Origin of the sequence: Treponema sp. (genome assembly GCF_045657965.1) — a bacterium.
Classification (GTDB): Bacteria; Spirochaetota; Spirochaetia; order Treponematales; family Treponemataceae; genus Treponema_D.
Genome location: NZ_JAZOUG010000173.1, coordinates 1 through 55,879, shown reverse-complemented (window position 1 = coordinate 55,879; position 55,879 = coordinate 1). Strand labels below are relative to the sequence as shown.

Here is a 55,879-nt window from a genome sequence, read left to right as displayed (position 1 = left end):
GCGAGGCTCGCATTTTTGCTTCGCAAAAAACATTAAAACCCGCGCTAACTAGAACGCCGGCTCTGTCTTTGGGTAGTGCCGGCGATTTTTTTTCTAATTAATTAAAAACAAAATCTTAAAATTCTAATTCTTTTTTAATGTAATTACTACATTATCTGTAGTCTCTATTCACTAACAATTAGTTTTCCTTCACTGGAAACTATATAGATAGTCGTTCCTTCCGGCGTTACGGCAAACACATCATATTCGTATTCAAGTTCAACAAGAGTATTACCATCATCATCATCAAGACCTGCTGCAAGTACGGTTATGTCTGTCGAGTATGTTTCCGGTGTGATTACTGCGGCTGTTTCGATGTCGCCGTCAAAAGCTTCTGTAATTGTAATTACTGCTCCGCTTGGAAGGTACACATCATTTCCGCTTGCAATGACTGCACTTCCGCCCATAGTAAGTGTGCCGGAGTCGCTGCCGTTAGTCCTTACATACACGGCTTTTCCGCTTCCTTCAGAACCACAGCTGTTTCCCGTCACAGTACCACCTGTCATCTCAAATGTTCCGGTCGAACCAATATAAACCGCACCGCCGGAGCCGGCTGAACTGTTGTTTGAAAGCGTACCGCCGTTCATTATGAATGTGCCGCTGTATGCACAGACTGCACCACCGCCTGTTGTGCTTCCAGTAGAACTTGTTGAGTTATAAGAAATACTGCCTCCTTCCATAGTAAATGTTGCGCTGTCTCCAACATAAACACCAGCACCGTATGAGGAATAACCAGCAAGTGTGACTTTGTTTCCCTCAGCAGAACTTGTGCCACCGATGGTTCCGGCATTCATAGTAAATTTTGCACCGCCGGTTACACTTACAGCGCCGCCGTAGCAGCTTGATTCATTTGCAGTGATTGTGCCGCCTTCCATAATAAACTCGGCTTTTTCGCCATATAAAGCAACTCCTCCGCCGCCGCGCTCACCTTCATCATAAGTTGAAGTATTTGTATTTCCTGTAATTGTACCGCCACTCATTGTAAAGGTTACGGTTCCAGTCAAGGCAGAATCAGAATCATAACCATCTACAAATACGCCGCCACCTGCAGTTCCTGATTCGTTACCACTGATAGTACCACCTTCCATGATGAATGTACCACAAGTTTCATCATCTGAACCGGCATTTTCAAAGCCTACATATACGCCGGCACCACTTCCACTGGAAGTTTTATTTCCGCAGATAGTTCCACCCTTCATTGTAAAAGTTCCGCCGGAAATATACACACCGGCACCACGATAGTCAGAAGTATTTGCATCATCTTCTGTGGTGCCACCGATTGTACCGCTTATCATAATAAAGTTTCCGCCGGAAACAGAAACACCGCCGCCGTATTCGCAGCAGTTGGCTGTAATACTTGCACCATCGAGAATAAGTGTACCTGCATTCAAATTAATGCCTGAACTGTTTCCGTTATCTGTAACAAGACAGCCTTCGCCGAGAGTAACACTTACTTCAACATTTGCACTGTTTTCTTCATCATATCCTAATGAAAGTCCAGCCTGTCCGCCGGTAATTTTAAGATTTGTTATCATAACAGGAACTGTTGTTGATATACTGAGAGTATAAGAATTATTACCGCCAATAGCACCATTTAAAATATCTTCTGTATTACCAGTCCTTCCTGTTAATGTAATTGATGCGGCTTTTCCGTTAAGCGAGGAAGACATTTCATACATTGCAGTAAATTCGCCGCTTAAAACAATCGTGTAATTAACCGTGCTGTCGGCATATTCATTAATCTGATTAAGGGCAGCTGAAAGGCTTGCAAAAGGATTTTCTGTATTTCCATTTCATACGGAAATATTTCATACGCACTTGCTGTTGCTGAAATTTTTGCTCCAACAGGAATCCCTTCAAAAACAGCAGAAGCACCTTCTGTTACAGGAATCGTCTTTTGTGCCGTGTAGTCGCCTTTAAGTGCAATATCAACATAAAAACCTTCCTGTATTTCGGTTTCAGATGAAATTACATCCCGTGCAGCAGTGATTGACCGGGAAGAAACTTCTGTAATTTTTTGTGCCATTGCCCCGTCAATACGGAAAGTTACAGAACCGCTTCCTTCTGTACTGAAAAGTGAACAGGATGCAGCCGAGAAAAGAATTACAAATGAAATGCAAAGAAAATAAAAACAGCGGATAAACTTTTTAATCTGGTTAAATTTCATAACTGAAAATATAACACAGTTTATTCTGATTTCTAATTATTAAATCATTCCGACAAAGAATGGGAGAATTACAACAGTAAGAACGCCGCACACTGCAATTGAAAGTCCCCCCATTGCGCCCTGAACATCGCCCATTTCCAGTGCTTTGGATGTTCCCATTGCATGTCCGCTGGTTCCACAGGCTACTCCCTGTGCTACAGGTTCTGTGATTCTGAAAAGCTTGCAGAAAATAATCCCGAAAATATTTGCCATGTTCCCGGCAATTGTAATCAGAAGAATTGTAACGGATTCAATTCCGCCGTTTTGATTTGTAATTGCAATTCCAATCGGTGTAGTAATTGATTTTGGAAGAATTGAAACATATTCAGTATGACCGATTTTAAAAATTGAACAGAAAGCAAAGATGAACAGTGCATTCGCTAAAATCCCGCCTAAAATTCCTAAAATAATTGCAAGTGCATTTTCTTTTAATTTAGAAAACTGTCTGTAAAGAGGAATTGCAAGCGCTACTGTACACGGAGTCATCAGATAATACAGGAAATGAGCACCTTTTAAGAAATTTTCGTATGGAATCTTAAATACGACTAAAAAAATTATGATAAAAGTACAGGAAGTTAAAAGCGGTGCAAGGAGAAAGAATTTTGTTTTTCTATAAATGATTTCCGCAACCCAGAAACATACGAGAGAAATGCACAGACCAAATGATGTTGAACTGGAAAGAAAATTTGAAATCTCAGTCATGATGAAACCTCTTCATAATCTTAATTACAAGCTGAGTAACATGCCCTGACACAAAAAAAACGGCGATTGTACTTCCGATTCCGATAATCAGAAATTCAAGCCACCAGATTTTTAAAATATCCCAGGCCAAAATCAATCCGACTGTAGAAGGAATAAATAAAAGCGGCATTATGCCTAAAAGCCCGTCAGAAATTTTTTCGACAGAATCTAACGGCATGACTTTTAAATGCAGGGCTGCAAACATTAAAATAAGTCCGTAAATACTTGCAGGAACCGGAAGAGGAATAATGTGATGTAAAACTTCACCTGCAAAACAGACGACGACAAGAATTGTAAACTGTTTAATAAGATTCATATTTTTACTCTGAAACTTCTTTTTTTGGCTTTATGTATGAATATTTATTCGGGCTTTTTTTGCTGCGCCTGAATCCAAGTTCAATCTGATAATTATAAACATAATTGTATGGGAAAATCTCGCGGTTTGAGCCTAAATTTCCATAATCCAAAGACGCAAGCCCGTTTAAACAGACTGTCCATTTTCTTGTAACAGGCAGTTCCACACCAAGAAGAACAGCCCCGCCAAGCTCGACATGATGAAATTCATCAGAAAGCTGATAAAGAAAATGCGGGCCGAATGAAAAATTAATATCAAAATAATGCCACATGTCGGTTTTAAACAAAGGCCCCCAATAAGCGTCGAAAGCATATAAAATTGCCTGCTTAGCCGGCTGTTCCATGCCGTTGAAAGTATAATAAAACGGGTAGTAGGCAGCAATTCTTAACATACTGTCTGCAGGTTTTACATTTTTTGAAACCGCTTCAAGATAAAGACCGATTAAATAATCCTGCCATACAAAATTGCTGCGGTTGTATTTTTCCTGCGAAATAATTCTTGTAACCTGTGAAAAAGCAGCTCCAAAATTGTAAATCAGGAAAGGTTTTTCAGTAATTACCGGAAAGCCTGTCTTTGGATTTAAAACTACATCTTCATTTTTTGATTCTGAAGAATCAGAAGAAGCGGGAATTTCATCGCTTTGGGCAAAAGAGAAAGCTGCCAAAAAAAACATACAGGCAAAAGCTGGGATTTTTTTCATTTTACTGCCCTACTTTGAAACATGATACAGCGAAAGAGATTTTGTATTTGCTTCATCATCCGTCCAGTCCAGATAAAGGATGGAACCTCTCAAATCCCATTCTGTGTTGATTGAAGTTCCATTATTTTTACTGAAAACCAGTACATTTCCGTTTACAACCCAGGTGCCTGAATAAAAAACTTTTGTATTTGTAGAATCAAGCACAGTTGCACTGTAGGAACCGTCATCAACAAAAGTAATTTTATTTCCTGCATTATCTGCCCATGTGCCGTAAATCGGCGACGGCGTATAACAGGAAGCCAGTATTACCAGAAATAAGCCAAAAATTGCTGTGAAACATATATTCTTTTTCATAATCATAATCTCCTACTCTTCACCGACCGTCCAGCTTACATTTCCTGAACTGAAGCCTTCAGGTGTAATGACGTAATAGCCGCCGCCAGCCCCACCACCGGCAATTTTTATGTTATCGTAACCGACTGTTCCTGGATACATACCTTCACAGGTAACCGTTCCGTCCATAGAACCGTTTGCACTCATATTTGCGCTTGTATTTGTGTTACCGGTGCATTTAAAATAATATCCCAGAGAAGGATTACTGTTAATGTAATAGTCAGCATAGCCGCTGTAATACATTATAATTCTTGCACCTAAACCATCCATTTCCGCTTTGTAAGAAGCAGAACCTGCCAGCTCCCCTGAAATTGACTCACTTCCAAGCGCGCTTGTACTTGCTTTATGCATGAGAGTAAATTTCTGGTGTGAGCGCTTGATTGTTTTGTTATATTCGCGCATGTACTGGTCATATGTGAGAGCGCCATATCCAACTGAAACCTCACTGAAATTCGAACCCTGGCTCAGTGAATTTAAGGCAAGAACTTTGTAATAATAATAAACGCCTGGTTTTGCAGTTGTATTTGTTTCGTCGATATAGCTTGTTCCTGTTACCGGCTCATCTGTAATTTTTTTGAAGCCGGAAGCTTCTTTTGTTGAACGGTAAATGTAATATCCGCCTTCTGCCCCGCCGTCACTTTCTTCCCAGGTAATTTTTACCGGATAAACACCGTTTGAATTTTCTTTTCCGCTTACAGTGTAATTTTCGATATAAGCGTGTTTACTTGCCTGTGCATTTTGTGCCGCATAAGGAGAAGGTGCTGCAACAGAAGAAAGGGTGCTTTCAAGCGGAACAGCTGAATTATATGTAGAAATTTTATAAAATTTGGCAAAATCAACTTCAACAGAGTAATAACCGTCTTCTGCAGTAAGAGCTGAATCAGAAAATTCTACATAATTTGTAAATCCTTCGTTCTGAGAAGAACTTGTGTAAATTCTATAAGAATAAGTATTGTATAATTCCGAAAGTCCTGAATCTGAAGGACAGTCTTTTGAACCAAGTCCTGCCGGGAAAGTAACTGTGCATTTTCCATCGCTTTCCGTAGAATGGGCAACAGAAATAGAAGCCGGTGCACTTAAAATAAAGCCTTCGGCAGGATTTTCATCCGCTGCAGAAGATTCTGAAACCGGACCTTTCATTTTTGTTGTACCGTCTGAATCATAGCAGTAAGCCAGAACCTGATAGTAATAATAAACATTTGCCGAAAGTGATTTTGTATCTGTATAAGAAGTTACTGTTAATCCGTCTTTCAGAAGAACCGAAGAGCTGTCCGTACTGCTTGTTCTGTAAACTGTATAATAAACCTGACTTTCTCCGGAAACAGCCTTCCATGAAATGGAAATGGAATTGATCGTTTCACCCCGGCCTTCCGTAACTTTAACTTCAGTAACTCTTCCAGGTGCTCCTTCAACGGCAGAATATCCGTATGCAGCCGGAGAAGCAACACTTACAGTTCCATGTTCATTTGCGGCATAGACAGTGTAATAAAAATCTACTCCCTGCTCTGAAGATGAAACTGCATTTGAATATTTTGACTGATTCGGCAGAACCGAAGCAATAAGCTGGGAATTTGCGCCGTCAGAGGAAGTTGACCGGTATATTTTGTAGGAAGAAACATTATCAACTTTGCCCCAGGAAACTGTAATTTCTGAAGTTGATTCACCCTGTGAAGCAGAAACCTGAGTGACAGGTGCAAAAAGTGTTCCTGCCTCTGAAACTGCAAATTCGCTTGAGTCATAGCCGTAAACAGGATTTTCTGCACAAACTCTGTAAAAATATGCATAATTGTATTCTTCTGATGAATATTTCGGCTCTTCAAGAATTGTGTCCGTATATGAAGTTCCATAAACATATTTGTTTACAATTTCATATTCTGATTCATCCGGCTCTGTGAAACTGCCGTCTGCATTTTTAACTGTTACAACTGCCCTTTCAAGCTGAAAATACCTGCGGTTTTCAACTTCTGACCATGAAACAAAAATCTGGTTTGTAGAAAGATGCTCTGAAGCAAAAATCTGTGCCGGAGCTTCAAGTTCCGCTGCTGTTTCTTCTGTAACAAGCAGATTTGAAAGTGAAGCCACAGAATCCGTTGATTTTACAACCTTATCCTGAAGCAGATTATGACAGCCGGAAAGCAGGAAAATTGAAATCTGAAACAGTGAAATTGAAAAAATGCGCTTCATATCCTATTCCGTCCACCAGCCGTAATAACTTTGAGTGATTACATAACTTTGATTATCGTGTATCTGCATCGGACACCAGTATTTCCGGACTGTATTGTCAGTTGTATCGCATAATGTGGTGGTTGTTCCATTCCGTGTGATTTTTAAAGTTAAATCATCCTGATCTTCACAGATAAAACTGATTGTAGCAGAGTAATTAAGCGGAATTGATGAATCAGCTGTGGCAACTTCAATACTGTCTGTCTGAGCAAACTGGTAAAGATAATTATCTGCATTTCCTTTTATACGGAAGCCGCCGTCAAAAGAACTTCCTGCAGTCAAACCAATATATGCCGCTGATATTCCGCCCGGAGTAAGCTGTAAAGGAGCAAAGTTTCCGCTTAAAGAATAACTTGCATGATACTTTCCAAAATATCCACTGGTCAGACCATATGCTGAACGGGATGTAAACGACATAACGCCGCCATTTGAACTGGTCTGTGAACCGGAACCGCCATATTTAAACTGACTTCCTGCATTGCTGTAATTTGCAAGCCCGCCGTCATTAATGTAGAATCCATAACTTAAAACAAGCATTGCTGCCCTTGCAATTTCCGCATCACTCAGCTGTCTGTATCCGTAAACAGAATCGTCACTTCCAAGCGTTGCATTTACTTCTCCCCTTTCAAGGGTAAGTGAGTAATAATGCTTTGCATCGCGCAGAACCATTAAAGGACCGGCTGTATTAAGCATTGTGCCGTTTGTTACGCTGTCTGCTGTTGAAACAGTCTGTGGTGTAAGATAAATGCCTACATTTCCAGATTTATTGACTGTTGTGTTTTCCAGAGTTTCTGCACTTGAATAATGCAAATCTTCGCCCAAAACCGCAACTTTTGTCCAGTCACTGCTCAGGTTGTAGTTTTTGATTGAAATATATGCGCTGGAAGGACCAATTGAACGGTTATCATAATCCCATTCATCCCATTCTACTTTTTCTGAATAATAATAATCATCTTCAATATAGTTTCCGCCAGAATCTGATTTTCCGCCGTAACCTGCGCTAAAACCAACTGCCAGAAGATAGCCTTTGTTTAATTTTTCAAGTTCAACACCAGTGTAATTATAATTTGTGCCGTCTGTTTCCATTACAGAAAGCCCGCAGGTTTCTGAATCATTTACAAATGAAGGCGGAAGAGTAATATTTGTAGAAGTTTTTGAATAAGCTACTGCATATTCATAAGCATCTGTTACAGTTACAGGGCTAAAACTTACAGTCGTATCATTCACAGAAAGATTTGCATTTGTCATCTTTATCCATGAATTTTCACTGCTTCCGGCTGTTCTGTAATAAACTGACGGCTGGAGAGAGCTTCCGTGATATGGAAGATCCCATTCAAGTGTCTGAGTAGTACCGCTTTCTGACTTACATGCACGGAGATTTAATCCATATCCATAAGACGCCCCTTTAGAAGCACTTAAATTTGAATACTGAACAACAGAACTGCTTTCTAAAGTCACCGCATTTTCAAACGCAAAATCATCTGCATTAAGAACAGGAATTACAACATAGCCGTAAGGAAGTCCCCAGCTTATTTTTGCCTGATTATTATCATAGCTGCCGGTTTCCCCGCTTTCATAATACATGTCTTTAAGTGTATAAACTGAATCAGAAAGAGTGACTTCGGCACAAGCTGAGTTTACAGCTTCTCCGCTGACATTAAGTTTTGTTCCGTCATAATAATATTTGTCAAAGCTTGAATCTGAAGTCTGAGTTCCTGAAGCGTCTGTATAGCGTGTTCTTTGAATCAGATATCCTTTTGCTCCTTCAATTTTGTTCCAGCTTAAAGAAATGTAATCTGCCTGCTTTGAGCCGGCAGCTGTTCCAAGCAAAGCAGGTCCAAGCGTACAGACTGCTACACCGCTTTCAGTTGAATCTACGTCACTTACAGCCTTAACGATAAATTTTACCGGCTTTCCGGACCAGAGTGAATCTGAATAGCCGTTTGGCTTTGTAATAACGCAGGTGTATTTTGAAGGATTTTCTGAATCATCAGCAGTTACATTAAATTCTGTTGTATTCCAGCTTTGAGAACATACAGTATTTTCATTTACAAGATAATTAGCTGTCGTTCCTTCATCATCATTATAATAAGCAGTAATTTTGTAATTTTCAGCTTTCTGGACTTTATCCCAGCTGACCGTAATTGTTGTATAATACGGCTCTGCAAAAACAGGCTGTGGTGTTCCTAAAGTTTCTGTAATTACACCGTAATCTTCGGTTGTCCTTAATCCTTTATCTGCTGTAAGAGAATAAAGTCTTCTTGAACCGGAAGCAGCTGCATGCTCAAAGCTGAATGTACTTTCATTCCGGGCTTGTGCCACATCTGTTGAAGACAATTCGTATGAACCTTCTGTTCCTGTTCCGTTTGAATCATATTCAATCCAGTCAAGAGAATATGTACAGGTTTCATCGTAAGTCCAGCTGAGTACATATTTATCAGAATATCCGTCTGTGATTGTGAAATTCTCGATTTGTGGAACTGCATCTTTATCGTCTGTTACCGTGATTTTTGATGTAGAAGAGGAACTTATAATCGCAAGGGAAGCATAGTCAGATGAAGCATTTTCTGAATCATCTGCATTTAAAACATAAAGCCGGTAAGAATAATAGCCTTTTTCACCGGCAGGATTTTCAAAAATTCTTTCATAATTATTAATTGCAGCAAGGGAAGATGAAATTTTTAACTGATTTGAAGTGTCTGATTCTGTTTCAAAATCAGTTTTAATTTCTTCAAGAACATAAATGTAATCTGGTCCGCCGGTAAGTTCCTGAATTCCTGCAGTAAATTTTACCGTAAATGAAGTGAAAGCCGTTTCATTTTCTGTGTATTCTGTTGAAACCTGAAGTGAAGGAACAGGACAAAGCCAGCCGTAATCTGTGGCAGCAGAAAGCGTATTTGAAGTAACGGCATCTGTGCTGTCATCAGTATAAGACTGGACTTTGTATTCATACTGTCTGCCGTTAGAAAGTCCGTCTGAATCAACATAAGTGACTTTTGAAAGCGGAATGTATGAAGGATAATCAGAAGATACCGTAACATCACTTCCGGTATAATTTTCGATTGTAAAGCAGTCAGGATTTGAATTTAGCGTACCGGCATAATCGCAGATTGTTTCGTAATCATCTGATGAATCTTTAACTTTACGGAATACTTTAAAATATACAGGATGATTTTCATAAAGCGAATTGTTATTGACTTCAACAAAATCCGGAAGCTGCCATGTAAGTATAATTTCTGAACCAGACAAGCCCTTTTCGGCTTCAAAATTAACAGGCGGTTCCGGAATTAAACAGTGAGCTGTAGTTAAATCAACTAAATCGCTTTCTTCTGTAACGGCGGTATCTGTAATAATGTATGCTGCAACCTGATAATAATATTTTGTTGCCGAAGAAAGGGAAGTAAATGTGTAAGATTCTGTTCCGCCGTAAACAACATCAGAAAAAACTTCGCTTTTATTTGAATCAAGGCAGCGGACTTCAAGCCGTACACTGTCTGAATAAGTTGTTGAATCACAGTTTTTTACCCACCAGTAAACTGTTGCACTGGAATTGTCCGAATCTTCTTCAACATAGGTAATTACAGGCTTTGCTAGTGTTGAGCCCAGCACAATTGAACTGAAGGCAGAAACATCTCCGCTGTAATTAACTGCCTGAACTTTCAAATATTTTTTTACACCGGCAGAAAGATTTTCGTAAGAAAAGGAAGTTTTTGTAGTTTCACCGACCTGTACAAATTCGTCAAAGGGAGTATCAGCGGCATAAATGTCATACCGCTCAGCTTTTGCAACAGCTTCCCACTGCAAGGTAATTCTCCGCTTTGTTCCGTTTGTTGCAGTTAAATTCTGCGGAGCCGAAAACGTCGTATTTAAATTTGATGAAAGGCTTGTCTGCGGTGAACTTAACGTATCATCGCAGCCGAAAAAAGAAAATAACAACAGAACAGATAAAAATGTAAAAGGTCTGATATATTTCATATTTAACCAGTTATTTACGCGTTTTTATTCTTTTCCATTCCAGCAGTATGTACAGAGCTTTTCGTGAGGAAGACCAGTTGAGTCGAGCATGTCGTCTAAGCGGTGGAATCGCAGAGTCGTAAAGTGAAGCTGCTTTCGGATTTCTTCCTGCATTTTTGCATATTCAGGAGTGTCCGGGTCGCAGTATTTTGCAAGAGTTTCCGGAGATACATTATCGCCTTCAAACTGTTTTACGACACGGCGGGCAATTAAATCCATTTCGCTTTTTGAGCGGCTGAAGTTAAGATATTTACAGCCGAACATGATTGGCGGACATGCCGGGCGCACGTGAACTTCTTTTGCACCGCTCTGATACAGAAAGTCAGTAGTTTCACGGAGCTGAGTGCCGCGTACGATAGAGTCGTCGATTAAAAGAATGCTCTTGTCTTTAATAAGCTGCTGAACCGGAATAAGCTTCATGTGGGCAATTAAATTACGCTGTTCCTGATTTGTCGGCATAAAAGAACGCGGCCAGGTTGGTGTGTATTTGATGAACGGGCGTGTAAAAGGAATGCCTGCTTCATTTGCATAGCCTACTGCGTGTGCAGTTCCTGAATCCGGAACGCCTGCTGCACAGTCCGGATGAATATTGTCGTCCTTGTCGCGCTTTGCAAGAAATTTTCCGCAGTTATAGCGCATTGCTTCAACATTAACGCCTTCATAGCAGGCTGTCGGGTAGCCGTAGTAAATCCACAGGAATGTACAGATTTTCATTTCGTCAGCAGGCTTCTGTAAAACTTCATAGCGGTCTGCCGTTACATAGACGATTTCTGCAGGTCCAAGCTCATGCAAATCTGAATAGCCGAGGTTAATATATGCAAAACTTTCGAATGAAAGACAGTGAGCAAGAATTGAGCCTTTTGCATCTTTTTTAATGCCAATCTGAAGAGGTGTGCGGCCCAGTTTGTCGCGTGCCCCGTAAATTCCATCCGGAGTTGCAACAAGCATTGTAATTGAGCCTTTGATTTTTGACTGAACGTATTGAATGCCTTCAAGAATAGTTTTCTGAGTGTTAATCATGGCAAGAATGAGCTCGGTCTGGTTGATTTCACCGCCGCTCATTTCAAGGAATGCACCGCCGTTATCCATGAGTTCTTTCACAAGTTCATCCTTATTTGTAACGATTCCGACAGTTGTTACTGCAAAACGGCCGAGGTGACTTCGTGCTAAAAGCGGCTGAGGTTCATAGTCAGAAATACATCCGATTCCAACATGACCTTTCATTTCTTCAATATCGCTTTCAAATTTTGTACGGAAAGGAGAATTCTGAATATTGTGAATTGCGCGCTGAAATTTATCATCACTACGATAAACTGCCAGACCTCCGCGGCGGGTTCCGAGATGTGAATGATAGTCAGTTCCAAAAAACAAGTCTAAAGAACAGTCGTCCTTAGAAACAACACCAAAAATTCCGCCCATAAGAGTACCTCACTTAATTCTTAAAAAGAAAGCAAAATTATATCGAATTTGTTAGATATTTTCTACAACTATGCTAAAATTAAAAGATATGACGCATAAAAAACAGCTTTCTACTATAATTGATTATATTGACTGGCGGGGTGATTTATCTTTTTCAATTTCTCCATTAAATGAAATCGATGCACTTATTTTCTGCCAGCTTTCTTACATGAATTTTTCTAATCTGATTCCAGAAACTTTCGATTCTTCAATAAAACTTTCTGAACTTTCAAAAATTTTCTTCGGTTCTTCTGATTTTGAAACACGCTCTGATTTAGGCATGTTAATTGATAAACGCACAAACGGGCTTTTAAAAAAATGCGGGCAGTCAAACCGGTTTAAAGATGTTGAAGTCACCGGCTTTGTTTCAGAATACAGCCGTGAAATCGAAAAACAGTTTTCAGCTGTAAGTTTTATAATCAATTCCTCTTCAATTCTTGAAAAGCAGACCGTTTTCACGGCTTTCCGCGGTACGGACGACACAATAATCGGCTGGAAAGAAGATTTTAATCTGGCTTTCATGGATGAAGTTCCGGCCCAGAAAGAAGCACTGAATTATCTTGAAAATGCTGCTGCTTCTTTTAAAAAGGCTGAGCTTTTTACCGGCGGACACTCAAAAGGCGGAAATCTTGCGGTATTTGCCGCTGCAAATTTATGTGATAAAGCCAAAAACCGGCTCAGGCTTGTATACAATTTTGACGGACCGGGCTTTTCACAGGAAGTTTTAGACTCAGACAGTTTTTTCTCAGTCAAAGCAAAAATCTGCTCAGTTTATCCGCAGTTTTCAATTGTGGGAATGTTATTTCATCATTATGATTCATACAAAACGGTCTTAAGTTCGGAAAAACTTTTAATGCAGCACAATCCGTTTTCATGGTTTGTCAAAGGTACTGATTTTGAACAGAAAGAAGAACTTGATTCCGGAAGTGAAATTTTCTTTACTTCGTTTAATAAATGGTTTGAAAGCCTTTTACCTTCTCAGCGGGAACAATTTGTCGAAACAGTTTTTGGTCTTTTAGATTCTACTGATGCTGTCACAAATTCAGATTTAAAAGGCGATGCTTTAAAAAACACAGGGAAAATCCTCAAAGCCTTCGCCACGCTTGACAGTGCAATCCGTGACGAAGCAGTGAAGATTGTATTAGATTTTATAAAAACAGTTGTTTCTGAATCAATAAAATTCCAGAATTAGAAAGTATATGTCCAGAAAAGACCTGTTGACCAGCATTTGCGTGAAACACCGTCGAATGCTGTGCGCTGTTCGAAGTCAAAGTAAACAGCAAAATTTGTGTGCTTTGAATATTCGAATGTAAGTTCAGGACGAACATTGATAATGTGACCGCCGTCCCAGTCTTTTGTTGCATCGTAATCACTCCAGCGGTCGTCTTTTGAACCTTGAGCGAATGACCCCCAGATATTTAAACCAAGCTGTTTAGAAAGAGGAAGTTCAAATGTTCCGCCTGTGTACCATGCAAAATCATAATGAGCATTCTGGAAGAAGTTTACGCCGACTTCAGGTCTGATAACGATTCTTGTATTAGGAATTGTAAATTTGATTGCAGCACCTGTACCATAAGCCTGGTCATTGTCAGCATCTGTAAAAAGTGAATCAGCAGCAAAGTAAAGGTCGAGAATAAAGTTCTTCATACCGAGAGTAGCACCGGTGTAGAAGTTTGCCTTATTATCCAAAGCACCTTCAAGGGTTGCAGCAAGCAAAAGCCACTCAAACGGAGCAAATTTTGCACCGACGTTTACAGCAGGATCGTCTGTGTTAAAGCCGTTTGGTAAAGCAGCACCAAGTTCAAGAACTTCTCCGTCTGCTACAAAGCGAACACCAAGCGCACGTTTTGCGTATTTGTTTGCGTATGGAACAAAACCAACTACGTCAGCACTTCCAGGTGCGTCTACAGTGAATTTGTAAGAAGAAACAGTTTCAGAAGAAGTCTGACCATAAACGCCGCTTCGGTCGTCGTAGGCTGTAGAAAATCCGCCCTGACGCACATGAGCGTCAGCTTCCCAAAGCCAGCTGCCGTATCGAGGAGCAGGTCCTACCTGCCAGTTGAGTTTTGTTCCGACACCAAGCTCAAGATTTTTTGTAAAATGATAGAAGAAATTTACATAGTAAGAATCCTGAAATGTGTTTGAAACATCAGCCTGATCATTAAGGTAAGAAAGCCAGGAAATACTCTTATAGTCAGTAATGCCAGCAGCCGCCAATTTTGTCCTATCTGCGTCAGTAAGTTTTGCAGTAAGTTTATCATAGACCTTATCGGTGCCGGCACGAGTTGTCGCATTACGGGTTCCATACTTCATTGCAAGCGGGTTCAAGTTTGAAGTTCCGAAGAAAAAGTTGTCCACATCGCCGTCATTGCCGTAGTTTGCAAGAAAACTCCAGTTGAGCATGCCTTCTACGGTGAACTTGCCGCGGTCAAAACGTGCCTGGAAGGTGTCTGTAAAGCCGTAATACATCGGGTCGCCGTCAATCGGAGCACCCAAACCTGTCCATGCAGTGTTTTTCATCTGTTCTGAAGGAAGAACTTCTGCGTTAACAGAAAAAGATAGAATCAGTGCGGCAAAAGATGCCAAAACTAATTTTTTCATTTTTTTAAACTCCTATAAAAAATGTAACCAAAATTATAACAATTTTTTATTATTTTTCTAGAACATGATGAAAGATTTTAGAAATCTTTTGACAAACTCGACATTTACCTTCTTATTTGGTATGATTTCTGCATTATGAACGCAATTATTACAGTCGTAGGAAGCGACAAAGTTGGAATTATCGCAGAAGTCAGTGCACTTCTTGCAAAACACAAAATCAACATTGCTGATATCACTCAGACAATTCTTTCAGGCAATTTCGTTATGATGATGATGGTTTCTCTCGAAGCTGCAGATATTTCTGTAGATGAACTGCGCACAATCTTAAATGAAACCAGCGAAAAAATGCATGTCGAAATCAATGTAATGGCTGAAAAAGTCTTTTCTTCAATGAACCGAATATAAAAGCTCAGGAGTTTTCATGAAAAAAATCCCTTTAATTTTTACGTCCCTTCTTTTTTCATCATCTTTAATTTTAGCAGCCCCTTCCACCCTTACAGTCAAAAAAAGTGAAAAACCTGTCACAAACGGCTGGGCAGACAACGGCTCTCTTTCTTATGCTTCATCAAATACAATCATAATCAGTGATGAAACCTACCCTTCTGCTTCAGAAAAGCTCAAGGCATTTACAAACGCAATTGCTTCAGGTTCAGTCACAAACCCTAATCTTACTGACACACCGGCTTTTATCATTTTAAGCGGCACGGTTGATTTAAGCGGCGGTAAAGTAAGTGACAGCGACCACAGCTACTTTGACGAATTTGATCCGGCCACACACCAGAGAAAGCACAAAGATTTTATGTACAACATCGGCTCAAACAAAACAATAATCGGCACAAAAGATGCAAAAGTGGCATACGGCGGGCTTAAAATCAAGGCAGAAGAACACGGCCGGAAAAATATCATTATCCGCAACATCAATTTCTGGGATGCACACGGCTCAACTGAATACGATACAAAAGTCAGCCAGTACATGGACAAAAAAGCAAGTGCAGATCAGCTTGTAATCGAAGGAGTTGAGGACAAATCAACAAAATCACGATACCTTTACATCCCGGAAGACATCTGGATTGACCACTGTACTTTTTCAGACGGCATCTGCGTTGATTTAGACCGCAATTACAATCATGACGGCGCACTGGACATCAAATGTGCCAGAAATGTTACAATTTCATACTGTGAATTTACAAATCACGACAAAGTAACTCTTTCCGGTTCAAGCGACAAATTTACAGATCCTTCAGAGCGCGAAGTTACTTTCCACAACAATTACTATCATGGCTGCGTTCAGCGGATGCCACGCACAAGGGCCGGATATTTTCATCTTTATAATAATGTTTACGAAGATATCGGCACAAGCAAAAATTCCGGTGCAAGCTTAGGTCCTGGAATCGGAGCACAGTTTATTGTCGAAAATAACTTTTTCGGAAAACATGCCGGAAAAATCCTTAAGGCAGCTGATTCTTCAAAAAGCGGAAGTGAAACTTTCTACAAAATCTATGCAAGCGGAAATTCTCCGGAACTTTCTTCCTCAAACTCAGAAGGTTTTGCTTCACACCGCGTCACAAAAAAACCGTGGGAAATTCCATACAAATATACTCTTGAAAACGCCGTCAAAGCACATTTTAATGTAATTGAACAGGCTGGAAGCGGCGCAGAAGTTTCCATTGAATAAATTTTCAAGATATCCGCTTTAAGTGTCTTCTTAAAGTTGCCGGGGCGACATCAAGTTCTTCTGCAATAGAACTTTTGGAACGCCCCTTTTTTATTTCGTTTTTTATATATTCTTCGCTTCCGGATAGTTTATAAATATCTGATTTCCGCCCTTTTTTACGACCGATATGTTTCCCTTCGCTTCTTGCCCGGTTAATTCCCTGTTTTGTCCGCTCTGAAATCAGCTGCCGCTCAATTTCTGCGCTTAATCCGAATGCAAAGGCCAGAACTTTAGACTGAATGTCATCTCCAAGTCTGTAATTATCCTTGATTGTCCAGACTTTAATTCCTTTTTCAAGAAAAAACTGAAGTATATTCATTATCATTATTAATGAACGGCCGAACCTTGAAATCTCTGTGCAGATAATTAAATCGCCTGTGTTAATGTTTTTCATAAGTTCTTTTCCAAGCTTCCTTGTTTCCGGAGTTTTTGTACCGCTGATTTTTTCTTCAATCCACCGGTCAATTTTGATTCCGTTCTGCTTTGCAAATTTTTCAATTTCAAGCTGCTGATTTTCAAGATTCTGATGCAGTGTTGAAACTCTGATGTATCCGTAATTCATAAATCCTCCAAAAAATTCTTTTCTTTTTTGATGAGTGGTTTATAATAGAAACATTCATAAAATTTGGAGGAAAAATGAAAAAATCATTAAAAGTGATTCTCGCTTCACTTCTTGCTGCGGGAACTGTTTTTTCGGGTTTTGCTGCAGAAAAACAGATTAAACGCGATTTAAAGCCTGTTTCCGGATGGAATCTTTACATTCCGGGCAAAGGCAACAAAAAGGATGTCCTTAAAGACTTAAACAAAGCCGGATGGCAGGTTTCCAACAACTACAAAGACCATTTTTCACTGGTTGACGGCTCTGTTAACAAAAAAAAGGTTCTTAAAATCAATACTCTAGACGGCAAAAATGATGCCCTCATGCTGCCGCTTACTGGTAACGAAAAAAAGGTTACACTTGTATTCCGTGCTCAGGGTGCTGTAGATCCTGACAATCCTCAGACTCCTTACGGAATTTTCTTCGCTTATTTGCAGAACGGAGTTTATCAGTCAATGCTCCGCCACAATGCTTCAAATCAGATTAAAGGCTCAAAATCAATGGTACGCCTTACTTCTGACGGTACTTCAAAAGGCCAGAAGCTCAACATCGTTTCTGACTGGCACGAATACCGCTTTGTATGGGACATTGAAGCTCAGGATAAAATGACTGCTCAGTGTTACATCGACGGAAAGCTTTTCCATTCAGACATCTGCAAAAAAGTAAATTTTGCTGACACAATGAAAGAAATTGACTGGAACACAATGGAAGGTCCTGGCAATTACCTCGAATTCGGTGAAAATGACGGTTCAACAAACGGTTTTGGCCGCTATGCATATCTTCTTGTTGTAATTGACGAAGACATTTCTGCAGTTTCTACAGAAGATTTAGGCAAAAAGCTCAAAGCTGACCTTACTTCAAATCCTGTAACAAAGGATCCGGGGCCTCAGAGCCGAAGACCAGCTAAAAAACCTGCAGGAATCAATATTCTTGGAAGTGAAGTCGGAAAGAGCGCAGACTGGGAAGATCCATGCACAATCGAAAACGGCACTCTCAATCTTGATGAACTTCAGACAACCTGGACAAAAGCAGAAAAAGTAGTCCGAAATCCTTCTGTTCCAGAGCTTAAATTTGCTGCCACTGTTGATCCGACCGGTGCAAACGGCTCTTACAAAACAATCGCCGAAGCAATCGAAAAGGTCGCTCCAAACAGTGCAATCAAAATCATGCCGGGAACTTACCAGGAAAAACTTCTGATTACAAAACCTGGCATTTCTCTCATCGGTACAGACCCGGCTAAAACAATCATCTACGGATACGAAGCTGACACCGGCGGAATCAACGGAAACCTTCTGGTCGAAGTAAACCTTCTTCCTCAGGGAACAAACACTGAACCGGGTGCGCAGGCTGTAATTCCGGAAGCTCCGGCTGAAAACTGCTTCTTTAATGCTGTAAACCTTACTTTCTATAACAAGGGTGCTGAATGGAACAAGCTCTGGGGCGGTTCAGAACGGCGCTCAATTGCTCTTGCAATCAAGGGTGTAGACAAATGCTATATCGATAACTGTGTATTCTTAGGTCAGCAGGACACACTCTACTTCCGCTCAGGCCGAATCTACATGAAGAACAGCTATGTCGAAGGTGATGTCGACTACATCTGCGGCGGTGCAACAACTGTATTCGACAACTGCCACATTTTCTCACGCAAATATGCAAACGGCTGTATCATCGTTGCTGCCGCAGGAGCTGATACAGGCTACAAATCAACTTCTCAGTATGCAAACGGATATGTATTTAAAGACTGCTTTATTGAAGCTCATATGGATATGGAAGACAATCCGGACGGAAAACAGGTAACTCTTGCCCGCGGTACATGGGTCGGCGGTTCTGCTACCGGCGAAACTAATGTCGGAAAAACAGTATACCTCAACTGTAAGGTTTCAAAAGCTGTAAATTCAACTCCATGGAAAGACTGGGATGCCGTTAACACTGCAGAAAAAGCATTCTTCAGAATCAGCGGTATGAGCGGCGATGGAGCAGCAAATATCAAGGGCGTTAAAGATTTATCTGCTGCAGAAAACAAACTCTACAGCAGTGTAGAATCAGTTCTTGGATTTAAACCATCACTTTAATGCATAATTCATAACGAATACGAAAAAAAACGGGGCTTCCTTAATCCGGAAGCCCCGTTTTTTATGCTGTTTTATTTTTATTTAGCTTTTGCCTGTTTTGAAAATGTTTTTACACCTTCAATAACAAGAATAACAGCGAGAACTGCCATTGCTACAGCAAAGAAAAGCTGGAACCAGTTGCCCCAGTGGAAAGCATTTGCTTTTCCTGCTGCCATTGCACCGATTTTTCCAGTAATTGTAAGAACAAGCTGAGTAAGTGTTGCGGCAAGCATGAATACCATTGGAATGTAGAACATTTTGTTGTTCTTTCCAACCTGACCGAGCCATGCTGCAACTGCAAGAAGTGCGATGCCGGCAAGCAGCTGGTTTGCAGAACCAAAGAGTGACCAGATTGCAGAAAGTTTAAGACCACCCAAAATACAGCCGATGATTACCATAAATGCTGTACCGAAGAGCGGATTTGCAAGAATCTTTCTTACAGGAGATTTTGCATCTTTCCATGTTTCTTCACCGTCTTTAAGGAAAAGCTCAGAGAACATAAAGCGGCTCAATCGTGTTGCAGAGTCAAGGGAAGTCAAAGCAAAGACAGAAACTGCCAGTGTCAAAAGTGCACTGATTGTATTGTAAACAGTTGTGTTTTCTGCACCAAACATGAGTGCAATTCCTGAACCGAATGCCGAGGCCGGAGAGCCTTTGAAAACCCACAATCCGCTGTCATTCTGTGAAAGATATTTTGAAGAAACCATGCCGATTGCAATCAAAGAAATAATTCCGAGTGCTGATTCAATAAGCATTGAACCGTAGCCGATTCGTTTTGCATTCTGTTCATTGTCGAGCTGTTTTGAAGAAGTACCAGAAGCAATGAGTGAGTGGAAGCCTGAACATGCACCACAGGCAACAGTAATAAAGAGTGCCGGGAACATATTTCCGATACCTGTTTTCCAGCCTGTAAATGCCGGAAGATTGAATGTTACATCGCGGGCAGCTCCGGTAAATGCTGAATAAACGATACCAGCAACAGCGATAATCATCATTGCATAAAGCAGGTAAGATGAAAGATAATCGCGCGGCTGAAGCATAATCCATACAGGAATAAGTGAAGCAACTGCAATGTAAAGACCGATGATTACAATCCAGGTATTGCGGCTTAAAACCAAACCGTTATGAAGACCAAGAATTACGATTCCGACAATGGCAATAATTCCGATGATTGTAGCCGGCAGTGTTTTTACACCAAATCTGTTGGTCAAAATTCCGTAAAGAACTGCAAGAACAATAAAGAGAATTGAAATCATTGCTGTTGTCTGATTGTTACCGGTTTTTTCTTTTGAAGCAACAAGGCCGCTTCCAAGAGAAGGCTTGTTTTCTGAAACAGTAATTCCCTTTTCATTAAGAGCTTTTACAACGGAATCGAGAGAAGCTGCTTCTTTTGTTTCACCAGAAATTGAAATAACAATTGAGTTTTCATTTTCTGAAACTTTTGCAGCTGATTTTGCATCGTCTTTAACGATTGCTGAAACAAAAGCAACTGCACCAACAGGAGCAGTTTCTGAAAGTTCTGCTGTTTCAGAGATTTCTGCAGGAAGTGCAATTACTGATTCTACAGCTGTTTTTTCGATACTCAATGAATTTTTGAAAGGTGTATAGAAAGTTCCTGCAACGACATTTACAAACGATGCAATTACAAGAATCAGTACCAGAAGTGCAAAAATAATAAACAGTTTTTTGGCAGTTTTACCAATTGAAGATTTGATGATTTCGCCGACTGATTTTCCTTCATTTCGGACAGAAGCGAAGAGTGAACCAAAATCCTGCAGACCGCCGAAGAAAATACCGCCGATTACACACCACAAAAAAACCGGAACCCAGCCGAATACAGCTGCCTGAATAGGACCGTTGATTGGACCTGCACCAGCGATTGAAGAAAAGTGGTGTCCCATTAAAACTGCCGGTTTAGCGGCAACATAGTCTACGCCGTCTGCTTTTTCTGTTGCAGGCGTCTTTTTTGAAGGGTCAATTCCCCACTGTTTTGCAAGCCATGAGCCATAGAAAACATAGCCGCAGAAAAGCAAAACGATTGCAGCAATAATGATTAATAATGCTGTCATTTTCTTTTTTCCCCCTTTGGAAAACTTTTTATAAATTTGCTGCGAGTTTCTTCAAATCAGAGCCCCGGCGGTTTGTAACTGCCCGCCCCGTTGAAGTCTCGTAAGCTAATGCCCTGAATGCACTCCAGCCGTAAAGACCGAATTTATATGATTTGTAATATTTTAGTTTTTTGAAAAGTCTGAATGTTTCATCAGTTATTTTTTCTGAAATGTAAATGAACGTGATATCCGTGTTTCTGTGTCCGTAATAAGGTTTAACACGTTCCAGCCCGCGAAGCCATGCCTTTTCTGAAATTGAATTAATATCTTCCTGAGAAAGTGAACTCTCACCCTGAGTAACATCAGAATCAACGTAAAAAAAGACGAATTCGTTTGAGTCGATATCGGAAAGCTTTGCTTCTTTGATTAAAAAATACTGTTCATTGTGGGAGTTAAAAACAGCTTCAGCAGCGAATGGAGCTTCGATGTTTTCTGTAGAGACATCGTAATAACGCTCATAAGATTTCAAAATTTTTTGAAATGCATCGTTGCTATTCATAGTAACGAAATTGTAGGATTATTTACCGTTTCGGTCAATAGAAACACTGAAATTCTATACCAGCTAAATTAGGACTGCTAAAGTAAAAAAGGCGTCCGTAGGTGAGGTTGCGACAAAAATCCGCTTGAACTTGTTCACCGCGGATTTTATGGCGCGTTCTCACCGAGAGGACGCCTTTTTTATTGATGTTTATTTTTTTATGACTGAAGTGTTGTGTTTTTTACGATAACATCGTGAGCACCGCCTTCTGTAATTGAAACAGAAGATACGAGCGTGATTTTTGCCTTTTCCTGAAGTTCCGGAATTGAAAGGGCTCCACAGTTACACATTGTGTGAGTAACCTTGCGAAGTGTCATGCCAACACCGTCGTGCAAGTGGCCTGCGTATGGAACGTATGAATCAACACCTTCCTCGAAAGCCATTGATTTTTTTCCGCCCAAATCGTATCGCTGCCAGTTTCGAGCGCGGTTACTTCCTTCGCCCCAGTATTCTTTTACGTACTGACCGTTTACAACGAGTTTGTTTGAAGGAGATTCGTCGAAGCGTGCAAAGTAGCGTCCGAGCATTACGAAATCTGCGCCCATTGCAAGAGCTAAAGTTACGTGATAGTCGTGAACGATACCGCCGTCAGAGCAGATTGGAATGTAAATGCCTGTCTTTTTGTAGTATTCATCGCGTGCTTTTGCAACTTCGATAGTAGCTGTAGCCTGACCGCGTCCGATACCTTTCTGTTCGCGGGTGATACAGATAGAACCGCCGCCGATACCGATTTTAATAAAGTCTGCACCTGCTTCTGCAAGGAAGTTGAATCCGTCTGCATCTACAACGTTGCCGGCTCCGACTTTAACGTCTTTACCGAATTTTTCGTGAATGTCTTTGAGAGCCTTTTCCTGCCAGTAAGAGAAACCTTCGCTTGAGTCGAGAACGAATACATCTGCACCTGCTTCGAGAAGGGCCGGAACCCGTTCCATGTAGTCGCGTGTGTTGATTCCGGCACCGACGATGTAGCGGTGTTTTGAATCAAGAAGCTCAAGAGGATTTGACTCGTGAGTTGCGTAGTCTTTTCGGAAAATGAGCGAAACGAGGTTGCCGTTTTTATCTACAACCGGAAGCTGATTTACTTTTTTGTTCCAGATGATTTCGTTTGCTTCGCTTAAAGTGATTCCTTCCTGACCTGTAACCATTTCAGAAAGAGGAGTCATGTATTCAGAAACTTTTGAACCCGGTTTGCAGTGAGAAATACGGAAATCTTTTGAAGTGATGATACCGACGAGCTTTCCGTGAGCAGTTCCGTCTTCTGTAACAGCACATGTTGAATGACCTGTTTTTTCGCTCAAAGCAATTACTTCTTCGAGAGTCTGATCCGGACGGACATTTGAATCAGAAGTAACAAAACCTGCTTTGTAAGATTTAACGCGTGCAATCATAGCAGCCTGATCTTCGATTGGCTGGCTTCCGTAGATAAAGCTGATTCCGCCTTCTTTAGCAAGAGCGATTGCCATTTTGTCGTCAGAAACGGCCTGCATAACTGCAGAAACCATCGGAATATTCATGTTGATTGGAGATTCTTCTCCGGCCTTTTTATTATACTTTACGAGCGGTGTGCGCAGACTAACATTATCTGGAATACACTCCGCACTGGAATAACCCGGAACCAAAAGATACTCACCGAATGTGTGAGACGGCTCAGAAAAATAAAATGCCATGATTTTCTCCTAAAAACTATAATTGCATGAGTATATCAAAAAAATGAGTTTTAATTCAACAGAAATTAGAATTCATCTTTTCGGCTTGATTTTTTGTAAGCAGAAGCCCCGCTGCGCTCTGTCTGAGCGTGAGTTTTACGCCCAAAACTGCGTTCCCGGTCACGAGCGCCAAATCCACGATTCTTCTCTCTTCCACCAAATTCTGCGCGGTCCCGGCCAAAGCCTCCCCGTTCTCTCCGGCCTCCGAATCCTCTTGAGCCGAAATCATCAAAATCACGGTCACGGCCGCCGCGTCCGCCTGATTTTGAATCAACATGAACATGAGGGATTTTTCCGCTCTTTGAAAGGTCAAGAACTTTATTTGCACTGTCGATTGGAAGACTTACAAGAGTAAAGTTCTGTGAAACATCGATTCTGTCAACTAAACGGCCTGGAATTTTAAGCAAATCGCTGAAGTAGTCGGCGATTCCGCGTGCATTGTATCCGTCGCGCCGTCCGAGCTGAATAAAAAGACGTTTCTGATTCGGATTATCTTCACCTTCAAATCTTCTGCCGCCCATTCCACGCTCGCCGCGCCTTCCGTTTCGCTCTCCAAAACGCTCACCTCGCGGGCGAACTGGAGTGATATTTCCGTAATGAGATTCATCTAAGGATTTTCCATAATCTACACTTAAAATTCCTGCAAGAACCGCCTGTGCATCCTGCCCTTCGCAAAGTTCTGCTGCCATTTTTGTGTAAATTGCATCAACTTCTTTAAGGCATGGAATAAAATCGTCCTGTTTTGCTAGTTCTTCGCCCTCAACCTGAGCTTTTCCGCCGCCAATATAGACAACACCGTCTTTAACGTCGGCAGGGTCCTTCATAAGACCAAGCTGAACTTTGAGTGTTTCAAGCATGCGCTCGCGTTTTACTTCGAGAACTTTCTTTACGCTTGGAACTTCTTCTTCGTTAAGCTCGCCTTTTGCTGCCTTTCTGACAGTATTTTTAAGAAATTCAAGCTTGCGTCTTTCTTCCGGGCGTACAAATGTAACTGCAGTTCCGCTTGTGCCGGCTCGTCCTGTTCGGCCGATCCGGTGAATATATGTTGCTCCGTCATAAGGTAGAGAGTAGTTTACAACATGGCTAAGACCGTTAATGTCGATACCGCGGGCTGCAACATCTGTCGCAACAAGAACGCGTGTTTTCCGGCTTCTAAAGCGTGCAAGAATCTTTTCGCGCTGCCCCTGAGGAATGTCTCCATGCAAAGCTGCAACATCATAGCCTTTTTCGTCTAGCATTTTTGTTACATTGTCTGCATCGTTTTTGGTCTGAGTAAAAACAAGACCGTAGAAATTCGGGCTCATGTCAATTATTCGTACCAGAGCCTCGATTTTGTCGCCCTCACGGACAAACCAGTATTTCTGGTCAATTAAAAGCGGTTCTTCAACAAAGCCTTCTTCTTCGCAGATTTCATAGTCACCCATGAACTGCTCTGCAATTTTTAGAATTGGTTTTGGCATTGTTGCACTGAATAAAAGGATTCTGGCTTCAGGACGGGCCTGCTCAAAAATATGCTCGATGTCGTCGACAAAGCCCATGTCAAGCATTTCATCGCCTTCGTCGAGGATAAAGTAATCAATCTGGTCGAGTTTGAGTGTCCCGCGCTCAAGATGGTCCTGAACGCGTCCTGGAGTTCCGACTACGATTTCACAGCCGCGCTTAAGGTCACGGATCTGGTCGCGGTAGCTTGCTCCACCGTACAAAACTGTTGTCCGCGGGAATTTTCCGTTTGAAAATGACTGAAGTTCGTTACAGGTCTGGATTGCAAGCTCTCGGGTAGGCTCAAGAATTACAGCACGAACATGATCGCTTTCTTCGTGAACGCGCTGAACGATTGGAAGACCGAATGCAGCGGTTTTACCTGTACCGGTTCTTGCCTTTGCAATAATGTTGGCATCGCCGTTTAAAAGGCGAGGAATTGCAAGTACCTGAATCGGACTTGGATGCTTAAAGCCTTTCTTTTCGATTGCTGCAAGGATTGTTTCGTCTAATCCTAAATCTGCAAAAGAAATCTCACCGTCATCGTCTTCTGATTCTTCTTCAAAAACTTCTTCGTCGTCTGAATCAGTATAATCGCGGTCAAGACTATCAATGTAATTGTCTAATTGAGATTTTCCGCTTTCGCTTGAAATGACATTTGAAACTGACTGTTCTGCTGCAGATACAGTTTCCCCGTTGATGACAGCTGTGCCGTCAAATTCTTCTTTTTTCATCTGTGTCCCCTATGGCGTGTACTTGCCTCTGGGAATCGCAAAATCTGTACTGTTAGTGGATTTTTTACTGCGAAATCAAAAGCGTTTACACGCATGAAAAATTCGAAAACCTTAAGTTTTCTAAGAAGCCCTCTGCTTCCTTAAAATGTGGGTTCACTATATCGGAAATATTTTGAAAAAGCAAGCAGATTTTAGAATATTCCGCATACAATAAATATTTAATTTTAAAAAAATTGATGACTTTGCTTTATAATGATTTTATGATATACTGTTTGAATATGAGTGAAGAAAACATTGTATTCGCTGTAGATCAGCGGGTTGTCTATCCTAGTCAGGGTGTTGGACAGGTAAAAGAGATTTTTGAAAAAAAAGCAGGTGAAAATCTCGTAAAATATTACAAAATTTATCTTGAAGTTTCTGATATGGTCGTTATGGTTCCTGTTGCAAATGCAGAAATGCTTGGAATCCGGCCTATTGTTGCTGCAGAAGATGCACAGAAAGCACTTGATTCCCTTGGTGATGAAATTGAACCGGTTACTTCTGACTGGAAACTCCGTTATCAGATGAATCTGGATCTGCTTAAAAAAGGCAGTATTTTTGATATCGTAAGCATTGTCCGATGTCTTTATCACCGTTCAAAGGTAAAAGAATTACCAATTCAGGAACGAAAACTTTACGACAATGCAAAAAAACTTCTTGAAGATGAAATTGCTTTTGCTTTAGGGCTTCCAATTAAAGAAGTTGAAGCTATGCTCCATGCAAAACTTGAACCAATCGGAGCAATGATTCTTAAAAAGACAGCCATTATCGATGACGACGATGATGACGATGATGATGAATTCGGCGAAGAAATCTCTGATTCAGATAATGATTCTGACGAATCTGATGATGACGATGATGATGATGAGTCAGAAGAAGCTGATTCTTCTGAAGGTGATGATGACGATGATGAATAATGACGAACTTGCGCTGATTCTTGTAGCAGCCGGCTCATCGGCAAGAATTGGCTTTGACAAGACAGGTACTAAAATCAAAAAAGAATACCTTTCAATGCAGAATGGCACTGTATTATCCTGCGCAGCCAAAACTTTTCTGTCTACTCTTAAATTCAGCACAGTTGTCGTTACATATCCTTTTTCTGAGAATTCTGAAAAATTAAAGCAGAATGCCGCAGACTCAAAAGCAGCCTTATTTGCAGACGATTTCGTAAAAAATTATGATGCAGACTTCTTTTTTGTTCCTGGCGGAGACACCAGACGGGAATCAGTTCTGGATGCTCTTGAAGCAATTGAAAAGGCTTGCCCAAACTGTTCCCTCGTTTTTATTCATGACGGTTCACGCCCGTTTCTAAAATCAGAAACAGTAGAACTCACATACCGCGCAGCATCCGAATTCGGTGCTGCCGTTCCAGGATTACAGCCGGTTGAAACACAGAAAAAAATCGACGAAAACGGCTTTATCACAAAACATTTAGTCCGTTCAAGTCTTACAGCTGTACAAACTCCTCAGGTATTCAAATTTAAGCAGATTCTTGAAGCCCACAGGCTTGCTGCAGAAACCAACCGGGTTTTTACTGATGATACAGAAATTTGGGATGAATTTGCCGCAAAACGAAAAGACGAAAACGGTGAGACTCTTTCCCGCGTAAAAGTAGTTTTAGGTGATCCTGATAACAAAAAAATCACTTATCCTGAAGATATTAAATTACTCGATAAATAAATGATTCGTGTCGGTTTAGGCTACGATAAACATGTTCTCACTGAAGGCCGTCGTCTTATAATGGGAGGGATTGAAATTCCTTTTGAAAAAGGGGAAGACGGCCATTCAGACGGAGATGTCCTTCTTCATGCAATAACAGATGCGCTTCTGGGAGCTGCCGGTCTTGGCGACATAGGCTCTTACTTTCCGCCAGAAGACCAAAAATGGAAAAATGCAGATTCAAAAATTCTTTTAAAAACCTGCTGGTCTGATGTTAAAAATGCCGGCTGGAAGCTTGGAAACCTTGACTGTGTAATTGCCCTCGAAAAGCCAAAATTTTTGCCGTACCGTGAACAGGTAAGGCAATCAATTGCAGATAATCTAGGCTGCTCAAAAGAACAGGTTTTTGTAAAAGCAAAAACCGGCGAAAAGCTTGGGGATATCGGACAGGGAAAAGCAGTTGAAGTCTGGTGTGTCTGCCTTTTAGAAAGCAAGAACTGAAAGTTGAAAACTAAGGAATCATGCTAAAAGCAGATTTTCCCAGCTTTCAATTTTCAATTTCCTAAAGTCCCATTTCGATAACCATCTCTATTTCACCGGCACTTCGATCAAATCTGCGTGCAATTTCATCTACAGTCCAGCCCATCCGTTTAAGCGAAATTATATTTTCCCGTTGTTTTGGTGAAAGACGTGAATTTCCAGATTCTGACGAACCTGATGAAGATGATTCAACTTCATTTCTTGTAATCTGCTCTAAGATTTCAAACTTATCGTCAATTTCTTTTGAAAGGTTTGTAAGTCTGATTTCTGTATTAACAATTCCCTCTTTTGCACGCTGAAGCTGTTCTGTACGCTTTTCAGTTTCTTCAAGAAGATTCTGTAAAGAAGTCATCTGTTCGACGGCATCATTAATTTTACCGGAATTACTCATAATATCATCAATTCTGCTTTGAATCTGGGTAATTGTATTCGGCAAAATTTCTGACTGATTTTTTACAGTATCAAGACGACTTTCTATATCCTTAAGATTAGAGAAAGTTTTATCTACCTGACCGGAAAGCTGCTCAATAATATTTTCTTTTCGTTCCAGACTGTCATAACGGTTGGAAATTTTATCGAGTGATTCCTGAAACCCGCGGACTGTAAGCTGTAATGACTGTAAATCATCACTGGTTGTCTGAAGCTCATTGATTTTCTGGTCCATTGTATCACTAAGTGTTACAAGTCTGTTGAAATCCCGTTCAAGAGAATCAATCTGGCTCTTTCCTGCATTAAAGCGAGAAAGTTTCTGTTCAATTTCTTCGTTGATTTTCTGAATATTTGAGAACTGAGATTCCAGTTCATTTACAACTGACTGGTAAGAATCAACACGGGAAAGTTCCTGCTTAATTCCGGAAATCTGATTTTCAAGTTCAGACTTTAATTCATCTGCCTTCTGATAAATCTGCATCTGTGAAGCAAAAGATTTTACCTGCATGTCAATTTCACTGAATCTGCTTTGAAGTTCAGTTGCATCATGCTGCATTTTAACGATTGTTTCACCCTGCTTTTCTGCAAGCTGTTCCTTCATTTCCTGAATCTGTGTCTTTATTTCACGGACAGCCCGTTCTGAATCAGAATTCTGCTCGTTTACACGTAGTTGAGTTTCATTAAGCATCTGTTCATAAGACTTCTGCTGTTCTTCAACAATCCGTTTTGACTCTTCTCTGTAACTTTCTACAGAAGCTGAAACCTGTTCATTGAGCATGTTTATATTTTTAGAAATCTCTTCCTGTGCACTTACAGCAGAGCGTTTAAATTCTTCAAAATCTGAATTGAATTTTGTTTTCAGTTCTTCAAGTTCCTGTTCTGCAGATTTTTCGATATTCTCAAACTTAGAAGAATACAATGCCTTTGACTGCTCAAACTGGTTGTTAAGCTGTGTATTCCATGCCCTGAAATCACCAACCATGGCATCAATATTGGCTTTATTGGTTTCGCTTCTTGAAAGCAAATCCTGCTCAAGCTCACTGATTTTTGCTGCTGACGAATCAATTGATTTTTTGAGCAGTTCATTAAGAGTATCGCCGTAAGTTTTTAAAGTACCTTTGATATATGAATCTGTATTTGTAGTTGCAGCTTCCAGATCAGTACGGTTTTTCTCACGGAAATCACGCATTTTCTGTTCAACTTCAATAATCTGAGCCTGAAGTTCATCGTTCGTCTTTTTAATCAAAGATTCAAAACGGTCTGAAGTTTCGCGGTTCTTTTCCTGAAGGGAAGCAAGATGACTGCGCAAATCTTCAGCATATTTTACTTCGATTTGACGGCGGTTTTCTTCTTCGTCAGACTGTAAAAGCGAAAGTTTTGAATCAAAATTCTGTTTCCATGAACTGATATTTGAATCAATTTCTTCGGCTTTACGCTGCAAATCTTCTCCGTATTTATTCTGAAATGCAGTAAGTGCTGCGCTGACATTTGTACTTGCGGTCTCTTCAAGAACTTTAAGTGATGATTCGAGTTCTGAAAGACGGCCTTCAACGATTTCGGAATCTTTTTTGATTGCATCCTGGAACTGCCCGTGACGGACTGCCTGAGCTTCGGTAAATTTGGTAAATTCATCAAGTACCCGCTGCTGAGTCTGCATAAGAGATTCCTGCAGTTCATGTTCAAGTGCATCAACATCTGAGCCGGTTTTTTCAAGCTGCTGGAAACGGTAATCCATGTCCTTTTTATAGGCATCAAGCTGTTTATCAACCATATTAAGAAGTTCGGACTGCTTGGTGTCATAAGTAGCAGCAAGATTTTTAAGTACATCGCGCAGCATTCCGTTAATCTGTGAAATCTGCTGGTCAGACTGAGTTTTAAATGACTGAAGCTGTTCGTTTGCAGCAACAACTGTTTTTGTAATGCTTTCTGCTGCTTCTGTTGCTCCTTCTGTTGATTCTTCAAGATTTCTCTTAACTTCACTTAAAGCTGCATCTACTTTTTCGTTGGCATTATTTACGCGTGAATCAACAGTGTTTTCAAGATTTGAAATTCTGGATTCAACTTCGTTTTCAAGACTGCCGACTTTATCAATAACTTCATGCTGCAGACTTGTAACTTTGTCAGCAACACCTTCCTGTAAAGATGAAACTTTTTCTGATACAGCATTTTGAAGGTTCATTACCTTTGAATCAACCTGGCTTTCCAGATCTGAAACTATCTGCTGAACCCCGTTCTGCATTCCGGAAACTTTAGAATCAACTTCATTCTGCAGACCTGTGACCTGTTCAACAACATTCTGCTGAATTTCAGAAACCTTTCCGTTTACAGCAGAAAGAAGCTGTTCCATTTTTTGATTTACGCCTTCATCAAGCTTTGAAACATTTGAATTTACAGTTTCGTCAAGGTCAGCAACTTTTTTTGCAACCCCGTCAACAATAACCGTAACTTTTGATTCGACTATATCCTGTAATCCGCCAACCTTCTGCTCTACAATTCCCTGAAGCTCATCAACTTTTGAACGTACATCATTTTCAAGACCGGAAACTTTTGACTGAACCATATCCTGAAGATTGGTAATTTTTTCTACAACACCAGATTCAAGACCAGTAGCCTTACCGTTTACAAGATCCTGTAAAATCTGCAGTTTTTCTGCAATTGAACCGTCAAGACCGGAAACTTTAGAATCTACCATTTCCTGCAATCCGGAAACTTTCTGATTAACGGCAAAATCAAGTTCGCTTACTTTCTGATTAACTGTAGTATCAAGTGTATTTACTTTCTGACTGACAGAATTGTCAAGTTCAGTGACTTTCTGATTAACAGAAGTATCGAGTTCACTTACTCTCTGATTAACTGAAACATCAAGTTCGCTTACTCTCTGGTTTACAGAAGTATCAAGCTCACCTACTTTCTGTGTTACTGATTCATCAAGACCTGAAACTTTTGAATCAACAATATCATTTAAATCTGCGACCTTATCTTCAACAGTTGTCTGAAGTTCTGAAATTTTTGAACTTACAGAACTTTCAAGAGAATATACTTTCTGATTTACATCAGCTTCCATGCCGGAAACTTTTGAATCAACAATTCCCTGCAGAGAATCGATTTTACCGTTGATACCGTTCACGATTTCATTTACTTTGCCGTCTACATCATAATCAAGGCTTTCAACTTTAGACTGTACTGTTTCGACAATGGAATTTACTTTTCCTTCGACAGTACTGTTCATTTCTTCAAGTTTCTGAGTTACTTCACCCTGCAGTGTTGAAACCTTTCCGTTTACATCACGCTGAATGTCCCCTACGCTGTTTTCAACAGAATTATGCAGTTCACTGACTTTAGTATCAACTTCATTCTGAAGATTTGTGATTTTGGTAACAACATCTTTCTGAAGGTCATTGACTTTTGCTTCAACTCCCTGTGCAAGCCCTGTGAATTTTGAAACAACCCCAGCCTGAAGTTCTTCAAATTTGCTCTGAATACCGCCCGTAAGATTTGAAAGCCTTGTTTCAACATTTTCTGCAAGGCCTGAAACTTTTGTTTCAACTTCGGTCTGCTTTTCTGTAATTTCATTTGTAAATGATGTAACACGGTTGTTTACATCGGTCTGCATTCCATTGATTTTAGTTTCAACGGCATTTTTAAATGTTTCGAGGTGTTTATCAGAAATTTCCTGGTATTTTGCATAAGCCGCATTTTCTCTGGCATCTGCACTTTGAACTGCTTTTTCATAAAGTTTTCCGTAGCGTTCCTGTAAAACCTGAATCTGCTGTGCAAGTTTTTCCCGTAAAGTTTCAAGGGTTTTACCGTTTCCGCTTGTTTCTGCGGCAAGTTCTTTTGAAGTAGCTTTTGCAGCAGCAAGGGAATCGTTAAGCATCTGACGGATTTCAGCATTTCCTGCAGTAAACTGCTGTGTAAGAGCCTTTGTTCTTTCTTTGACAGAAGAATCAAGGTTAGAAATATCATTATCAACATTAGCTGTAACTGCGCTGACTTTTTCTTTGATGGAATTTTCAAGCTGATTTGACAGCTGGTTTGTCTGATTTTCAATAAGATTAATGATTTCAGATTTTCGCTGTTCGTTAATTTGTGCGAGCTGTTTAAATGATTCATCTTCAAGAGTTTGAGCACGTCCGGCTGCCTGTGTGTAAGCCTGTTTTATGCTTTTTTCAAGAGAATCAAGCAGTTCTTTGCTCTTTGCTTCTGAAAGAGCTGTTGAATTTTCGAGGGAAGCTGCCCGCTCCTTATACTGATTAAGAAGTTCTGTTCCGATAAGTTTGAGACTTTCGTTGTTTCGCTTGGAGAATTCGTTACTGATTTCAGGAATTTTATTTTCAAGTTTTTCAACTGCCTTTTCCTGATTTGCAAGGCGGGAATTAAGTTTGTCGATAATGGCAGACTCTTTTTTAATTCTGACAAGATTTTCTTCTACATTGTCAGTCATTTCCATGAGTTCGCCTAAAAGCTTACCGTATGCTTCGATTTTCTGCCCGATATTTTCAACGGCTTCAAACTGTCTGTCAAATTCTTTGCTGGCCTGAGCAAATTCATCAATCTGCTTTTCAAGACGGTTTACGGCTGCAACTGCCTGCGCCTGCTGGGTTTCAAGATTTGCAGAAAGTGAATTTAACTGCTGAGACTGTTTTTCAAAATAATCATTGAACTGCTCTATGCGTTTATCTGCGTAACGACGAATTTTAGACATTCCATCATCGTCATCACCGCCTTTACCAAGCTGACGCATAACAACAGAAACGCCAGCTGCTACTGCAATTGACAATAGTATTTCAAGAGCTATCACTTTTTATCCCCACCCGTACTTTATTTTTTTATAATAAGTATAGTTATGATATTATAACACAATCTTTATAAATTGACGATAGTTTGAAAATAAAATATCCGCTTCCTTTGCTTTTTTGCTGAATATTTTTTTGATTCTGGAAATTATTAATGCGCTTTTCATGCCGGCATTATTTGCACCGCGTACATCAAATTTTATACTGTTTCCGACGTACAGAATCTGCTGTGGTTCCAGTTCCAGAGCATTTGCAAGAATTCCAAAAGGATATTTTGAAGGTTTTAAAGCCCCGATTTCCTCTGAACCGAGAACTAAATCGCAGTATGGAATAAGTCCCCAGATTTCATTTTTCTGATCAGGAGGAAAATCTGAAAGCAAAGCAATTTTGTACCCCTTTTCATGTAAAAGCCGGAAAGTTTCAGTAACATTGTTAAAAGGTTTGATCTTCTTAAAATAAGGCTTTAATCCGTCATAAGCAATCCGCTTTATCATAGCCTTTGCACGAAGGGCAGAACAGTTTAATTCTTCTGCAAGCAGTCTGGCCTGATATTCATAAAAATCTGGGAGCGGGGCTGTTCTGTGCATTATGCGGCGGACTTTATTGTATTTCAGATAGAAGCGGAAATGAACGATAATGTATGGAATAATCCGCCAGTAAAGAGAAAATGAAGGATAAAGGGTACCATCGATATCAAATGCGACGGCTTTAACATCTCCGAGCATGAAAATATTATATATTAATATGAAGATTATTAAAAGGGTGCAGAAATCTAATTTTTCTGAATGGTATAATCAAAACGGGCAGTTCCATCGTATGGAGCGGATTGAAATCTCCAGCGGGAAATCTGCTCGCAAATTTCCATTGAAACAAGCGGCTGCAGAATATCAGGACTGATTTTTACGCTTGTAACAGGAACGTTTCCGCCTGCCATTACAGTAAACGAAACGGTAAGGCGCTTTGTGCTGTCTATAAGGGCAGAAGCTTCCTTTGAAAGAATAATCTTAGGTTCTGCCGGCTCAAGCAGAATTCTCGGAGTACCGTCTGACATTTGAATTGCAACTTTGCCGTCACTTGAAGATGCCGTAGAAGCACTGACTGAAGAGGAAATGTTACCAGATTGTGATGTATATTTTTTTGCAGAAAGAGCGCTTTTTAATGCATCTGATGTTTCAGAACTTGTACTCTGCCCTTCAAGACTTCTTTTTTTTGAAGTTGAGTTTACAGATGAGGAAGCTGAGTTTGAAGATAAAGCAGAGCTGCCTGAAAAAGGATTCTGGTTTACGTTTTTGACGGTTTGATTTTTTGCAGTTGAACCAGAATTTGTAGAAGAATTACCTTCAATATTGTCAAACTGTGACCAGTCAAATTCTTTTTTAGGGGCTTTTTTCTGCTGCTGTTCTGCCATTAACTCATCTACACTTTTTTGAAGGGGTGCCTGAGGAACTGTCTTCTTTGGCTGACTTGAAGCTGCTTGTGACTGAGCGTTTTTTGAAACTGAACTTTTTGAAGCAGCAGGCTTTGATTCTGTTTTTTGCACAGCAGGTTTTGCCGGTGCTTTAGCCGGAACCGGTTCTGACTTTGCGGGAGCCGGTACACTTTTTGCCTGAGAACTCTGTTCTGCCTGTGCCGGAACCGGCTGAACAGGAGCTTTTTCCTGTTTTGTGACAAGTTTTTCAGCTTTTTGAGGTGAATCCAGGCGGATTTTTATAGTTTTGTATTGTTTTGGTGCAAAAAAAACTGAACTTAAATAAAAAAAGAGAAAAAATAAAATCCAAATGAGAATTGTTCCAATGAAACCTGCAAGTGCCGGCTTCTGCTCAACATCTGTCATTTATCACTTGTCCTTAAATTTATACTCACAAAGCCTTCATTTCTGAGAATATCAAAAACTTTAACAATAGAGCCGTTTGTTACATTTTCATCTGCTTCCAGTGTAACCGGATATTCTTCTTTTTTGCGGTCTTCTGTATCAAATTTTGAAAGTCTGGCACCTAAACTGGAAAATGTAACCTGTTCATCATTAAACCAGATTTTGCCGTTTGAATGCATTGTGATTGTAATTCCGGCAATTTCAGCACCTTTTGAAGTTGTGCTTTCAGGTAAATTTACATTGATTGCAGGCAGAATTGCAAAAGTCGTTGATACAAGGAAGAATAAAATGAGCTGAAAAACTACATCAATCATAGGAGTAAGATCTACGCTTACGCCCCGCTTTTTACGGTTAGAAACACGCATATTACAAAACTCTTCCTGTTAATCTCAGAATCAATTTAGTGACAGTTCCTTCCATTTCAGAAACGCATTTATCTGCCTTTCTTGAAAGATAGTTACTGAAAATTAAGGAAGGAATTGCTACAAAAAGACCGGCGGCTGTAGTCATCAAAGCTTCTGAAATTGAGCTTGCAAGAACAGCCGGATTTCCCATTGTTCCGCCTGAACCAAGCACACCAAATGCCTTGATATTGCCGGTAACAGTTCCAAAAAGACCAAGCAGTGTAGAAATGTTTGCAATTGTACTTAAAAGTGTAAGCCAGTGATCAAAATTCGGCGCAACAGAATCCATTTCACACTGAACTATTTCACGCATATCATCTTCAGTAAGTTTCCGGCAGCCCAGTGCTTTTTTTGCAACATGAGCCAGCGGAGTCCCGGTCTGAGCACAGATAGCTTCTGCGGCAGTAAAATCACCTGAAACCAGAACTTCTTCAAGATTTTTACGAAGTTCAGTATCTCTTTTTTTTATTGAAGCAAAATATACACAGCGCTCAATAATAATATAAGTTGCAAAAAGTCCGCAAATCAGAATCGGAATCATAAGAATTCCGCCGCTTTTTAATAAATCTAACATATTCCCACCTTTTAGAACTGGAATTTTACAAGAAGAACAGCATTTCCTGAAGTTGTAATGTATTCAGAATCTGCGTAAGTTCTTTTTGTTCCGTGAAACAATTTTATTACATCATTAACTTCAAAAGCAAGACTTAAACTGGAAGCAAGCCTGAGTCCTGCCCAGCCGGAAATGTCAGGACAGTTATCAGCATTTTTCCCAAAAGCAAAATTTGTTGAAGTTCCTGCATTCCATTTTGCATCAGAAGCCTGATATTCAAGCTTAAATTTTATGTTCTGTGCATCTTCAAGGGAAGGAACGTCTTTCCAGTAAGATTTCCATTCTGCACTGGCTTTTACGGTTTCAAAATCGCAGCTGAAAACCAGATTTGTATTAAATTCAGTCCGTTTATCAGGAGAAGTTACATAAAGCCCGGAAATTCTTAAATCTTCATCATAAAGACAGAGCCATTCGCCGTTATTGAAAGCTGTTTTTTTAAACTCAAAACCAGTTTTTGCTTCAAAGCTTGATAAAACCGGAACCGTTAAAGTAATTTTTGAAAACCATTCTGTTGTTTCCGTTGGAATTGCCGGAACAACAGAGAATTTGTATTTATTTTCTAGATTTCTGATTTTTTCCTGATATGAATTTAAGCCGCCTCTTGCTGAAAAACTGATATATCTGCCTTCTGTGAAAGATTCTGTCTTAAAATCAAAAATTCCTGTAAAAGCCGGAATGACTTCCTTTGAACCGGTTGCAGTTCCTATAATTAAAGAACCGTCAGCACCGACATTAAAAGTTTCATTCTGCCAGCCGAGAGCAAGCTTAAACTGTCCTCTGTGAGAACTTTCTGAACTTGAAGAACCTTCGGCTTTAAGCAGATTATCATTTCCGGCAAAATTTGCCTGTAAGCCATAAAAACCAGTAAGCATTGCTTTAAAACCATGTCCCTGCCAGCCGAATCCAAAATAAGGATTTAAATCCAGAACTTTTGTGCTGTCTGCATAATCTCCGGTTGTGGTACTGTTTTTCATTATTTCGCCGTAACGGTTAAACCACGCACCGTCAGCTCCATAAGAAACCAAAACACCATTCTGAGCTTTCCAGTCAGAACCTGCAGAAGCAGAAATCGTGTGCTTTACTGAATCAGAATATGAATCAGATTTAAGCTGAAGCCCGTCATCGCTCATTTTATATTCTGCCGTCAATTCATGCGATACAATATTTCCGATAAAAGATTTTTTTCCATTCACAGAGGTTTTACGTGTAAAATACCCTTCATCAGCCTTTTTTCTGGCAAAACCTTCAGCACTTTCATGATTAAAATTAATTTCAAACGGAGAAGAGCCTGAAGCCCTGTATATCGAAAAATCGCCTTCAAAATAAAACGGATAGCCGGCTCCAAGTTCACCTTCTGCATAAATGTCTTTGCCGCTCTGAGCTGAAGTATCTTTGTTTTCAGGGAGATTTTTTGAAGTTTTTACACTTTCCATTTCAGGCAGCTGAATTTCCGGAGAAGAGTTTTCTGGCAGAATCTGAGTATAATCAGGAACTGAATCTTTACCGGCCGTAAAAGTTTTACCGTTTACTACGGTTGTAACATCAGGAAGTTCAATTTCTTCTTCAACAGTCTGATTCTGATTATTCTGGGCAAAAAGACCTGTGCTTAAAAATAAAAGTAAAATAACCGGTAATTTTTTCATATTTGAATCCTTAATATTGATTTATAATTTTTTCTGCATCTTTTGTAAATTTATTGTCAGGGTAAAGCTTTATCATTTCATTGAAGGCAGCCTTTGCATCTGCATATAAGGCGGCTGCATCAAAACTTTCTACCGCCCCGTAAAAACTTCTCGCCGCATTTTCATCATTTCCAGACTGACGGGAATATTTTAATGCTTCTAAATACATTTCAGCTGATTTTTTATTTTCGCCGTTTGTCCGGTAAACGCCTGCAAGATAAAGTGCATTCTGCATTGCTTCCACACTTTTTGAAGAATCATTTTTCTGCTTTGCAAGAGCTTTTTCTGCTTCTTTTATGCGGTCACTGGTTGAATTAACATTCCAGACAGTATTCTGCTTAAGTGATTTTATTTTTTTATCCATTCCGTCTGCAACTGCCTGTGAGCCGTATTCATCAATCATTTTTTCTGCCATTGCAATTGCCTGAGCATAATCACCATTTTTCTCGTATAAGTCGACAAGATTTTTTTCTGCACCATAGCGGTAAGAAGTTTCTGCATTTGAATCTGTTATCTGCTGATACCGGAGAATTGCTTTAGTTATACTGCCGGTTTTTGCAAGCGAGTCTGCAGAAAAATAAATTGAAGCAAAAGCAAATCTGCCCTCCGGCCATTTTTTATTATATTCTTCAAAAGCATGGGCGGCTTTATTATAATCAGCTGAAGAATAGGCAAGTTCTGCTCTTCTGTAGGCTGACTGTTCGCTGACTAAAGCGGCTTTTTTGTCAGAGTTTGATGCAAGCTGCTCAAAATGTTTGTCGGCTTCGGCTAAATTTCCTTTTTGAACCAGAATTTCTGCCGTTCTGTATTTACATTCATATCCGAATTCCGTTCTTTTTTTTATGTCAGATGATAAAAGTTCTATTGCTTCATCAAATTTTTTACAGTCTGAAAGAATTCCAGCCGTCAGAATTAATGCTTCCTGTTTTTCATTTTCGTTTTTTGCAGCTTTTACTGCATTTTTTGAAGCCGAAACTGCTTCACTTTCCATTTTTTCAAACGCAGCAGCACGGGCTATAGTCATATAAGCGGACCATACAAAACTGTGTAATGGATTTTCCGAAATAAAGCGGTTTAAAGTCTTTATTGATGAAGAATATTCTGAATTCTGATATTGAGAATATCCAAGATAAAACTGTGAAAAAGCAACATATTCCTTACTCAGATTTTTTGAATCAATTATTTTTGAAAAAGAATTTTCGGCTTCAGTCCAGTTATGCTGATTAAATGAAGCCAGAGCTGAAATATAAACAGCCTCATCACCTGCTGCTTTTTTTGCCTGCTGTTTTGTAGAAACATAATGGCCTGCAATCAAAAGAGTTCTTGAATAATCCAGATAACCGTCATTATCAAGCAGATTTTTTTCACCCAGAGAATAAAAAATCACATCGGCATCATGATACTTTCCCTGCTTTGCCAGTGCCTTTGCATAAAGAATTAAAAGTGATTTATCAGTGATTTTCTGTTTTTTTGAATAAGTTTCGAGAATGTTTACAGAAGCAGCTGTATCTCCGTTTTCGTACTTTGAAAGAGCAAGCCAGTAAACTGCATTTTTTTCAATTTCACTGTCTGAAGAATTTATACACTTTAAAGCAAAATCAGAACAGTCTTTCCAGCTTTTTAAAAATCCATTGTAGCGGGCAAGAGAAATCAAAACAGTTTCATTCTGTTTTTCTGATTTAATTTTCAGTGCTTCTGTTAAAATTTCCCGGGCTTTTCTGCTGCCCTCGTCTTTGTCATTTGAAGTTAAATATGCGGTTTCCGCACGGTAAACGGCAGAAATTTCTTTCTGGGAATTTGATGAATTTGGTTCTGCTTCTTCAAAATATGAAAGTGATTTTTTGTAGTCCTTTGCGTAAAATGCATCAACTGCAAGTCTTGTCCAGAATTCTGAAAGCAGGTCAGGATATTCGGAAAGCCGGCTTTCTGCATTTGCAAGAACATTTCCCGGTTCTGATTTAACTTCATTTCTGTGATTTGCAGAAACCTCATAAGCTTTCTGCATTGCTGTTGCAGCTAAATAAGACGGAGCCTTTTCAATCACAATGCAGTATGTATCATAAGCTTCCCTGTAGTTTTTAAGATTTTCAAGGGCTTCACCTTTTGAAACAAGCAGAGAATATTTTGTATCTTCATCAAAACCGGCGTTCTCAAGAGAAGAAACAAGGTTTACGCACTTTTTAAAAGAAACCTCGTCACCAGCCAGAATATAAGAGCGCGCCAGGGCTGTTACTGACTCAGAATAATCATTTACAGAATATTTAAGTCCGTTTGAAGCAACATATTCATATAAGGGAAGTGCCTTTTTGTATTCTTCAAGGGCTGTATAAGATTTTGCTGCAAAAAGCATAGAAAAAGCATAATAATCCGTGTAAGCATTTTCATTTTTTGAGTTTTCCAGTGGCAAATCCTTAAAAATTGCGGCACTGGTATAAAAAAAGCTCTGAGCTTTCTGATATTCTTTTTTAAAGTAATAAGAGCGTCCAAGCCAGTAAAATTTTGCTGAATTCAGATAAACAGTTTCAGGATTTAATGAGTCGCCGTTCAGTGAATATTTCTGAAGCAGTTCAATTGCGTCTGACAGTCGTCCCATTCTGAAAAGGCTTTCGCCTTCATAAACAGCAGCCCTGAAAGCCGCAGTTGAGTTTTTTTCTGTACGTAAAATTTCTTCTGCATAACGCACAACTCCGGGATAGAATCCTGATTTATAGCTTGATTTCATAAGCGAAGAAAGATTTTTATCTTCAGATGAAAGTGATGAAAAAATCAGAAAAAATACAACAATAAAAGCAGAGAATTTTTTCATAAGTAACTCGGATTATAGCGGAGAAAAGCGGTCTGTAGAAAGCACCCGTGTAAGATGAATAAAACAGTCAGGATATTTTTTCATAAACTGAGCTAAAGACATTTCTCTGCCATTTTCAAAAATTACACAGCCGAACTGTCTGTCTTTATCAAAATACGGGAAAATTGCTGCCGTAGAATCAAAAACCTTAAATTCAGGAGAACCGTCTGAAGGGATTACGGTTCTTCGTATTGCAGCAAGATAAAAATAAGCCGGCTCTGTTGATGCAAGTACATACAAAAGCGGTTTGAGATATTTTATTTCATAGCCGGAATTTTTTATGTAACCTGCAACACCGGTTATTCCTTTTTCAGAAATTTCAGAACTGAACGGCTCAATATTTACATCAACGCCGGTTTCTTCATACATATAATTTCTGCGGTTCTGAACAGAAACTGTTGCAGCAGCAAGATTTCTTGTCCAGTCCAATGCATGAAAAAGATTCTTACTCTGATTTTTAATTCCTGAAATACTCAAAGGATTCGGCTGTACGGTCGGTCTGAGCAGAGGATTTAAATATGTCGGGCTTCCAGCCAGCGGAATAATCGTTCCGTCTACAATCCATTTTGTAAAACCTGCGTGATTCATAGTCAGAATGTTATTTTTTACATCATCAGAATCAACTTCTCTTTCCTGACCGGATTTTTTTCCGTAAATATAAATTGGTCTTTTAAGTTCACTGTAACAGCCGTCAATTACATTTTTGATTCTTGAAAGATTTTTTCGGATTAACCCAATCATAACAAGGTTTCCATGATGCTGTTCAGGATAAATATATGCGTATTTCCAGGGAAGCGAATTTTCTGTAAGTGAAAGAACTGAAGCAAATGATGCTGTATAAAAATATTCAAAAGGAACTCCGACTGGTACTCCACGTGCTGCAAAACAGCCGTCAATTACATAATCAGCAACTGATTTTCTTCCGCTTGGAGAAAACTGAACGTAAACATCACTGTCGCTGGCAAAATAATAACGGATTCTGACTGGCTTACCCGTAGTTGAATCGCGCATTAAAATCCATGAACCTGCAGCATCTGCAGGATATTCATCAATTACTTTATGCTGAACACCATCCTGTGTATACAAATCAACTGCAACCTGAGTTTCCGGCGCAACTATAACTGAAAAGATATCCCTGGTTTCTTCCAGCCGGATTTGAAAAACCTGTCCTATTGCATTTGACCTGATTTCAGTTCTGTTTTGCCGGATTGTCTGAAGAGGCTGCTCAAACCAGTTGTCTGCAATGGAACTTCTGATTACAGATGAATCCGGAACGCGCAGTTTATTATTCTGTGAAAAAAGAGGTGCCGTTAAACAAAATAAAATTAAAACAGAACGAAAAATTTTCATTAAAAATCTCCTGAAATTTTATCTCTAAAATTTTCGGAAAGTTTTAACAATCATTTTACATAAAATCATTCCTATGACTCTGTTTTTGTGACAATTCTTATTTTATCACCTGTGACAGGCTGATAGACCGCGCTCTGTTCATTTGTGATAACTGTAAGAATATACGAACCGCCTTTTTTTGTAAGAACACCTTCTGCTGCCTGTCTGCCATTACTGATAATTTGAACGAAAGTATTTTCTGTTAATTTAGCCCGGCTTATTTCTGCAATATAAACAGAATATTCCGGTGCACTTGCTGTGTTTAAAATCAGACCGTCGTTACCGCCAAGTAGAGACTGTTCTGCAAGAAATTCAAATGCGGTTAAATCTCCCTGCAGTTTTGCTGCGGTTTCAGCAAGTTCATCTGCAACCTGATAAGACTGATGAATCATAGCTGGAACATAATCTTTAATAGAGTTCTCCATTGGAATCGGCTTAAACCGGAAAGCAATCGTTCTTAATTCTAAAAGCGCTCTCTGTGTTTTTCTCAAAGAATTTGAAAATAGTTCTGAAGGATTTGAAGATTTAGCCAGATATGAAGATTCATCAAATTCTAGTTTTTCTACAGAACTCCACAAAGCTGATGCTGCGGTTTTGTTTTTAATGCCGGTATCATCAATAATTTTATCCTGCTCATGACTCTGCTCACGGGCTTTCGGATCAAGTAAATCAATTTTAGCCTGATAAATGCTCCGTACTTCTTCGACAGCTTTTCTCTGTTCTTCTGCTGCTTTTCTCTGCTGCTCAATTAACTGAAGGCGGAGCTCTTTTATTTTCCTTTCGTACCGTTCAGACTGATTTTTCATTTCAATGTCATGAAGCTGTTTTGTTGAATCGATTGATGATTCAGCTTCTTTTGCTACAGAAAGCTGAGCAGAATCATATGATTCTACCTGTAAACGGTATTTTTTAATATTTTCTTCGGCTCCTGCAATTTTTACTGCATAGGAATTATTTAAGGACTGAACAGTCTGCGAATATTCAGTTTCGATCAAAGTCTTTTTGCGGGCAATTGCTTCCTTTGATGAAACAGTCGCTACAGACTGCAGTGTAAACAAATCAGATTCGCGCTTCTGTTCAGCCTGATTCAGTTCATCCTGAAGATTCTGTTCCAAAGTTGTCTTTGTTTTTAAAGCATCTTCATAAAGATTTTGGGTTCTTCCGACAGAATTTAACAGAGAACGCAAGTTTAAATCATCAAAGGAATCAATATTGATTGCAATTTTATGATTTGATCTTGAAACTAAACCGATTGTAGTAAAAGTGCCGGCTGCAACACCAAAAAAGCAGACCGCAAATAAAACCCAGACCAGCGGTTTACGGTTTTTCTGCGTTTTTTCATATTCTTTGACTAAATCGTAAGTTATGACTTCTTCTTTTTTTTGATTTTTAAGTTCATCGCCAAGGAAGAGAGAAACTTCTTTATGGGTTAAAACAGAATTTACTTCGTTTGCATTGTCCATATTCCGCTCCAATTTTTAGGGGAAGTGCCGGTTCCGATTCTCTCCAGAAATACATGTGCTGCTTCAATTTCACAGTTTTTGAATTCTTTACGGGCTAAAGCCCAGTCGCCTTCATAGTAAGAGTGAAGTGCTTTTTCATAAATTTCGAATTTTTCTTCACCTGTCTGTGCTTCAGTATCAAACGGGAAGAAGATTTTTTTGCCTTCAGTTTTGCCTTTTACCTGAACGGTATCAATTTCAAAGAATTTATATTTTGTACTGCCTGAAGATTCTATTTCGTTTTTAATGTATTCAGAAACAATAACAGGAAGATGATAAATACGGGTTAATCCTTCCAGACGGCTGGCAGAATTAACATTATCGCCGATAACTGTATTTGTCATGTGTTCATCCGAACCAATATTTCCATAAAAAACATTACCGCCGTCAATACCGACACCAATATCAATTAAAACAGCCTGATAAATCCGTTCCTCAGCTTCAGTTAAAGTACGGGTTTTCTCGATTTCAGCACGTCTGGCAATCATTTTTGAACGAAGCTGTGCTGTGACCCGTGTAATCTGCCATGCAGATTCAAGTGCGTCAAAAGCTTTATGTTTAGAAGACTGTGTTCCGTAAATTGCAAGAACTGCATCGCCGATAATTGAACCGATAACACCTGAATTTTCATGAACTTTTTTTATAACTTTGTCATAGTGAACATTAAGCAGATCGATTATGTCATTTCCTAAAGTTTCAGTACGATATGTAAAGCTCTTTATATCTGAAAAAAGCATTACAAGATTACGCTGACTGCCTTCAAGCCGGATTTCATGTTCTTTATAGGCTTTTGCAACAACATCTTTTGAAGCAAATTTCTGGAAAATTCCAAGCAGATTACTGATAGTTGAAGAAAGAGAGTTAAAACTTGCTGCAAGATAAGTAACATCATCATTCGGTGAATCTGACAAATCAATAAGTGAAAGTTTTTGATTATTCTGCATTTCATACAAGTCACTGGTAATTTTGTGTACATTCTGCAGGATACGCTTATACATAAAAAGACCGGCTGTTAAAAATCCGCCGACAATAAACACAATAACGATGGAAATTATTCCAAAAAGTGTATTGTTTGTACGCATTGTATCTGCACGAAGTTCTGCACGGACAAAATAACAGCCCCAGTCACGCTGATACTTGTAAACTCCGTAATATTGTCCTAAATCTGAAGAAAATAAAACAGAACCGTCAGTTATTCCCTCTGAAAGACGCTGATTCATAAATTCAAGAGCCTGAACATCAGGAAATTCTGTGGAAATTTCATTCAAAGGCTTTCCTTCTGAAGCAGAATCAGTTTCGTTTTTCGGAAGGGGGCTTGCTGAAGTACAGAAAAGAATTTTTCCGTTCTGATTAAAGGCAGCTGCAATACTGTTTGGCATTTCAAAACCACGCTTAGCAGTGCTGGAAATTGCATTTATTGATTCTTCCCTGTTATTTGTAAACAAAAAAATCTGATACTGATTTCCTGCCGCCGTGTAAATGTCTTTTAACTGGCTTATCATTACGGAGTTATTCAGCTTAATGATTTGATTGCGCGAAAGAAAAGAATTTACGAAATTTGTTGCAAAATTTGAAAGAAGAAGCAAAGCAACAAAAATTGAAAGAAGTTTAAGAGAAATAGGAATAATGCTTGTTGAACCGACTTTTTGAAATGGAGATTTTATCATTTAAAATACTTCCTCAAAAAAATATTATATCCCTTTCTTTTACCCCGCAAGGGCTTCTACCGGATCGAGCTTACTTGCCTTCATGGCAGGGCTCAATCCGAAGAAAATTCCTACAAAGACAGAAAAAACAAACGAAATAAGGCAGGCAGAAATCTTTATTGCGTAAGGAAGTTCCGTTGCAACGTATTCAATGGCAAGGCTCAGTGCAATTCCAAGCAGAATTCCCAGTATTCCGCCTAAAAGAGTAATGCTTGCGCTTTCTACAAGAAACTGCCGGCAGATTGCAAAAGGGCTTGCCCCCAGTGCCTTTCTGATGCCGATTTCCTGCTTCCGCTCAGTTACAGTAACAATCATTATGTTCATGATTCCGATTCCGCCGACTAAAAGCGAAATTGCGGCAATTCCTGAAAGCATTAGTGAAAGAGTGCTCATAACGCTTTTTACCTGATCTATCATTGTCTGCATGGAAGTAATGCTTACACTGCCTTCAGTTCCGGATTTTTCGGTCATATAGCTTGTTAAATCGGTTACAAGCTGAGAACAATAGCTTGAATCAGTTGCCTGAACCATAATTGTGTCAGCATTTGGATTCGGAGTGATTTTTTTTGCATAAAAGCCCCGAGGAATGTAAATGCCTGTTGTTGTAGATTCCATGCCGCTTGACTGTTCTTTAAGCACACCGGCGACTGTAAACGCAAAAGGAACTTTCGAACATACTACAAGAACACCTTTCCCGACGGCATTTCCATCCGGAAAGAGGGAAGAAGCAACTTCACTTCCGATAATCATTTTCTGACTTCCGGCAACATCATCTGTTACCGTAAAATAGCTTCCTGTATCAAGTTCGAGCTGATACATTTCAAGGTAACCCGGCTCAATTGCTGTTGCATTTGAAGTAACCGTAGTTTCTCCATACGAAACAGAAAAACTTGTTGAATTTTTGTACCAGACCTTTTTTATATTGCGGATACTGTCAAATAAATCAGTACGTAAAGATTCGTCAAATTTAAGGGTAACTGCATCACGGTTCCGCCTCATCCAGCCGCCGGAACTTACGCTTACTAAATCAAGGCCGGAAGAGCCGAACTGGTTTTGAATCTGCTTACTTGAACTTGAACCGATACTGGTAATTATAATGACACTTGCAACACCGATAATAACGCCGAGCAGAGAAAGAAAAGTCCGTGTTTTTGAACGAGAAAAGTTCCTGAGTGAATCTATAAAATCCTCTAGCATAGTTTACTCCAATAAAATGCCTGTCAAAAACTTGTCACGACAGGATGTCGGAATCCTCCTGAATCTGGCCGTCCAGGATTCTGATACAGCGCTTTGTACTTGCACCGATTCCTGGATCATGCGTTACGATTACGATTGTGGTTCCTGTACTGTTAATTTCGCCGAATAAATCCAGAACTGCGTGCCCCGTACTTGAATCGAGCGCTCCGGTCGGCTCGTCAGCTAAGATTATCGCAGGTTTTGTTACAGTTGCCCGCGCTATTGCAACACGCTGTTTCTGACCTCCGGAAAGCTCATTCGGAAGATGAGAGATTCTGTCTCCTAATCCAACTTTTTCGAGGGCAGAAAGAGCCATATCGCGGCGAAGTGCGCGCTCTATTCCCTGATAACGCAGCGGAACCATAACATTTTCAAGCACTGTCATCGTAGGCAGAAGATGATACTGCTGAAATACAAAGCCGATTGTTTTATTACGCAGTACGGCAAGTTCCTTTTCGTTCATTTTTGCTGTTTCCCTGCCGCCGATTTTAACGATTCCGCTGGTCGGCCGGTCAAGACAGCCGATCATATTCATGCAGGTTGATTTTCCGGAACCGGAAGGACCCATAATCGACATAAATTCTCCCTGTTCCACAGAAAATGAAATTCCGCGCAAAGCATGAACTTCCTGTTCGCCCATCGAGTAAATCTTTCGTACATCCTGCATATAAATGACTGGTTCAGACATGATTTTCAATTTTCCATTTTTAATTTTCAGATTAGAAAGGTGGTGGTCCGCCGGCTCCCATCATTCCGCCCTGCTGCTGATTATTTTTATTTTTCTGAGCCTTTTCGCCTTTTTTAGTTACGCTCATCCGTCCGCTTTTTGAAGCAGAACTCTGGGCTTTAAGCATTTCGCCGCCTTCAAGCCCCGAAATAATGTTTACATAATCTGTTCCGTACGGCTGAACTTCAACTTCAACTTTTGTCGTTTTTCCGTCACGGCCAAGAATTTCAACAAAGGCAGTGCCTTTTTCGTGGCCGATTGCATAGCGTTCAACAACAAGTTTTGTTTCAGGTTCGGTAATCTGAATTTTTCCGGTAAAGCTGAAATTCGGCAGGATTCCTTCAGGTACATCGTCGATACGGACTTTTGCATTCACAACCGTTGCGCCTCGGCTGGTTACTTCACCGATTGCAGGATAAGAAACCAGATAGCCTTCGACAGTGCCGTCATAGGCCGGAAAAGTAAATTCAACTTTCTGACCTGCCTGAAGTTTTGAAACATCAGTTTCGGCAACTTCAACATCAGCTGTAAGATAGCTTGTATTCACCAGAGTTCCGATTTCGTCCTTTGCTTCAAGATAATCACCCGGATCTACGTCAAGCTCGGCAATAATTCCGTCGAATGTTGCTACGATTTTACGGTCAGAAACTTTACTGACAAGAGAAAGCCTCTGTGTTTCCATAAGCTTGATTTTTCCGGCAGTCTGATTCTGTTTTGCAACAGATATTTCGTAATCGAGGTTTGCAAGATTGTACTGCTGTTCGGTATCATCCAGCTGAACGATTAAATCGCCTTTTTTTACTGCATCGCCTTCTTTTTTGTAAACACCTACAACAGTTCCGTCGTTCAGTGATTCCAGAGTCTGCTCTTTTGCAGCATCTACAGTTCCTGCAATTTCAATTACATTTTCGTAAGTTTCCTTTCGGACAACGTAAGTCGTCTGAGAAGAAGCCGAAGATTTTTCTACAGCGGTTCTGGCAATTTTTAAAATTACAATCAGTAAGACAAGCGCAATAACCGAGCCTGCAATTATTTTCTGCTTTTTGGAAAGTTTTATTTTTTTTAAAAGCTGTATTTTCATTTTTCGTCCCTCACGAACATAAGTTTTACTTCGTTGTTGTAAATTATTTTTTCAACGGCATTTATCAGAATATTCATCTGAGCCTTATCTCTGTTATTTGCAGCATCAAGATAATCGCTTTTTGTTACGCTTCCCTGTTTTAACCAGTTGTCCATATCGTATTCAAGCTGCGAGTACATGTCATATTCTTCAGCGTAAGATTTTTCGGACCAGTTTAAATCTCCACGTTCTGTAAGTTTGTCGATAAGGTCTGTTTCGTAATCATCAGAGGCACTTTTTATTGTTATTTCGTCGATTTTTTCGTTTAAGGCATCCTGTTTTTTGTTAATTGAAGCAAGGCGCCATGTGTTTGGAGAAATTGAAACGGCAAATGTGTAAACAGGACTTTTTGAAGCAATGCCGCTCTCAGTTGATTTTAACGGAAAAAGATTCTGGCCTGTCGGAACTGAAACTCCTGCTGAAGCTGAAATTCCGCGCCAGTCAAAAGTAATTCCTGAGTCTACAGTATCGTATTTTGAAGCTGATTCATTAAAAGTGTAGCCTGCATAAGCTGAAAGTTCCAGATTGTAATCGCTTTTACGCTTAAGGTCACTTATGTATTTTGACCAGAGGGCACTTTCTGTATCGGTGTAATTTTCGCTTTTATAATTAAGTACGTCGTCCAGTTCGACAGAAGGAATTTCTTTTGGAAGGAAATCCATTACAGAAGCCAGTGCAGCTTCTCCTGTTTCGTCAGCTTTTTGAGAATCAAAGCTTTTCGGATCAAAAACACGGTTATATTCAGCACCGCATTTCATCGCAAAAACTGCAGTTTCTCTTTCAAGCTTGCGCAGTGCTTCTGTTACATCCCGCCGGTCACTTTGACATTCAAGATATTTTGTACGGTAAGATGCACTTGTTTTGCTGTACCCCTGTACTTCAAGCACGCGAAGGTCAAGTTCGTCGTCGTAAAGTTCATTTTTTGCGGAAAGAACATCGTTAACATATCCGTAAAGCTCTTTTAAATTTGTGTAAAACTCATTTTCGACGGTAAGAGCCTGATTCTGTGCATTTCGTTTTGCTTCGATGTATTCCCGCTCAGCTTCCAGAAGAGAAATTTTTCGTTTTAAGGGAGCAGAAGTTATAATTCCTGTTGAAAGCTTTATATTTCCGTCATCAAGAAAAGTTCCGTTTTCACTTCCAGATGAATAACCGCTTTTTTTTGTCATAGGAAGCGTTACAGAAAGGCTTGTGTCGTTTAATTGCGGTAGTGAAACAGAAGCAGAAGGCGTAAAAGTGTATTTTGTTCCGTCAGATGAAGTCTGAACTTTTACAGTTCCGGTTGAAAGCGTAAGTTCAAAACCGTTTTCTACTTTTGTTGAATCGTAATCAAGGGCTTTAACCTGAGCGGTAAGCGTATATTTTTGAAGGGTTAAATCGTTTTTGAGATAACTGAACAGCAGAGTCTGCAGGTTATTTTCCGCAGAACTAAACTGAATAAAAAGTAAAAAGGATAGAATCAGTCCGATATTTTTTTTCATAGGCTAATTCTATTCCTCATACATTAACAAATCCTTAAATATATATAAATAAATTGTTATATAAAAAGATTTTATTTTATAAACAAACCTTTAAAAAATGCCGCAACACTCACAATAAGCGTTGAACCGCCGGCAAATGTTCCGATTGAACTTCCCACACTTGAAAGGAAGAAAACCAGAAGTACACGAAGCAGCCGGTTTTTATAAAATCCTTTAATACTTGAAACATCGTCCATCATTGTTTCCATATCTGAAACCTTCGGCTTACATATAAAAGCCTGGACAATGCCGGCAAACATTCCGACTCCGACAAGCGGACAAAGTGAAGTAAAAGGTGCCCCTATAGCCGCCATTAATATTGTAAGAGGATGACCTCCGGCAATCAAAGCGCCAATTCCAGCCAGTGCCGCATTCCAGATTACCCACGAACTGAGTAAATCAATTCCCTTTGTCATGCCGCCGTAAACAAATCCAAGTGCAATCAAAGCAACAATAAACACAGGAATAAGCCAGCCGATAATTTTTGAACCGATTTTCTTTTCAGGTATCGATGAAATATTCTGAGTGTCTGTTGATTCTTCTCCGCGTGCAATTTTTTCAAGATGAGCCTGAACGCCTGGTAAGTGTCCTGCCCCCAGAACAGCAATCACACTCTTCCGGTTTTCCTTCTGAACACTTTCCCAGATATGAGCGGCAAGATAAAAATCCCGCTCATCAATAAGGACTTCTTTTACGGCCGGCATAAATTCAGAAAGTTCTGCCATCATGCCGTCCATTTCGCTTTTATTTTTAAGGCTTTCGATTTCTTCACCTGAAACCTGTTCTTTTGCCATTGCACTTGCAAAAAGAGCTGAAAGCAGCTTCATTTTTCCAGGTCCAGAATTTTTTGCCCATGCACGACGCAGAGTCGTCTGAATCGGCCGGTCAACCATTTCACATGGAATTCCAAGTTCACCGGCAGCATCAATACCTGCGCGCATTTCATCTCCCGGCTGAACCCCGACATTTGCACCCATACGCTTTTGGAAACTTGAAAGAACCAGATTCGCAAGCAGAAGAAACCCTTTTTTTTCCCTTAAAAGCTTAATTATATCCAGATTCTTCCACCTGTCTTTATCATTAAGGGAAGCATAGCGCTGTTCATCTAATTCTATTGCTACACAATCCGGCTTTTTGTCAACAATCGCCTTTTTTACTTCATCGCAGCTTGCCTGAGAAACATGTGCCGTTCCTAAAAGCAGAATTTCTTTTCCATTAAGATTTAAATTTATCTGTGACACGATTTACCCCGTCAGCTTTAGTTTGGTGAAGTTAAGAGAAGAGCAAGCCTTGCTTCAAAGAAAGATGCTCCCTGCATTTCTGTAATTTCGCCGTAATATTTCTGAGCAAGCGAAATATTGCCGCGGATATCATAAAACAGCGCAAGATAAAAAAGCATTTTTCCACGCTTAGAACGGCTCTGTTCATTTTGGATTTTTAATGTCACAGGAGAATCTCCCGTCTGATCGTGATACATCCGCACCATCTGGAATTCAAGAGAATTTCTGTCCATTCCTTTCATAACAGACTGCGCATATTTTTTCATATCCTGAAGTTTTTTCATTTTTAACTGGCATGCCATCACCATAAGAGCATAAGAAACATTATCAGGATTTGCCTTTCGGGCTTCTTCAAATGCGGCTTTTGATTCTTCGTAATTTCCCTTGTACCATGCAAACATACCGACAGATTCATAAGCATAATAATATTTTGGATTTTTCTGAACAACTTTTTTGTAATATTCGTAGGCTAAATCATATTTATTCTGTTCATCATAAAGACCTGCCAGATAAGCATATCCAAGAAAATAATCCGGATCCAGTTCAACGGCCTTTTTCCAGTATTTTTCTGCATCAGCATATTTTCCGCTGAAACGAGAATAAGTTCCCAAATCAAGATAATAATCGCTGTTTAATGAATCATATTTTACAGCTTCAAGTACATATTCAATTGCTTTTTTATACTGTCTGGCTTCAGCTTCAAATTTTGCAAGATATGAAAGTGCCTGTGAATTGTGAGGATCAAGTTCTAAAATTTTATTGAAGCTCTGTTTTGAATCATCATCTTTTTCAAGATAATAAGACATTTTTCCATGACCAAACAAAGCTTCCAGATTATCAGGGTCACCTTTTAAGGCTTTTGCATAATAATCCCGTGCATTCCGGTAATTTCTCTTTAAAGCCTGCTCACTGCCAAGTTCAATATTTGCCTCAGGATTATTCGGCTCAATGGCAATAATCTGCTTTAAATACTGTAATTTTTTTGCATTATTTCCTTTCTGCTTGGCTACCATTGCATTAAGTGCAAGTACATCAATATTTTTTGGTTCCTTTAAAAGCAGTTCTGAAGCAAGTTTTTCTGCATCATTAACCTTACCGGCAGACAAAAGCAGAGAACCTTTTAAAGTCTGTAAACCGGTATCTTTTTCCATACCTGCCGGCATTTTTTCAAAAAGAGCAAGAGCTTTTTCTATTGAACCTGAATTCAATGTCTTTTCTAAATCCTGGGCAAATTTTACTTCAGCTGAAGTTGCCGGATAAACAAAAGTACAAAGTGAAATAAATATAATTACGCTGATTTTTTTGATTGTGTTTCTTAATTTCATTTTTGTTCCTATCCCCTTTTAACTTTCCTTGCTGTCTGTTAAACTAAATAAAATGTACAGGCATTCATTTAGAAAATCATTAGGGCTTTTCGTTCTTTATAGTGTTTTAATTATCGGCATTTTTGTTCTTCAATTTAAGAATGAATCTGTTGTTTCCAAAAATATCGGTCTTCTCTCTGTTTCTTTCGCCCAGACCCAGCAGGAAAACGGCGAAATTTCCTTAAAAAATGATTTTCAGGTAAATTTTAAAGGTATTTCCTTTTTTTCAGATGAAGTTACACCAATAACATTAATCATGTCAGATAATTCTCAGTCAGAACCTTTAAATCTTATTTCCTGCGCACAAGAAACACCCCTTTCATATAAGTTTAATTTTACTAATAATGTCTCTCTCACCTTTTCTGTAAGCGACACTAAATCTACAGCATCCATGTCCATAAATGCCTCGCTGCCAGAAAATTCTAAAGGCCTGTATCTAAATTACAAACCTACTTCAGGATTTTCCGTTACAGAGAAATCAAAAGCAAGAATACTTCTTTCTTCAAAAAGCCTTGCCTACAATTTCAACGCTCCAAAAATCGAAGAACACCGGCTTTTCTTTACAGGCAGAACTTCCACTGCTTACTATGCACCGTTCAACGAAAAAGATGTCTTCAAATTTGCCAGTATCGACACATCTTTAATCATCGCCCAGAAATCCACATACGATGCAAACATTCTTCAGTTAAGAGAGAATATCGTATCTTCCGTTAAAAATTCAATAAATTTATCGCAGTCACTTTCTGAAAAAGCTGTTATAGCATATATCGCAGAACTTGCCTCTCAAAATCAATATTCGCTGGCAGTTTCATCAATTCCTGATTCATTTAAAAACGGCAACAAACGCACATATCTTTCTTCTCCATATTTGAACAATCTTGATGCAATGTATCCAAGTCTGGTAATGCACAACGAAAATATGGCCGAAATGATTTCAAACGCCCTTGCATCAAATTCTCTTTCAATTTTTACCATGGACGAGCTTGCTGATTACTTAAACATCTATTCTGACAATCAGAAAGTAAAAGATTTGCTTGATCTTCCTTCTCAAATCATTCTTTCAAATGAATCAGAACTGAAAGTTTCTATTGCAAGCGGAATTTTATGCACATATCTAAAACTTTCTTCACTGCACTCATCTTTAGCCGACAAATTACTGCCAGTAATTGACTTGTGTCTGAAAACCATCGAATCTAACTGTATTTTTGTAGATTCAATAGTTCAGCTGGTCGAAAAAGATTCACAGATTTCAAACAGTCTGGCTCTCGAAACTGGAAATGCACTTATCAAATGGGGAGAATTTAACTCTGCCGAAGAATACAAAACTGCCGGCTACTGTATTATAAATTCCATTCTTTCTACAACAACGCTTGAACAGATTGCCATGGCAGATGTTTATCCGGTACTTATAAACAACGAATATTATCCGCATTTTGTAATTCTTCAAAGAAATTCATCTTCACCAGTCTGGGCATGGACCTGTGCAGCTTCTGTTTCTTATTCGATGCAAAACAATACTGCGGCCATTTCAACCAGATTTAACAAAGGGGATTCGCATTACATGATGCTTTGCGGAATAAAAGAATTTTCTGAAATTGAAATTTACGGTCTTTCATTCCACTCAGACCCGCGGTTTGAAACCTATAATTCATCTGGATTCATTTATAAAAATAAAAATAATACATTATTACTGAAGTACAGACATAAAAACGACACAGAACTGGTGCGTTTATCATATAATAACTAAAATTTCTCTAATTTTTCTAAAATTTCTGAACAATTTTAAGAAATCTGTGCTATAATAATAAAATGTCAGCCTTTACGAAGGCATTGGAGTTTTTGTGAATAAAAAAGATTTTCCTAAGATTCATTTTTACGATCAGGATTTTGTAGACATCTATGACAAAACCTGGAGCTGGTTATCCGGTTCCTGGGTTGATTCCAAAACCGGCGAACTTTCTTCAGACGGTTATTTTATTCATCCCGATTCAGAAAATTTAACCATAGATCAGGCAGAATCAATATTCTCAACATTTTTCCTTGTGTATTCAAACAAAAATTACACAGCAGAAAAAAACCTTGATTATATATACAGCAAACAGGAATCAAATGGTGCAATCCGCTGGAAATATGATTTAAAAACCGGAGCGCCGGTAATAAACAGCGAAAATCCGGAAGGAATAGGACTTCCGCTTTTTGCATGGGCAGAATACAATCTCTACCACAAACTGGCAAATAAACGTCGTGTCAAAGAAGTTGTGCCTGTGCTTCAAAAATACATGGAATGGATTGACGCTAACTTTAAATGTGAAAACGGTCTTTATAAAGCTCCGGCAAGCGCCTGCGGTATGACTAATTCTCCGCGCACCAATGTATATTATCCGGTTGACTTTAACTCATGTATGGCAATCAATGCCCTTAACATGAGTTCACTTGGTGATATTCTCAATGATAAAGAACTTAGTTTCCAGTATAAACGCATGTATTTCTCTCTTAAAACCAGAATCAATTCTTACATGTGGAATGCAGAAACAGGCTTTTATCATGATTTAGCACAGGATCAGTCGCAGCTTCCTTTAAAAACAATTGCAGGATTCTGGCCTTTACTTGCAGAAATCCCAAATGCAGATAAAGCCGATGCACTTGTTGCTCACCTTTCAAATCCGCAGACGTTCGGCACAGAACATCCGTTCCCGACTTTGAGCGTCGATTCTCCTGATTTTACTGAAAATGGTGATGGTTACCACGGTTCAGTTTATCCGGCAATGAATTTCATGATTATAAAAGGTCTTGAAAAATATCAGCAGTATGATCTTGCCCGTGAATGTGCTATACGCCACCTGTATTTCATTCTTGAAGGACTACAGCCGGCTGACGGCAGCAAAGGTGATCTGTACGAAGCATACCTTCCCTGCAAAGAAGGTCCTGCAGTCAGTTCTTCAAATGAGTCTTTCCCGCGCAAGCACTGTATGGTCACAATTGGCCTTTCTACAATCGCACTCATGATTGAAAATGTAATCGGTCTTTCAATTTCACTCCCGCGCAAAACAGTAGACTGGATTATTCCAAACCTCGAAATTATGGGTATTGAAAAACTTTCACTTAAACGCAATCTTATTACAATTCTCAGCAATAAAAGTACCCGCGGATGGGAAATCCAGATGGAAAGCGAAAAACTTTACTACTTCACAATTAATATTCTTGATCAGAAAAAGAAAACACTGCCGATTCCGTCAGGAAAATGCTCAATGCTTATTGATAAACTTTAAAAAGCATAAAAAAGGCTGTTCAAAATGTGAAGTGCACCCCTAAAGTTGGACAAATAAAGTTCAATTTTAGGAGGTGCATTTTTTATGTCCAAATACTCAGATGAGTTAAAATTACAAATTGTAAAAGAGCATCAGGAATTAAAACTTGGTGCCAAAAGTTTGCAAAAA

Annotated in this window: 40 protein-coding genes; 9 read left to right on the top strand and 31 right to left on the bottom strand. The window is 39.5% G+C overall.

Annotated features, from left to right (window positions below; genetic code table 11):
• Positions 1–164 precede the first annotated feature (164 nt).
• Genes ACKI5B_RS06495 through ACKI5B_RS06455 form a run of 9 tightly spaced genes read right to left on the bottom strand, consistent with a single transcriptional unit; the run spans position 165 to position 12,090 of the window.
• A complete protein-coding gene (locus ACKI5B_RS06495) occupies positions 165–1,718 on the bottom strand; it encodes a hypothetical protein (RefSeq protein ID WP_407427007.1) in 1,554 nt (517 codons plus the stop codon).
• Between the two features lie 17 nt (positions 1,719–1,735).
• Positions 1,736–2,206 (bottom strand): hypothetical protein, encoded by a 471-nt coding sequence (locus ACKI5B_RS06490; RefSeq protein WP_407427005.1) that lies wholly within the window; start codon positions 2,204–2,206, stop codon positions 1,736–1,738.
• Between the two features lie 39 nt (positions 2,207–2,245).
• Entirely contained in the window at positions 2,246–2,947 is a 702-nt protein-coding gene (locus ACKI5B_RS06485; protein ID WP_407427003.1) for an LrgB family protein, read from the bottom strand.
• A complete protein-coding gene (locus ACKI5B_RS06480) occupies positions 2,940–3,302 on the bottom strand; it encodes a CidA/LrgA family protein (protein WP_407427001.1) in 363 nt (120 codons plus the stop codon). Before ACKI5B_RS06480 ends, ACKI5B_RS06485 begins: the two co-directional genes overlap by 8 nt.
• Positions 3,303–3,306: 4 nt before the next feature.
• The gene (locus ACKI5B_RS06475; RefSeq protein WP_407426999.1) at positions 3,307–4,041 is read right to left on the bottom strand and encodes a hypothetical protein; all 735 of its coding nucleotides are present in this window, start codon (positions 4,039–4,041) and stop codon (positions 3,307–3,309) included.
• A 9-nt stretch (positions 4,042–4,050) separates the two neighbouring features.
• Complete coding sequence (locus ACKI5B_RS06470; RefSeq protein ID WP_407426997.1) at positions 4,051–4,395, bottom strand: hypothetical protein; 345 nt, start codon at positions 4,393–4,395, stop codon at positions 4,051–4,053.
• A gap of 12 nt (positions 4,396–4,407) precedes the next feature.
• A complete protein-coding gene (locus tag ACKI5B_RS06465) occupies positions 4,408–6,618 on the bottom strand; it encodes a fibronectin type III domain-containing protein (RefSeq protein WP_407426995.1) in 2,211 nt (736 codons plus the stop codon).
• A 3-nt stretch (positions 6,619–6,621) separates the two neighbouring features.
• A complete protein-coding gene (locus tag ACKI5B_RS06460) occupies positions 6,622–10,632 on the bottom strand; it encodes a fibronectin type III domain-containing protein (RefSeq protein WP_407426993.1) in 4,011 nt (1,336 codons plus the stop codon).
• Between the two features lie 24 nt (positions 10,633–10,656).
• Positions 10,657–12,090, bottom strand: coding sequence for an amidophosphoribosyltransferase (locus tag ACKI5B_RS06455; protein WP_407426991.1), 1,434 nt, complete (start codon positions 12,088–12,090; stop codon positions 10,657–10,659).
• A gap of 88 nt (positions 12,091–12,178) precedes the next feature.
• On the opposite strand from ACKI5B_RS06455, the gene ACKI5B_RS06450 reads away from it, so the two are divergent.
• Positions 12,179–13,321, top strand: coding sequence for an Mbeg1-like protein (locus ACKI5B_RS06450; RefSeq protein WP_407426989.1), 1,143 nt, complete (start codon positions 12,179–12,181; stop codon positions 13,319–13,321).
• Here ACKI5B_RS06450 and ACKI5B_RS06445 read toward each other — a convergent pair.
• Positions 13,318–14,730 (bottom strand): hypothetical protein, encoded by a 1,413-nt coding sequence (locus ACKI5B_RS06445; RefSeq protein ID WP_407426987.1) that lies wholly within the window; start codon positions 14,728–14,730, stop codon positions 13,318–13,320. The two genes, ACKI5B_RS06450 and ACKI5B_RS06445, sit on opposite strands and share 4 nt — an antisense overlap.
• Before the next feature lie 135 nt (positions 14,731–14,865).
• Between ACKI5B_RS06445 and ACKI5B_RS06440 the strand changes: the two genes are divergently transcribed.
• Together ACKI5B_RS06440 and ACKI5B_RS06435 are read left to right on the top strand one after the other, a co-directional pair.
• On the top strand, positions 14,866–15,135 hold the full coding sequence (locus ACKI5B_RS06440; protein ID WP_407426985.1) for an ACT domain-containing protein: 270 nt from the start codon (positions 14,866–14,868) through the stop codon (positions 15,133–15,135).
• Positions 15,136–15,151: 16 nt separating this feature from the next.
• Positions 15,152–16,405 (top strand): pectate lyase family protein, encoded by a 1,254-nt coding sequence (locus tag ACKI5B_RS06435; RefSeq protein WP_407426983.1) that lies wholly within the window; start codon positions 15,152–15,154, stop codon positions 16,403–16,405.
• Between the two features lie 4 nt (positions 16,406–16,409).
• Here the strand turns inward: ACKI5B_RS06435 and ACKI5B_RS06430 are convergent, their stop codons facing one another.
• Entirely contained in the window at positions 16,410–17,006 is a 597-nt protein-coding gene (locus tag ACKI5B_RS06430; protein ID WP_407426981.1) for a recombinase family protein, read from the bottom strand.
• A 74-nt stretch (positions 17,007–17,080) separates the two neighbouring features.
• On the opposite strand from ACKI5B_RS06430, the gene ACKI5B_RS06425 reads away from it, so the two are divergent.
• Positions 17,081–19,114, top strand: coding sequence for a pectinesterase family protein (locus ACKI5B_RS06425; RefSeq protein WP_407426979.1), 2,034 nt, complete (start codon positions 17,081–17,083; stop codon positions 19,112–19,114).
• 77 nt (positions 19,115–19,191) lie between these two features.
• Here the strand turns inward: ACKI5B_RS06425 and ACKI5B_RS06420 are convergent, their stop codons facing one another.
• From ACKI5B_RS06420 to ACKI5B_RS06405, 4 genes are all read right to left on the bottom strand, one after another.
• Positions 19,192–21,222 carry a carbon starvation CstA family protein gene (locus tag ACKI5B_RS06420; protein WP_407426977.1) on the bottom strand — a complete coding sequence of 677 codons (2,031 nt, stop codon included), beginning with the start codon at positions 21,220–21,222 and terminating at the stop codon, positions 19,192–19,194.
• A 28-nt stretch (positions 21,223–21,250) separates the two neighbouring features.
• Positions 21,251–21,760 carry a DUF8052 family protein gene (locus tag ACKI5B_RS06415; protein ID WP_407426975.1) on the bottom strand — a complete coding sequence of 170 codons (510 nt, stop codon included), beginning with the start codon at positions 21,758–21,760 and terminating at the stop codon, positions 21,251–21,253.
• 197 nt (positions 21,761–21,957) lie between these two features.
• Positions 21,958–23,466 (bottom strand): IMP dehydrogenase, encoded by a 1,509-nt coding sequence (locus tag ACKI5B_RS06410; RefSeq protein WP_407426973.1) that lies wholly within the window; start codon positions 23,464–23,466, stop codon positions 21,958–21,960.
• 65 nt (positions 23,467–23,531) lie between these two features.
• Positions 23,532–25,718, bottom strand: coding sequence for a DEAD/DEAH box helicase (locus ACKI5B_RS06405; RefSeq protein WP_407426971.1), 2,187 nt, complete (start codon positions 25,716–25,718; stop codon positions 23,532–23,534).
• Positions 25,719–25,978: 260 nt separating this feature from the next.
• On the opposite strand from ACKI5B_RS06405, the gene ACKI5B_RS06400 reads away from it, so the two are divergent.
• From ACKI5B_RS06400 to ispF, 3 genes are read left to right on the top strand one after another with little or no spacing between them, the layout of a single operon-like run.
• On the top strand, positions 25,979–26,674 hold the full coding sequence (locus ACKI5B_RS06400) for a CarD family transcriptional regulator (RefSeq protein ID WP_407426969.1): 696 nt from the start codon (positions 25,979–25,981) through the stop codon (positions 26,672–26,674).
• Positions 26,586–27,437, top strand: coding sequence for an IspD/TarI family cytidylyltransferase (locus ACKI5B_RS06395; protein ID WP_407426967.1), 852 nt, complete (start codon positions 26,586–26,588; stop codon positions 27,435–27,437). Before ACKI5B_RS06400 ends, ACKI5B_RS06395 begins: the two co-directional genes overlap by 89 nt.
• A complete protein-coding gene (ispF, locus tag ACKI5B_RS06390; protein WP_407426965.1) occupies positions 27,438–27,917 on the top strand; it encodes a 2-C-methyl-D-erythritol 2,4-cyclodiphosphate synthase in 480 nt (159 codons plus the stop codon).
• A 61-nt stretch (positions 27,918–27,978) separates the two neighbouring features.
• Here ispF and ACKI5B_RS06385 read toward each other — a convergent pair whose 3' ends face one another.
• From ACKI5B_RS06385 to ACKI5B_RS06310, 16 genes are all read right to left on the bottom strand, one after another.
• On the bottom strand, positions 27,979–33,186 hold the full coding sequence (locus tag ACKI5B_RS06385; RefSeq protein ID WP_407426963.1) for a SpiroCoCo family coiled-coil protein: 5,208 nt from the start codon (positions 33,184–33,186) through the stop codon (positions 27,979–27,981).
• A gap of 51 nt (positions 33,187–33,237) precedes the next feature.
• Positions 33,238–33,906: an HAD family hydrolase gene (locus tag ACKI5B_RS06380; RefSeq protein ID WP_407426961.1), complete on the bottom strand. Its 669-nt coding sequence runs from the start codon at positions 33,904–33,906 to the stop codon at positions 33,238–33,240.
• Positions 33,907–33,953: 47 nt separating this feature from the next.
• Entirely contained in the window at positions 33,954–35,015 is a 1,062-nt protein-coding gene (locus tag ACKI5B_RS06375; RefSeq protein WP_407426959.1) for a hypothetical protein, read from the bottom strand.
• Positions 35,012–35,419: an ExbD/TolR family protein gene (locus ACKI5B_RS06370; protein ID WP_407426957.1), complete on the bottom strand. Its 408-nt coding sequence runs from the start codon at positions 35,417–35,419 to the stop codon at positions 35,012–35,014. Before ACKI5B_RS06370 ends, ACKI5B_RS06375 begins: the two co-directional genes overlap by 4 nt.
• Position 35,420: 1 nt before the next feature.
• Entirely contained in the window at positions 35,421–36,032 is a 612-nt protein-coding gene (locus tag ACKI5B_RS06365) for a MotA/TolQ/ExbB proton channel family protein (RefSeq protein WP_407426955.1), read from the bottom strand.
• Positions 36,033–36,043: 11 nt separating this feature from the next.
• Positions 36,044–37,714, bottom strand: coding sequence for a hypothetical protein (locus ACKI5B_RS06360; RefSeq protein ID WP_407426953.1), 1,671 nt, complete (start codon positions 37,712–37,714; stop codon positions 36,044–36,046).
• 10 nt (positions 37,715–37,724) lie between these two features.
• On the bottom strand, positions 37,725–40,559 hold the full coding sequence (locus ACKI5B_RS06355; RefSeq protein ID WP_407426951.1) for a tetratricopeptide repeat protein: 2,835 nt from the start codon (positions 40,557–40,559) through the stop codon (positions 37,725–37,727).
• 12 nt (positions 40,560–40,571) lie between these two features.
• Complete coding sequence (locus ACKI5B_RS06350; protein ID WP_407426949.1) at positions 40,572–41,948, bottom strand: hypothetical protein; 1,377 nt, start codon at positions 41,946–41,948, stop codon at positions 40,572–40,574.
• A gap of 71 nt (positions 41,949–42,019) precedes the next feature.
• Entirely contained in the window at positions 42,020–43,450 is a 1,431-nt protein-coding gene (locus tag ACKI5B_RS06345) for a coiled-coil domain-containing 22 family protein (RefSeq protein ID WP_407426947.1), read from the bottom strand.
• Positions 43,429–45,156, bottom strand: coding sequence for an adenylate/guanylate cyclase domain-containing protein (locus tag ACKI5B_RS06340; protein WP_407426945.1), 1,728 nt, complete (start codon positions 45,154–45,156; stop codon positions 43,429–43,431). The genes ACKI5B_RS06345 and ACKI5B_RS06340 overlap by 22 nt, the downstream gene beginning before the upstream one ends.
• A gap of 39 nt (positions 45,157–45,195) precedes the next feature.
• On the bottom strand, positions 45,196–46,392 hold the full coding sequence (locus tag ACKI5B_RS06335) for an ABC transporter permease (protein ID WP_407426943.1): 1,197 nt from the start codon (positions 46,390–46,392) through the stop codon (positions 45,196–45,198).
• 34 nt (positions 46,393–46,426) lie between these two features.
• The gene (locus ACKI5B_RS06330; RefSeq protein WP_407426941.1) at positions 46,427–47,119 is read right to left on the bottom strand and encodes an ABC transporter ATP-binding protein; all 693 of its coding nucleotides are present in this window, start codon (positions 47,117–47,119) and stop codon (positions 46,427–46,429) included.
• A 31-nt stretch (positions 47,120–47,150) separates the two neighbouring features.
• A complete protein-coding gene (locus ACKI5B_RS06325) occupies positions 47,151–48,239 on the bottom strand; it encodes an efflux RND transporter periplasmic adaptor subunit (protein ID WP_407426939.1) in 1,089 nt (362 codons plus the stop codon).
• On the bottom strand, positions 48,236–49,759 hold the full coding sequence (locus ACKI5B_RS06320) for a hypothetical protein (protein WP_407426937.1): 1,524 nt from the start codon (positions 49,757–49,759) through the stop codon (positions 48,236–48,238). Before ACKI5B_RS06320 ends, ACKI5B_RS06325 begins: the two co-directional genes overlap by 4 nt.
• Before the next feature lie 71 nt (positions 49,760–49,830).
• Positions 49,831–51,039, bottom strand: a complete 1,209-nt coding sequence (locus ACKI5B_RS06315; protein ID WP_407426935.1) for a TraB/GumN family protein — start codon at positions 51,037–51,039, stop codon at positions 49,831–49,833.
• A 17-nt stretch (positions 51,040–51,056) separates the two neighbouring features.
• Complete coding sequence (locus ACKI5B_RS06310) at positions 51,057–52,403, bottom strand: tetratricopeptide repeat protein (protein WP_407426933.1); 1,347 nt, start codon at positions 52,401–52,403, stop codon at positions 51,057–51,059.
• 52 nt (positions 52,404–52,455) lie between these two features.
• On the opposite strand from ACKI5B_RS06310, the gene ACKI5B_RS06305 reads away from it, so the two are divergent.
• Entirely contained in the window at positions 52,456–54,189 is a 1,734-nt protein-coding gene (locus ACKI5B_RS06305; protein ID WP_407426931.1) for a hypothetical protein, read from the top strand.
• 94 nt (positions 54,190–54,283) lie between these two features.
• The gene (locus ACKI5B_RS06300; RefSeq protein WP_407426929.1) at positions 54,284–55,711 is read left to right on the top strand and encodes an MGH1-like glycoside hydrolase domain-containing protein; all 1,428 of its coding nucleotides are present in this window, start codon (positions 54,284–54,286) and stop codon (positions 55,709–55,711) included.
• The last annotated feature ends 168 nt before the right edge of the window (positions 55,712–55,879 follow it).

Excerpts from the sequence above, each read along its gene's own strand:
- ACKI5B_RS06495 (WP_407427007.1), bottom strand. The coding sequence starts at position 1,718 with ATGTATGAAATGTCTTCCTCGCTTAACGGAAAAGCCGCATCAATTACA.
- ACKI5B_RS06490 (WP_407427005.1), bottom strand. The coding sequence starts at position 2,206 with ATGAAATTTAACCAGATTAAAAAGTTTATCCGCTGTTTTTATTTTCTT.
- ACKI5B_RS06485 (WP_407427003.1), bottom strand. The coding sequence starts at position 2,947 with ATGACTGAGATTTCAAATTTTCTTTCCAGTTCAACATCATTTGGTCTG.
- ACKI5B_RS06480 (WP_407427001.1), bottom strand. The coding sequence starts at position 3,302 with ATGAATCTTATTAAACAGTTTACAATTCTTGTCGTCGTCTGTTTTGCA.
- ACKI5B_RS06475 (WP_407426999.1), bottom strand. The coding sequence starts at position 4,041 with ATGAAAAAAATCCCAGCTTTTGCCTGTATGTTTTTTTTGGCAGCTTTC.
- ACKI5B_RS06470 (WP_407426997.1), bottom strand. The coding sequence starts at position 4,395 with ATGAAAAAGAATATATGTTTCACAGCAATTTTTGGCTTATTTCTGGTA.
- ACKI5B_RS06465 (WP_407426995.1), bottom strand. The coding sequence starts at position 6,618 with ATGAAGCGCATTTTTTCAATTTCACTGTTTCAGATTTCAATTTTCCTG.
- ACKI5B_RS06460 (WP_407426993.1), bottom strand. The coding sequence starts at position 10,632 with ATGAAATATATCAGACCTTTTACATTTTTATCTGTTCTGTTGTTATTT.
- ACKI5B_RS06455 (WP_407426991.1), bottom strand. The coding sequence starts at position 12,090 with ATGGGCGGAATTTTTGGTGTTGTTTCTAAGGACGACTGTTCTTTAGAC.
- ACKI5B_RS06450 (WP_407426989.1), top strand. The coding sequence starts at position 12,179 with ATGACGCATAAAAAACAGCTTTCTACTATAATTGATTATATTGACTGG.
- ACKI5B_RS06445 (WP_407426987.1), bottom strand. The coding sequence starts at position 14,730 with ATGAAAAAATTAGTTTTGGCATCTTTTGCCGCACTGATTCTATCTTTT.
- ACKI5B_RS06440 (WP_407426985.1), top strand. The coding sequence starts at position 14,866 with ATGAACGCAATTATTACAGTCGTAGGAAGCGACAAAGTTGGAATTATC.
- ACKI5B_RS06435 (WP_407426983.1), top strand. The coding sequence starts at position 15,152 with ATGAAAAAAATCCCTTTAATTTTTACGTCCCTTCTTTTTTCATCATCT.
- ACKI5B_RS06430 (WP_407426981.1), bottom strand. The coding sequence starts at position 17,006 with ATGAATTACGGATACATCAGAGTTTCAACACTGCATCAGAATCTTGAA.
- ACKI5B_RS06425 (WP_407426979.1), top strand. The coding sequence starts at position 17,081 with ATGAAAAAATCATTAAAAGTGATTCTCGCTTCACTTCTTGCTGCGGGA.
- ACKI5B_RS06420 (WP_407426977.1), bottom strand. The coding sequence starts at position 21,222 with ATGACAGCATTATTAATCATTATTGCTGCAATCGTTTTGCTTTTCTGC.
- ACKI5B_RS06415 (WP_407426975.1), bottom strand. The coding sequence starts at position 21,760 with ATGAATAGCAACGATGCATTTCAAAAAATTTTGAAATCTTATGAGCGT.
- ACKI5B_RS06410 (WP_407426973.1), bottom strand. The coding sequence starts at position 23,466 with ATGGCATTTTATTTTTCTGAGCCGTCTCACACATTCGGTGAGTATCTT.
- ACKI5B_RS06405 (WP_407426971.1), bottom strand. The coding sequence starts at position 25,718 with ATGAAAAAAGAAGAATTTGACGGCACAGCTGTCATCAACGGGGAAACT.
- ACKI5B_RS06400 (WP_407426969.1), top strand. The coding sequence starts at position 25,979 with ATGATATACTGTTTGAATATGAGTGAAGAAAACATTGTATTCGCTGTA.
- ACKI5B_RS06395 (WP_407426967.1), top strand. The coding sequence starts at position 26,586 with ATGATTCTGACGAATCTGATGATGACGATGATGATGATGAGTCAGAAG.
- ispF (WP_407426965.1), top strand. The coding sequence starts at position 27,438 with ATGATTCGTGTCGGTTTAGGCTACGATAAACATGTTCTCACTGAAGGC.
- ACKI5B_RS06380 (WP_407426961.1), bottom strand. The coding sequence starts at position 33,906 with ATGCTCGGAGATGTTAAAGCCGTCGCATTTGATATCGATGGTACCCTT.
- ACKI5B_RS06375 (WP_407426959.1), bottom strand. The coding sequence starts at position 35,015 with ATGACAGATGTTGAGCAGAAGCCGGCACTTGCAGGTTTCATTGGAACA.
- ACKI5B_RS06370 (WP_407426957.1), bottom strand. The coding sequence starts at position 35,419 with ATGCGTGTTTCTAACCGTAAAAAGCGGGGCGTAAGCGTAGATCTTACT.
- ACKI5B_RS06365 (WP_407426955.1), bottom strand. The coding sequence starts at position 36,032 with ATGTTAGATTTATTAAAAAGCGGCGGAATTCTTATGATTCCGATTCTG.
- ACKI5B_RS06360 (WP_407426953.1), bottom strand. The coding sequence starts at position 37,714 with ATGAAAAAATTACCGGTTATTTTACTTTTATTTTTAAGCACAGGTCTT.
- ACKI5B_RS06355 (WP_407426951.1), bottom strand. The coding sequence starts at position 40,559 with ATGAAAAAATTCTCTGCTTTTATTGTTGTATTTTTTCTGATTTTTTCA.
- ACKI5B_RS06350 (WP_407426949.1), bottom strand. The coding sequence starts at position 41,948 with ATGAAAATTTTTCGTTCTGTTTTAATTTTATTTTGTTTAACGGCACCT.
- ACKI5B_RS06345 (WP_407426947.1), bottom strand. The coding sequence starts at position 43,450 with ATGGACAATGCAAACGAAGTAAATTCTGTTTTAACCCATAAAGAAGTT.
- ACKI5B_RS06340 (WP_407426945.1), bottom strand. The coding sequence starts at position 45,156 with ATGATAAAATCTCCATTTCAAAAAGTCGGTTCAACAAGCATTATTCCT.
- ACKI5B_RS06335 (WP_407426943.1), bottom strand. The coding sequence starts at position 46,392 with ATGCTAGAGGATTTTATAGATTCACTCAGGAACTTTTCTCGTTCAAAA.
- ACKI5B_RS06330 (WP_407426941.1), bottom strand. The coding sequence starts at position 47,119 with ATGTCTGAACCAGTCATTTATATGCAGGATGTACGAAAGATTTACTCG.
- ACKI5B_RS06325 (WP_407426939.1), bottom strand. The coding sequence starts at position 48,239 with ATGAAAATACAGCTTTTAAAAAAAATAAAACTTTCCAAAAAGCAGAAA.
- ACKI5B_RS06320 (WP_407426937.1), bottom strand. The coding sequence starts at position 49,759 with ATGAAAAAAAATATCGGACTGATTCTATCCTTTTTACTTTTTATTCAG.
- ACKI5B_RS06310 (WP_407426933.1), bottom strand. The coding sequence starts at position 52,403 with ATGAAATTAAGAAACACAATCAAAAAAATCAGCGTAATTATATTTATT.
- ACKI5B_RS06305 (WP_407426931.1), top strand. The coding sequence starts at position 52,456 with ATGTACAGGCATTCATTTAGAAAATCATTAGGGCTTTTCGTTCTTTAT.